The organism is Accumulibacter sp. (assembly GCF_036625195.1).
In the GTDB taxonomy this organism is placed as follows: Bacteria; Pseudomonadota; Gammaproteobacteria; order Burkholderiales; family Rhodocyclaceae; genus Accumulibacter.
This window is the reverse complement of record NZ_JAZKUG010000001.1, coordinates 569,925-627,595: the sequence shown is the minus strand read 5'-3', so window position 1 is coordinate 627,595 and position 57,671 is coordinate 569,925. Positions and strand designations below refer to the sequence as shown.

The following is a 57,671-nucleotide window of genomic DNA, read 5'->3' as shown; positions in this document are numbered from 1 at the left end:
ATCGTCGATGAGGCACAGAACCTGACTGCGCGCGCGGTTGAGGAACTGCGCATGCTGTCGAATTTCCAGTTTGGTACCCAGGCCCTGCTGCAGAGCTTCTTGATTGGCCAGCCGGAGTTTCGCAAGATCATGCAGAGTCCGCAGATGCAGCAGCTGCGGCAACGCGTGATCGCCGCCTGCCATATCGGCCCAATGGACCAGGACGAGACACAGGCCTACATCGAACATCGTCTGAAGTGTGCCGGCTCGAAGGGGTCGCCACGCTTCGATGCCGGCGCTTTTGAAGCCGTTTTCGAAGCCAGTGGTGGCGTTCCGCGACGGATCAATGCCCACTGTGACCGCTTGTTGCTTGCCGGCTTCCTGAACGGCAAGAGCGAGTTCGTCCGTGGCGACGTCGAAGAGGTTGCGCGTGAACTGCGCGAGGAGACGCAGGCGGGCTCGACCGTGGCGGTGGCCGGGAGCAGTGACGCCGCGCAACCGGCGGCACATCCGCAGCTGACCGACAGCAGCATCCTCGATATCGACCTGTCGCGCGTTGCCCTCGATCGAAACACTGCCGACGAGGCTGCACGCGTCATCGCCGATCTGAAGAGCGGCCAGTCGGAGCAGCGTCTGATTCGCATCGAGCGCAGCATGTTCCGCCTTGAGCGGAACAACGCAGCCATCCTGTCGCTGCTGCAACAACTGGTCGAGGCGGTCAGGGTCAAGCAATGAAAGGATATCATCGTGGTCGATGAAACATGGCCTGTGGGTCTCGGACCGGTAGTCTGCATTGTCGGGGCGCGGCCGAATTTCATGAAGATGGCACCGATTCTGCGTGCATTCGCAGCCCATCGCCCACAACTGCCCTCGTTGCTCGTCCACACCGGGCAGCATTACGATCGCGACATGAACGATCGGCTGTTCGACGATCTGCGGCTGCCGCGGCCTGATATCAATCTGGAAGTCGGCTCCGGCACGCATGCGGTGCAGACGGCCGACGTGATGCGTCGCTTCGAGCCGGTGCTCGACGCACAGAGGCCGGCGTGTGTGCTCGTTGTCGGCGACGTCAACTCGACCCTCGCCTGTGCCCTCGTCTGCGCCAAGAAGGATGTGGCCGTGGTGCACGTCGAGGCCGGCCTGCGCAGCCACGATCGCCGCATGCCGGAAGAGATCAACCGGCTCCTGACCGACCAGATCGCCGACCGGCTCTACACCACCGAGCGTGGTGCGCACCGGAATCTCGAACGCGAAGGGGTGGCGGCAGAGCGCGTGTGCTTCGTCGGCAACGTCATGATCGACTCCCTGCGGGCGAACAGCGAGTGTGCACCACCCGTCACGACGACGCTGCAACTGGCAGGTGTGGACGCACGGATTGTTGATGGTGCGCCTGGTTACGGCGTCGTGACGCTGCATCGACCGTCGAACGTCGATCGGCCAGAGTCGCTGCGACCGCTGTTGCGCGTCTTGCGCGAGGTTTCGGAGCGGCTGCCGCTGATCTTCGCCATGCACCCGCGAACGCGCGCCAACATCGATCGTTTTGGCCTGCAGGATGTGCTGCGCAGCCCGCGCATCGTGATCCTGCCCCCACAAGGCTATCTGGAGATGCTCGGTCTGCTCAAGGGGGCCACGCTCGTTCTCTCGGATTCCGGTGGCCTGCAGGAGGAAAGCACGGCCCTTGGCGTGCCGTGCCTGACGGTGCGTGAGAACACCGAGCGACCGATCACCGTCGACGAGGGAACCAATACGCTGGTGGGCAGCAACCCTGACGCGATTCGCGCCGGCGTCGACGAGATCCTGCGCGGAACCGGCAAGAGCGGCCGGATCCCGGAGTTCTGGGATGGCCGGGCGGCCGAGAGGATCGCCGCCGACCTTGCCGCATGGCTACTGGCGCGGCACCAGCGGCAGGTTTCGCTCTAGGCGGCGGGGAGCGGGAGATGCCGGTCCGGCCGATCACCAACGCCCTGACGATCGATGTCGAGGACTACTTCCAGGTATCCGCCCTGGCCCCGTACATCCCGCGGCACGAGTGGCCGCAGCGCCCCTGCCGGGTGGAACGGAACGTCGAGCGGATTTTGCTGATGCTCGACGAGAGCCGGGTCCGGGCGACCTTCTTCACCCTCGGCTGGATCGCCGAGCGCTATCCACAACTGGTGAAGCGAATCGCTGCTGCCGGGCACGAAGTCGCCAGCCACGGCTTCGGTCACGAGCGCGCCAGTGATCTCAGCCGGGCCGCGTTTGCCGCCGACATCTGGCGGGCCAAGCTGCTTCTCGAGGATATTTCGGGCCAGCGGATCAGGGGCTACCGGGCGCCGAGCTTTTCGATCGGGGCGGACAACCTTTGGGCATTCGAGTGCCTGGCCGAGGCCGGCCATCAGTACAGTTCAAGCATCTATCCGATCCGCCACGATCACTACGGCATGCCGGATGCGCCGCGTTTCGCGCATCGCGTGCAGCACGGCCTGCTCGAGCTGCCGGTGACGACCGCCCGGTTCCTGGATCGCAACTGGCCGGCCAGTGGCGGCGGCTACTTCCGGCTGCTGCCCTACGCGTTGTCGCGCTGGCTGTTGCGGCAGGTAAACCTGCACGATGGGCAGCCGGCGATCTTCTACTTCCATCCGTGGGAGATCGACGCCGCGCAACCTCGCATCCCGGGACTCAGCTTCAAGACGCGTTTTCGCCACTACGTGAACCTGCAGCATACCGAAGGTCGGTTGCGACGGCTACTGGCCGACTTTCGCTGGGGTCGCATGGACGAGGTCTTCCTCGGCGCCGGCAGTGGCGGAGCGACTGCATGAAGATGGGCGGCGACGACGTCTCGGAGGTTGCCGCGGCGACGGCTCCGCTCGTGGTCAGGCGCCTGCAGCTGGGCGACGTGGCCGCGGTCGCTCGTTGGGAAGCGTTCGTCGAAGAGTGTCCGCAAGCGACCTTCTTTCATCGTGCGGGTTGGCAGCGAGTCATCGCTGACGTCTTCCGCCATCCGACGTACTTTCTCTATGCCGAACGGGCAGGGCGTTTCGAGGCGGTCCTGCCGCTGGCCCACGTCAAGAGCCTGCTTTTCGGCAACGCACTGGTGTCGCTGCCCTTCGCCGTGTACGGAGGGGTCGCTGCCGGCAGCCAGCAGGCTGCCCAGATTCTCGAAGAGGAGGCGCAAGCCCTGGCGCGACGCCTCGGTGTCGACCACCTGGAACTGCGAAACGTGCAGCAGCGTCATCCGGAATGGCCGCAGCAGAACCTCTACGTCAGGTTTCGGCGAACCATCGCACCGGAACTGGAAGCCAACATGCTGGCGATTCCACGCAAGCAGCGCGCGATGGTGCGCAAGGGAATGAAGAGCGGTCTGCGCAGCGAAATCGATTCCGATAGCCGGCGCTTCTTTGCGCTCTACGCGGACAACGTCCACCGCCATGGCACGCCCGCCTTGCCCCGGCGCTACTTCGATCGGTTGCTGCAGGTCTTCGCTGGCCACTGCGACATCATGACCGTGGTCGATGCAGCCGGACGCCCGGTGAGCAGTGTTCTCAGCTTCTACTTCCGTGACGAGGTCCTGCCCTATTACGCGGGCGACGAGCCGTCGGCGCGTCATCTGGCAGCCAACGACTTCAAGTACTGGGAGTTGTTGCGTCGTGCCTGTGAGCGTGGCCTGAAGGTTTTTGACTACGGACGGAGCAAGCGGGATACGGGCTCGTACTCGTTCAAGAAGAACTGGGGATTCGAGCCAGAGCCGCTGTTCTATGAGTACTGCCTTTATCGTCGCGAGGCGGTGCCGCAGAACAACCCGGCGAACACCAAGTACCGCCTGTTGATCAACACCTGGCAGCGGCTGCCCATTGGTCTGGCGAACTGGCTCGGGCCGTTCATCGTCAGGAATCTCGGCTGAGCCAGCCTGGGCGTGATCCCATGGTGCATCCGGCCCAAACTGCTTCCTTTCTTCCCGCACCTCATGCCTGCTGAAAGCCTCACATGATTGCCCGCGAAACAAGTTCCGCCACCGCCGCGATCGACCCTGCCTGGCGGCTGGCCGGGCCCGCCCTGTTCCTGGTTCTGCTGATGATTCTGGCGCTCTTTCGGGAGACGGTGCTGGACATGGCGAGCATCTGGTGGCGCTCCGACACCTATGCGCATGGAATGATCGTGCCGCCCATCGCGTTGTGGCTGGTCTGGCGTCTTCGGGCGGGGCTCACCGCGCTGACTCCACGTCCGAGCTACCTCGCCCTCTTGCTGCTGGCAGCGGCCGGTTTTGGCTGGTTGCTGGGGCAGGTGGCCGCGGTCAACGCCCTCACGCAGTTCGCCCTGGTCGCCATGCTGATCCTGGCAGTACCGGCGGTGGTCGGCTGGCAGGTCGCGCGCTGGCTTGCGTTTCCGCTGCTGTTCCTCTTCTTCGCCGTTCCCTTCGGTGATTTCACCCAACCAAAGCTCATGGAGTGGACGGCGGATGCGACGGTTGCCGGTCTGCGGCTCAGCGGCATCCCGGTCTACCGCGAGGGACAGCATCTGGTGATTCCGAGCGGCAATTGGGCGGTGGTCGAGGCCTGCAGTGGCGTGCGCTACCTCATCGCCTCGATCACGGTCGGCACGCTGTACGCCTATCTCACCTATCGATCGCTCTGGCGACGACTGCTGTTCGTCCTCGTCTCGATCATCGTGCCGGTTCTTGCCAACTGGGGACGGGCCTACATGATCGTCATGCTGGGCCACCTTTCCGGCAACAAGCTGGCAGTCGGCGTCGACCACCTGGTCTATGGCTGGCTGTTCTTCGGCATCGTCATTCTCGCGATGTTCTGGATTGGCGCGCGCTGGCGCGAGGATGAGGTACTGCCACCACAGGCGTCGGTCGACGTACCGGCGCTGGGTTCGCGTGCGTCACTGGCTGCGTTGCTGACGGCAGGAGTGGCAACCGTGCTGGTGGCGGGACTGTGGCCCTTGGCACTGTGGCAACTCGACCACGCCACAGGTCGCGAACTGAGGAGCCTGGCGCCACTCGGCTCTATCGCCGGCTGGCAGAGGAGCGACGCAGTCAGCCCGTATGACTGGCAGCCGCGGTTTGCCGGCGCCGACGCGCGCGAGCAGGCCGTGTTCGCGCACGATGGCCACCGCGTCGGCCTCTTCGTGGCCTACTACCGCAACCAGGATCAGCAGCGCAAGCTGGTCAGCTCGACCAATGTCCTGGTGGCGAGCGACGATCCGGTATGGGCAAGGGTTGCGGGCGGCGTCAAGGAGATTTCCTTCGACGGGCAGCCAGTCAGAGTCCGTACCGCCGAACTGCGTGGCCTCGAAAGCTCGCGCCTGCTGGTGTGGCAATGGTACTGGATCAATGGTCGCTGGACTTCCAGTGACGCCATCGCCAAAGCCTACACGGCGCTGTCGCGCCTCACTGGCCAAGGGGACGACTCCGCCGTGGTCATCCTGTTTACGCAGCAGGATCGACCTGGGTCAGGCGAGGCGACGCTGGGCGATTTCGCCGCAGTCGCCGGAGGGGAGATCGGAAGCGCTTTGCGGCAGACGGCGAGCGGGCGCTGAACACCTGCGGCTGGCTGCTGTTCGGCTGGTGCCGATCGTGAACAATGACACGGCAGCCGGCGGCGCGCCGAGGGATCATTTGCACACTGACTGGTAGAAACGAATGGCGCAGCCGGCTGCCAGCCCGTAGGGGACGATAGCCTGGCCGGGCGTCGCAAGTGCGGACAGACGCGACGATGGTGTTGCCTGCCGGCAGCGAGTGCCAGGCGGCTTGCTGTGGCATGGGGTGCGCCTCGGGTTCCTGGCCTTCCGCTGCGGCGACATCACTGGGGATATCGACAGGGGCAATGGACAATCAGCAGAGACGCTTGGTCGTTTATACCGGCAACCTCGCTTACTCGGTGCGCAAGGGTATCGTCGAGATCGATCGTTCCCTTGCGGGTCTGTCCTGGCTGATCCTCGTTCACTCCCCGGCGAAGAGCGTCCGCCAAGTCTGGCGCAGCCAGTGGCGCAACCTGCGGCGCAACGGCTGGCGCTGGCTGCCGTATCAGCTGGCAGACCTCTGGCAGCGGCTTCGACCCGCCGGCAGCCCCGTTGTACCGCCGGCTCCTGGACACGAGTTCTCAGCGTCGGCTTTGGCCGCGCGACCGAACGTTCGCGTGTTGCACGTGGCCGACATCCACGGCAGCGAAGCGCTGGCCGCGGTCAGGGATTTTGCGCCACACGTCGGCTTGTCACTCGCTGCCCCGATTCTGCGGCGAGCGCTCTTTGCCCTTCCGACGGCGGGCACCATCAATCTGCACAAGGGGAAGGTCCCGGACTATCGCGGCATGCCGCCAGCTTTCTGGGAACTGTGGAACGATGAAGACGCGGTGGGTTGTACCGTTCATTGGGTCGACGACCAACTCGACACCGGCGAGGTGGCGGCCGAGGCGGTGGTCGAACGTGAGAAGCATTCGAGCTTGCGTGGGTTGCAGTTGCGCCTCGATGAGGTCGGTGTCGAGCTGATGCGCGATGTCGTCGGCGAAATCGTTGCCGGACGTCGTCCGGCAACGCCCCAGCCTGCAGGGGGCAGAACCTACCGCAAGCCGACCCTGGTGCAGATGGCGGCACTGCGACGCAAGCTGGGAGCGACGGATGTCGTCAGGGGGTCGCTTGCTGGACGCCTGGTCAAAACCGCTTTCAGTGTTGCCGCTTGCCGCAGCTGGCAGCTCGGCGCGTACATGCTTCTCCCGCCAAGGATCACCGTTCTCCTCTACCACCGGGTGACGGACTCCGTGCGTGACAACCTCAGTGTCGGGATCGAGCAGTTCGAGCGGCAGATGTCGTTGCTGCGACAGCATTGCCGCGTAATTTCCCTCGCTGAAGTCCTGGCGTGCCGGACGATTCCGCGATCGTCCAAGCCATTGGTCTGCGTCACCTTCGACGACGGCTACCTCGACAACTATGTCAATGCGGTGCCCAGTCTGCTGCGACATCAGGTTCCGGCAGCCTTCTTCGTTGCCACCGGAATCGTCAATAGCGATCAACGCTTCGCGCACGACATCCGGCGTGGCAATCCGCCGCTTCCCGTGATGCAATGGGAGCATCTGCGGCAGATGCAGGCGGCCGGATTCACGATCGGTTCGCACACCGTCAGCCATATCGACTGCGCCAGCGAGCCGGCAGAAGTGGTCTGGGACGAGCTGTGCCGCTCGCTGTCCGACCTGCGTCGCGAACTGGCCCTGCAGGACTGCGTCTTTGCCTATCCGTACGGTGGCCGGCAGCACATGACCACGGAGCGTCTTGATCTGGTGCGGCAGGCAGGTTACGTGGGTTGCCTTTCAGCCTATGGTGGCAGCAACCTGCGGTGCGTCGACGCGTTCAACGTGGTCCGCCGAGGGATCAACTGGGAGTTCTCCGACCGCTCCTTCCTCCTGCAGTGCGTCGGGTTGACCTGATGTCCGAGACCCGGCCCCTGATCCTGCATGTGATCCATCACCTCGTCACCGGTGGCATGGAGAACGGTCTCGTCAACCTCATCAACCATCTTCCGGAAAACCGGTTTCGCCACGCGGTGGCGTGCGTCGAGGATTTTTCCGACTTCCGCTTCCGCCTGACGCGTTCCGATACGCCGGTGATTGCGCTGCATCGTTCCCGGGTCGGCGTCTGGCGGCTCAGGCGCGACCTGTTCCATCTGTGTCGCCGATTGCAGCCGACGATCGTTCATTCGCGCAACCAGTCCGGGCTCGATGCGCTGTTGCCGGCCAGGCTCGCGGGCGTGCCGCATTGCATTCATGGCGAGCACGGCTGGGATGTCGACGATCTTGCCGGGCGGCGGGTCAAGCCGGCGCTGCTGCGCCGCCTGCACGCGCCGCTGGTCGACCGCTACATTGCGGTGTCGGCCGAGTTGCGCAATTATCTGGTCGCGCGTGTCGGGATTTCGGCGCGCCGGGTCACGCAGATCATCAACGGCGTCGATACCCAGCGCTACGCGCCGACCACTCATGCCGATCGCTGGCGGCCGCTGCCGGAGGGCTTTGCCGTTCCGGGCAGCGTCGTGATCGGAACGGTGGGACGGCTGCAGGCTGTCAAGGACCAGGCAACGCTGCTTCGCGCCTTTGCCCGCGTCGCCACGGACGGAGATGTGGCCGCGTCGCGTGCCCGGTTGGTGGTCGTCGGCGATGGGCCGTTGCGCGAATCCCTGCGCTGCCTCGCCGCCGAACTCGGCATATCATCTCTGACCTGGTTTCCCGGCGCGGTTGGCAACGTTCGCGAGCTGTTGCGGGCTTTCGACCTCTTCGTCCTGCCATCGCTCGCGGAGGGGATTTCGAACACGCTTCTGGAGGCAATGGCGACGGGTCTGCCGCTGCTGGCGACGGCCACGGGCGGCAACGTCGAGTTGGTCGCCGATGAGGTCAGCGGGCGCCTTTTCCAGCCGCGGGACGTTGCTGGACTGGGCGAACTGTTGCGACGGTATCTCGCCGATTCGAGCCTGCGTCGGCGACACGGGAGTGCGGCGCGGGAAATCGCCGTTGCCCGCTTCAGTCTGGCAACGATGCTGGCGAACTACCAGTCGGTCTATGAGGAGTTCTGTGATCGCGGTGGGCAGGCTTGCACACCGCTGGCCAGCCGCCGGTCGGACTGCGCTGCCGGGCGGGCCGAGGGCGGTTGAGGCGCCGCTGTCGTCGCTGCATCGACTTGCGGACGATCGCTTGTTTTCTTACCACGAAAAGACAGATATTCGATATGTGCGGTATTACCGGAATTTTCGATACCCGTAGCCAGCGTCATGTTGACCGTGCGGTGCTGGCGCGGATGAACGAATCGCAGCACCATCGCGGCCCCGATGAGGGTGGCCTGCACATCGAGCCCGGGGTTGGGCTTGGTCACCGGCGCCTGTCGATCATCGACCTGTCAACCGGGCAGCAGCCGCTCTACAACGAGGATCAGAGCGTCTGCGTGGTGTTCAACGGCGAGATCTACAATTACCAGGAGTTGATTCCCGAGCTGCTGGCACTTGGTCATCGCTTTCACACGCGCAGCGACACCGAGGTGATCGTGCACGCCTGGGAGTCCTGGGGTGAGGATTGTGTGCGTCGCTTTCGCGGCATGTTCGCCTTCGCGCTCTGGGATCGCAATCGCCAGACGCTCTTCCTGGCGCGCGACCGGCTTGCTGTGAAGCCGCTGTACTATGCCCTCCTGCCCGACGGAACCTTCCTCTTCGGCTCAGAGCTCAAGTCCCTGCTGGCGCATGGTGGACTGGCACGTGACATCGATCCGCTGGCGGTCGAGGAATACTTCGCTCTGGGTTACGTTGCCGAACCACGAACGATCTTCAGCCAGGCGCGGAAGCTGCCACCGGCGCACACGCTGACCCTGCGGCGGGGAATGCCGCTGGTCGAGCCAAAGGAATACTGGGACGTGCGCTTCAGTCTCGACAGCCGCATCTCGCTGGCTGACGCCTGCGCGCAGCTCGACGAGAGGCTTGGCGAGTCGATCCGCCTACGCATGATCGCCGAAGTGCCACTCGGTGCCTTCCTCTCAGGGGGGGTCGATTCGAGCGCCGTCGTCGCCCTGATGGCGGGTCTTTCGTCGTCACCGGTGAACACCTGCTCGATCGCTTTCGACGATCCGGCCTTCAACGAGGCTGCCTTTGCGCAGAAGGTTGCCGAGCGTTACCGGACCAATCATCACTGTGACCTCGTCGCCAGCGATGACTTCGATCTGATCGATACACTGGCCCGGCTGTACGACGAGCCGTATGCCGACAGCTCGGCGATTCCCACCTACCGCGTCTGTCAGCTCGCACGCAAGCATGTGACGGTGGCGCTTTCCGGCGACGGTGGCGATGAGACCTTCGGCGGCTATCGCCGCTACCGTCTCCACCTGATGGAGGAACGCCTGCGCGCGGCACTGCCGTATGGCGTCCGGCGGCCGCTCTTCGGCCTGCTCGGCCGGGCCTACCCGAAGGCCGATTGGGCGCCCCGCGTGTTTCGCGCCAAGACGACTTTCGAGGGCATGGCCAGAACGACTGTTGGCGGATATTTCCACGCCATGTCGATCCTGCGTGATCCGATGCGTCGTGAGCTGTTCAGCGACCGCTTTCGCCGCGAGGCAGGTGACTACAGCGCGCAGGAGGTTTTTCGCCGGCACGCGCAGCGAGCCGGTACCGACGATCCGCTTGCCCTGATCCAGTACCTCGATCTCAAGACCTACCTCGTCGGTGACATCAACACCAAGGTGGACCGCGCCAGCATGGCACATTCGCTGGAGGTCCGCGAGCCGCTGATGGATCACGAACTGGTCGAGTGGATGGCGACTCTGCCCTCGTCGCTGAAGGTGCGCGGCCAGGAGGGGAAGTTCCTGCTGAAGGAAGCCATGAAGTCGCGGCTGCCACAGGACGTCCTGTTCCGCCCGAAGATGGGTTTCGCCGTGCCGCTTGCGCGCTGGTTCCGCGGCCCCCTGCGGGAACGTGTCCATCAGGCCGTGCTCGGGCCGCGTCTCGCGGCCACTGGCTGGTTCAACGCCGCCTACCTGCGGCATCTGATCGACGCGCACCAGTCAGGGGCAAGAGACTACAGTTCGCCCCTGTGGACGATCATGATGTTCGAGGCTTTTCTGCGCAACGTCATGGACGCGCCTGCCGAGCATCCTGCCGTGGTCACAGTGGCCGGCGCAGCGCCATGAGCCTGCGCATCCTGCACGTTCTCGACCATTCGTTGCCGTTGCACAGCGGCTACAGTTTCCGCACGCTGGCCATCCTGCGCGAGCAGCACGCGCTCGGTTGGCAGACGGTGCATCTGACGACACCGAAACAGGGCGCTGGTGATGCCCTGTGCGAGGAGGTCGACGGCTGGCTCTTCAACCGTACGCCGAGCGCTGCCGGCTGCGGCCTGTTGCAGCAGATGCGCCTGACTGCGGCACGCCTGCAGCAATTGGTCAGCACGACCGAGCCAGACCTGATCCACGCCCACTCGCCGGTATTGAACGCGTTGCCGAGCCTTTGGGTGGGCCGGCGGCGGCGCCTGCCGGTGGTCTACGAAATGCGCGCGTCGTGGGAGGATGCAGCCGTCGACCATGGGACGACGCGCGCCGGCAGCCTGCGCTACCGCGCATCGCGGGCACTGGAGAGCTACGCCCTGCGTCGTGCCGACCAGGTGACGACGATCTGTGAGGGCTTGCGTGGCGACATCGCGATTCGCGGCGTTCCTGCGCAACGCATCACGGTGATCCCGAACGCGGTCGACGTCGAACACTTTCGCCTCGATGCAGATCCGGATGTCGGACTGCGGCAGTCGCTCGGACTCGAGGGCGCGACGGTCGTTGGTTTTGCCGGTTCGTTCTACGGCTATGAAGGGCTCGACCTGCTCCTCGAAGCTGCCCGCCTCCTGTTGCCCCGCCATCCACAGTTGCGCGTGCTGCTCGTCGGTGGCGGGCCGCAGGAGAGCAGCTTGCGGGCGCAGGCGACTGCCGCCGGCATCGCGCAGTACGTCATCTTCACCGGTCGGGTGCCGCACGCCGAAGTGCAACGCTACTACGGAGTGATCGACGTCCTGGCCTACCCACGCCTGCCGATCCGACTGACCGAGCTGGTCACTCCGCTGAAGCCGCTCGAGGCGATGGCGCAGGGACGCATGCTCGTCGCCTCCGACGTCGGTGGCCACCGCGAGTTGATCCGAGACGGCGAGACAGGCTCCCTTTTTCGTGCCGGTGATGTCGCTTCCCTGGCCGCGGCGATCGACGAACTGCTCAACAAGCGCCAGCGATGGCCGGCGATTCGCCAGCAGGCACGCCGTTTCGTCGAGGTCGAGCGAACCTGGGCGAGCAGCGTGGCGCGTTATCGCGAGGTCTATCGGCGGGCTCTGGCCCGCTACGGCCGCAGCCCATCCATCTGAGCGCGAGGTTCCATCGTGTGTGGCATTCACGGCATCTATCGTTTTGACGGGTTGAGCGTCGAGCCCGGGATTCTGTCGGCCATGGGTGAGCGCACCCGGCATCGCGGTCCCGACGACGAAGGCAGCCATCTCGACGGCCCGTGCGGCATCGCCATGCGGCGGCTGTCGATCATCGATCTTGCCGGTGGTCACCAGCCGCTGTCGAACGCCGACGGCAGCCTGTGGCTGGTCTGCAATGGCGAGATCTACAACTATCGCGAGTTGCGTCGCGAGTTGCAGGACAAGGGATACCGCTTCAAGACCGGTTCCGACTGCGAAGTGCTCCTCCATCTCTATGACGCGGAAGGGGACGAGTTCATCCAGCGCCTGAACGGGATGTTCGACTTCGCCCTCTGGGACGCGCGCCGGCATCGCCTGTTGATCGGGCGTGACCGGCTGGGCGTGAAGCCCCTGTACGTCCTGCATGACTGGCAGCGGCTGGCTTTTGCCAGCGAAGCCAAGGCCTTGCTCGCCCTGCCAGGAATCAGCGCCGAGCTCGATCGCGAGGTGCTGGCTGACTACCTGCACCTCGGATACGTCGCCGCGCCCGGTTGCATCTTCAAGGGCATCCGCAAGCTGCCACCGGCGACGCTGCTGGCGGTCGAGGCGGGCGAGGTGCGCGAGTGGCGCTACTGGCGCCTGCCCGACCGCTGCATCCCGGGTGTGTCCGAGAGCGAGTGGTGTGACCGGGTGCGCGCGCAACTCGACGAGTCGGTGCGGATGCAGATGGTCAGTGACGTGCCGATCGGCGCTTTCCTGTCGGGGGGCGTCGATTCGAGCGCTGTCGTCGGGCTGATGGCCCGCCATTCCGAGCAGCCGATCCGGACCTACGCCATCGGTTTCACCGGTGGCGAAGCGGAGACGCTGTACAACGAACTGCCCCATGCGCGCCGGGTGGCCGAGCTCTTTTCCACCGAGCACCGTGAGATCCTCGTCCGGCCGGATGTCGTTTCGCTGTTGCCCAGGTTGCTCTGGCACATGGACGAGCCACTGTCCGATACCGCCTTCATCACCACCTTCCTCGTCTCCGAGTTCGCGCGCGAGGATGTCAAGGTGATCCTGTCCGGGGTCGGCGGTGACGAGCTGTTCGGCGGCTACCGGCGCTACCTCGGCGGGCACTATGCCACGCGCTATCGCAACCTGCCGCGGTGGCTGCGCAGCCTGGCAAGTCTGGCTGCGGCGCGTCTGCCGGCAGACCGGCACGCGGGTCTGCTCAACCGGATGCGTCTGGCGAAGGGCTTCATCGCCTCGGCCGAGATGAGCGCCGATGAACGCTATCGCAGTTACCTGCAGGTACTGGATCGGCAGGCGGTCGCCGCTTTGCTGACCGAGCCACGCGGTCAGGCCTCGGATCCGCTGACCCGCGCCTTCGCTGCGGCTGGCAATGGTGACGAGCTGAACCGCATGTTCGCGGTCGACGCGGAAACGCAGCTGCCGGACGACCTGCTGCTGCTGACCGACAAGATGAGCATGGCGGTGTCGCTCGAGTGCCGGGTACCGTTGCTGGATCACCAGCTCGTCGAACTGGCGGCATCGATCCCAGGAGCAGTCAAAGTGCGCGACGGGCGGCTGAAGAACCTCCTGAAGCTGGCTCTGGCCGACCTGCTGCCGGACGACATCCTCAATCGCCAGAAGCGCGGTTTCGGTACGCCGATGGGCGCCTGGCTGAAACGTGAGCTGGCGCCGCTGCTGCGCCGTCTGCTGGCACCGTCAGTGATCGAGGCGCGTGCCTTGTTCCATTCTCCGCTGGTGGAACGGCTGATTGCTGACCATGAGGCCAACCGGATCGATGGCACCGACATCCTGCTGGCGCTGCTGAATCTCGAGGTGTGGAGTCGCATCTACCTGGACCGGCGTGATCCGGCAGACGTTGCCGAAGAACTCAGGAGCTACGTGGCATGAACATCCTCTACCTCTGCCACCGCTTTCCCTTTCCGCCGAAGCGCGGCGGCAAGATTCGTCCCTTCAACATGATTCGCCATCTCTCGGCGAGCGGACATCGGGTCACCGTCTGCTCGCTTGCCCGCTCAGCGGCGGAGGCCGAAGAGGGGCGAGGGATTGCCGCCCATTGCGCGCGCTTCGAGATGGGTCTCGTCTCGGAGCCCATGCAGACGTTGCGCATGGTGGCGCGTCTGCCGTTGACGACGCCCTCGTCGATGGGCTACTTCCATTCGCCCTCGCTGCAGCGCCACGTCGATCGGTTGCTGCAGACGGAAAAGTGGGACCTGATCTTCGTACACTGCTCGTCGGTTGCACAGTATGTCGAGCGTGTGCGGACCGTACCGAAGATACTCGACTTCGGCGACATGGACTCGCAAAAGTGGCTGGAGTATGCCAACTACAAGCCCTTTCCGCTGTCCCTCGGCTATCGACTCGAAGGCAACAAGATGCTTGCGGCCGAGAAGCGTCTGGCGGGGTCGTTCGATCTGTGTACGGCGACGACACGCGCCGAATGGCAGACGCTCGAGGACTATCGCACGGGCGTGGCAACGGACTGGTTCCCCAACGGTGTCGATGCCGAGTTCTTCTCGCCAACAGTGGATGCCCATGATCCGGACACCCTGAGTTTCATCGGCCGCATGGACTACTATCCGAACCAGGAGTGCATGGCGCGCTTCTGCGCGCAGATCTGGCCGCTGCTCCGCCTGCGTCGCCCGGACCTCAAGCTGCTGATCATCGGTGCCGACCCGTCGCCCGAAATGCGCCGCTTGGGCGAGGTGCCGGGCGTGACCGTCACCGGCTCGGTGCCCGACGTGCGTCCGTTTGTCCGGCAATCGGCGTTGATGGTCGCACCGCTGAACATTGCTCGCGGCACGCAGAACAAGATCCTCGAGGCGATGGCGATGGGGGTGCCGGTGGTCACCAGCCGGGTTGCCGCGGGCGGCGTGGACGCCGAACCCGTGACGCATTTCCTTGTTGCCGACACGCCAGAGGAATATTCTGCGGCCATTCTGGGGGTGCTGCAGAACCCGGCCGAAAGGCAGCGATTGGCCGTCGCCGGTCGACAGCGGATGCTCAGCAACCACGCCTGGTCGCATTCGATGGCACGGCTCGACGGGATCATCGAACGCTGCCTCAGGGATTTTTCGCACAGCAAAGGAACAACCGCATGAAAATCAGCATCTTCGGTCTCGGTTACGTGGGCGCAGTGTCGCTTGCCTGTCTCTCGCGCGACGGCCACGAGGTGATCGGAGTCGACATCGATGCCAGCAAGCTCGACCTGATCGTCGCTGGCAAGACGCCGGTGGTTGAGGAGGGCATGGTCGAGCTGATGGCGCTTGCCGCGCGCAGTGGCCGTGTCTCGGTGACCACCGATGCGCAGCGCGCGGTGCTCGACAGCGAGCTCTCGCTGGTCTGCGTCGGCACGCCTTCGGCGGCCAACGGTAGCCAGGATCAGGGCGCGATCCTGCGGCTGGCGGAAGAGATGGGTCGCGCCATCGCCGGCAAGAGCACGCCGCACATCGTCGTCTTCCGGTCGACGCTGGTCCCGGGGACCGTCGAAGACGTCCTGCGCCCGATCATCGAGGCGGAATCGGGAAAGAAGGACGGCGAGGGTTTCTTTCTCTGCTTCCAACCGGAGTTCCTGCGCGAAGGATCGTCGATTCGCGACTATGACAAGCCGCCGTTCACCGTCGTCGGGGCCAACCACACCTACCCGATCGGTCGGCTGCGCGAACTGTTCGGCAAGCTGCCCAGTCGCTTCATCGAAACCTCGGTCCGCTCGGCGGAGATGATGAAGTACTGCTGCAACAACTTCCATGCCCTGAAGATCACCTTTGCCAACGAGACCGCCCGCCTGTGCGACGCCCTCGGCGTCGACCCCTTCGAGGTCATGAACCTGGTCTGCCAGGATACCCAGCTCAACATCTCGACCGCCTATCTGCGGCCTGGATTCGCCTTTGGCGGTTCCTGCCTGCCAAAGGATCTGCGCGCCACCACCTATCTGGCGAAGATGCACGACGTCGAAATCCCGATGTTGGCAGGGATCATGCCGTCGAACCGGAATCACCTCGATCTGGCGTTGCAGAGGCTGCTGGCCATCGGGCGGCGGAAGATTGGTTTCATTGGGCTGTCTTTCAAGACCGGCACCGACGACCTGCGCGAGAGCCCGTTGGTGACGCTCGCCGAACAGTTGATCGGCAAGGGCATGCAACTGGCGATCTACGACCCGGAGGTTCACCTGGCGCGGCTGCTCGGCGCCAACCGCAGCTTCATCGAACGGCACCTGCCGCACATCGGCGACATGATGCGTTCGGAACTGCAGGAGGTGGTCGCCGAGTCCGAAGTCCTGGTGCTTGGCCTCGGCGGCCTGGAGGTCGCCGAGGCACTGGCGCGGTGCTGCCGCCAGGACCAGATCGTTCTCGATCTGGTCGGCCTGCCCGGCCAGCACGCGATCGGCGCGGTGGTCGAGGGGCTCTGCTGGTAGCGGGGCGGCGGGTGCTCACGACAGGCGGCAGGAACTGAGGTGAGGAATGCCGGCAAACCGGCAACCGACGGCGGCGAACACTGGCCGGCGGTGTGCGTCGTCGGCCCGCTGCCGCCACCATCCGGCGGCATGGCCAACCAGTGCGAACAGCTGCTGCGCCTGCTGCGTGCCGACGGAGTGAGTGTCGAACTGGTGCGCACCAACCCGCCTTATCGGCCGCACTGGATCGGCGGCGTGCCGCTGCTGCGTGCCGGGTTCCGGCTGCTGCCGTATCTGCTGCAGCTTTGGCGGGCGATCGGCAGGGCTGCCGTGGTGCACGTCCTGGCCAACTCCGGATGGGCCTGGCACCTCTTTGCCGTGCCGGCGATCGTCGTCGCCCGCTGGCGCAACACGCCGGTGATCATCAACTACCGGGGAGGCAACGCAGACCGCTTTCTGGCCAGTGCTCCGGAGCACGTCCGACGCCTCTTGGCCTGCGTGTCGCTGCGCATCACACCCTCGGCCTTCCTGCAGCGGGTGTTCGCCAAGTACGGGCTGAGCGCCGAGGTGATTCCCAACATCGTTGACCTGACGCGCTTTGCACCGGTTGCGCGGCGCTCCTTCGGCAGTGCGCCCCATCTCGTGGTGACACGCAACCTGGAGGAGATCTACGATGTGCCGACAGCGCTGCGGGCCTTTGCCCGCATCCGTGACGCTTTCCCACAGGCGCAGCTGACAGTCGCCGGCAGTGGCCCGGAACGCGAGCGTCTGCAGGTTCTCGCCAACGAGCTCGGCCTGCGCGACAGCGTCCTTTTTGCCGGGCGGATTGCCAACGCAGCCATGCCGGCGATCTACGCTGCTGCCGACTGCCTGCTCAACCCGAGTACGGTCGACAACATGCCGATATCGATCCTCGAGGGCTTTGCCAGTGGCGTTCCGGTCGTCAGTACCGATGCCGGGGGCATCCCGGATCTCGTTCAGCACGGGGTCTCCGGCCTGCTGGTTGCGGTCGGTGATGACCGGGCCATGGCGCGTGAGGCACTGCGCGTGCTGCAGGACGCCGAGTTGGCGGCCGCCCTGCGGCGGGCCGGGCTCGAGCAGGCGGAACACTACGCCTGGCCGCAAATCCGTGCACGATGGTTGGCCGCCTACAGCCGGGTTGCCAGCGGGAGAGTGGCGTCATGAATCCGTATACCGCGCTTTGTTCGGGCCTGTTCTTTCCCTTGCACGAGCGCCTCAAGGGGCACGATTCGGTCGCCTGGCGCAAGCGGCTCGAGGCCAGCCAGTGGTGGTCGGCCGAGCAAATCGGGGAGCTGCAGACTCGGCGCCTGCGCGAGTTCCTGCAACGGATCGGTCGTGACGTACCGTATTACCGCGATCTCTTCCGGACTGTCGGTTTCGACGCCAATGAAGTGTGCTCGACCGATGCCCTGCACGCCTTGCCCCTGCTCGGCAAGCCGGAGATACGGGCGAACCTCGAGCGGCTGCAGGCGGCCGGACACGGGCCGCTTACGCGTTACAACACCGGTGGCTCCTCAGGCGAACCACTGATCTTCTTCATGGGCAAGGAGCGCAAGAGTCATGATGTCGCCGCCAAGTGGCGCGCCACGCGTTGGTGGGGCGTAGACATTGGCGACCGCGAGTTGGTGGTCTGGGGCAGCCCGATCGAGCTCGGCGCCCAGGACCGGGTTCGCCGCCTGCGCGATGCACTGCTGCGCAGCACGCTTCTGCCGGCATTCGAGATGTCGGAGGCGAATCTCGACCGTTTCGTGGCAGCGATCAGCGACTGCCGTCCAGCAATGCTGTTCGGCTATCCGTCGAGTCTCTCGCTGATTGCGCAGCACGCGCAGAGGCGGCAACGGGACCTGCGCGGCCTCGGAATCCGGGTTGCGTTCGTCACCTCCGAGAAGCTCTACGATGAGCAGCGACGGCTGATCAGCGAAGTTTTCGGCTGTCCGGTGGCCAACGGCTACGGCGCCCGCGATGCCGGATTCATCGCTCACCAATGCCCGCACGGCAGTCTGCACATCAGCGCCGAGGACATCGTCGTCGAGACGCTACGCCCGGATGGTCAGCCGGCTGCAGCGGGTGAAACCGGTGAGATCGTCGTCACGCACATGGCGACGGCGGATTTCCCCTTCGTCCGCTACCGTACCGGTGACGTCGGCATTCTCGGCAGCAGAGCCTGCGCCTGCGGCCGCGGTCTGCCGGTACTCGAGGAAGTGCAGGGACGGACGACCGACTTCGTCGTCGCCCGCGACGGTACGGTGATGCACGGGCTGGCGCTGATCTACACGGTCAGGGATTTGCCCGGGGTCGAGCGGTTCCGTATCGAGCAGATGTCGCTCGACCTGACGGTTGTCCGCATCGTCGCCGGACCGGCTTTCGACCGTGCGGCCGAGGAGCGGATCGTGCGCGACTTCAAGGCGCGGCTCGGCGACGCAGTCGCCATCCGCGTCGAACGTGTGGCGGACATCGCCGCCGAGTCGTCCGGGAAGTTCCGCTACGTGGTCAGCCGGGTCAAGGCTCCTGGCGGTGACCGGGGTGCTGCGCATGCGTGACCTGCTGCTGGTCGGGATCTTTCTCGCCGTCCTGCCGTTCGCGTTGCGCAACACCTGGATTGGCGTCCTCTTGTGGACCTGGCTGAGCCTGATGAATCCGCACCGCCTGACCTACGGCTTTGCCTACGATGCACCGTTCGCGGCCGCCGCCGCCGGGGTCATCTTCCTGTCACTGTTCATCGGCCGCGACAAGCTGCGGATGCCTTGGTCGCCGCCGGTCATCGTGCTGTTTCTGTTCGTCTTCTGGATGTGCGTCACGACGGCTTTCGCCCTCAGTCCGGAGGATTCATGGAATCAGCTCAACAAGGTGCTGAAGATTCAGGTGGTGACCGCCATCGCGCTGATGGCTTTGCAGGAGCGCAGGCACATCGAGCTCTTCATCTGGGTCAACGCCCTCTCGATCGGTTTCTATGGTTTCAAGGGCGGGCTCTACACGGTTCTCAGCGGCGGCGGCGGCAGGGTCTGGGGTCCGGCGGGGACGTTCATCGCCGACAACAATCATCTGGCGGTGGCGGTCATCATGGTGATTCCGTTGCTCAACTACCTGCGTACCGTCGCCACTGCCAAGTACCTCCGCCTCGGTTTGCTCGCGCTGATGGTGTTTTGCGCGTTTTCTGCCCTGGGGTCGCAGTCGCGTGGAGCACTGCTGGCGATTGCTGCCATGGCCTTGGTGCTGTGGGCGCGGGCGCCAAACAAGGCGGTGACGGGTGTGATCCTGGCAGTGACCGGAGTCGCCCTGATCGCCTTCATGCCGTCAGCCTGGGAGGAGCGCATGAGCACGATTGGCACCTACGAAAGCGATGGCTCGGCAATGGGCCGCATCCAGACCTGGCAGTTCTGCGCCAACCTGGCGGCTGACCGGCTGACTGGCGGTGGTTTCTCGATCTACAATGTCCAGAATCTGGCGATCTGGGGGGCCCCCGGCGCGCGCAGCGTGCACGTCGCGCACAGCATCTACTTCTCGGTTCTGGGTGAGCACGGCTACATCGGCTTGTTCCTCTTCCTGCTGCTCTGGTGGCTGGCGATGCGCCAGGCCGCACGGTTGCGCAAGGCCAGCAAGGGCAAACCAGAGCTGGCCTGGGTTTTTCATCTGGTGGGAATGTGTCAGGTATCGCTCGTCGGCTACTTTGTCGGTGGCGCGTTCCTGCAACTCGCCTACTTCGATCTCCCGTACAACATCCTCGTCATCCTCGTCGTCACTCAGCGCTGGCTGGATGCAGGCGGCTGGAAAGAGAAGGCGGGCGGGACCGTGACTGCTGCCGAGAGCGCCCAGCAGCGACCACTTCCATCGGCTGTGACGCAACAGGTGACGTCGTCATGATCAGGACTCTGGCCAATCTGCTGTCGCCAGCAGGAAAGAACGGACGCCTCTCCATCCTCATCTTCCATCGCGTCGTTGCCCGGCGGGATGAGGTTTTCGACTGGAATCCGGATGCCATCGCCTTCGCGCAGAGGATGCGATGGCTGCGCAGCTGGTTTCACGTTCTGCCACTGGACGAAGCCGTCCAGCGGCTGCGCGAGCACTCCCTGCCCGCACGGGCGGCAGCGGTGAGCTTCGATGATGGGTATGCCGACAACTATCATGTCGCGCTGCCGATACTGCAGCAATTGGGTGTTCCCGCCACGTTTTTCGTCGCTACCGGCTACCTCGACGGTGGCCGCATGTGGAACGATACGGTCATCGAGTCCGTCAGACACTGCGGTCAGGCGACGCTTGACCTGTCCGGGATCGGGCTGGGCACCCATGACCTCAGTTCGCCAGCGGCCATGCGTCGGACGATATCTGTGGTGCTCGACGGCCTCAAGTACAAGCCTCCTGGCGAACGCAGCCAAGCGGCCGACCACGTGGCGCAAGTCGCTGGCTGCCGTCTACCCACGGATCTGATGATGACCTCGGAACAGGTGCGCGCGATGCGCCGCGCCGGGATGCTCATCGGTGCCCACACCGCGACGCATCCAATTCTCGCACGCCTGGGCCTGGACGAGGCGCAGCGTGAAGTGGTCGCCAGCAGGGACTTCCTGCAGGATCTCCTGCAGGAGCGGGTCGGCCTGTTCGCCTACCCCAATGGCCGACCGTCGTTGGACTACCGCACCGAAGATGCGGAGTGCATTCGTTCCCTTGATTTCGATGCGGCCGTGACGACCGCATGGGGTGTCGCCGATGCCGGCAGCGATCTCATGCAACTGCCTCGATTCACCCCCTGGGACGGTACGCGCCTGCGCTTCGGGCTCAGACTGCTCAGGAACCTGCTCGACGACTCACGGCGGGCGAGCATGCAGCTTGCCGGCTGAGTGCGGCGCCCGATGAGCCCCATGATGTGCCGGCAGGATCGCAGCAGGCGGGCAACGCGGCAATGGACTTGCCGGGTCCTCGCACAGGCTACCGCACCCGGCCGTGCGGCGGCCAGGCGGTGGCCGATCGCCGTCGAGCCGCCAGGCACCGGCTGATGTCGCGTCGCCTGCTCCTTCAACCTCATCATTCTTGAGAGCTGCAAACCGATATGTCACTGAAGAAGATCGCCTCTGATTTCAAAGCGCGCTACATCGACGAACGCCGTCTGCCCGAGGCGGCCCGACAGCAGCTGCAGCGTGATCGTGCCGGGCTACCGGAGCATGACGCGGGCCCCCTGGCGGTCGCCGAGGCGGGCATCGAGTGGCTGAAGCGCTCGCAGGACAAGTCCGCCTACCAGGATGGCGGCTCGGCGCGCGATTTCAGCCTGCTCCGAGGGTGGGCCAGTTCCTACCCGGAGACGTCCGGTTACATCCTGCCGACCTTGATCGACTTTGCTGCACGGACCAACGATCAGTCCCTGGCCGACCGGGCGCAGCGGATGCTTGACTGGCTGGTGTCGATCCAGTTTCCCGAGGGAGGCTTCCAGGGCGGCAAGGTAGACGCTTCCGAACGGGTTCCGGTGACGTTCAACACGGGCCAGATTCTGCTTGGTCTGGCTGCCGGAGTGCAGCGTTTTGGCGAGGCCTATCGGCGGCCGATGGTGCTGGCCGGCACTTGGCTGCGTGATTCGCTGGATCCCGATGGATGCTGGCGGAAACACGCGACGCCCTTCGCCAGCCCGGGAGAAAAGGCCTACGAAACACACGTTTCCTGGGGCTTGTTCGAGGCGGCACGGATCGAGCCCGGTCTCGGCTTTGCCGAGGCCGGACTGAAGCAGGTGCGCTGGGCGATCGGCAAGCAGATGGAAAATGGCTGGTTCGCAAGCAACAGCCTGTCATCGCCGGCGGAACCACATACCCACACGATCGGCTACGTCTTGCGTGGCGTCATCGAGGCCTATCGATTCGCCGGCGAAGCGGACCTGCTGGCAGCCGCCGCGCTGACGGCCGACGCGCTGCTCGAGGTCATCGAGGACGACGGGCGCCTGCCCGGAAAGCTGGACCGCAACTGGCGGCCGACGGTCGATTGGGTGTGCCTGACGGGCAATGTCCAGATTGCCGCCTGCTGGCTTCTTCTGTTCGGCATTACCGGCAAGGCCGCTTACCTCGATGCCGCGCGGCGCGCCAACCGCTACGTGCGGCGGACGGTTTACCTGAGTGGCAACCCGGACGTGGTGGGCGGCGTGCGCGGCTCCTTTCCCGTAGACGGGGAGTACGGGCGATTCGAGTATCTCAATTGGGCAGCCAAGTTCTGCGTCGATTCGCAGCTGCTGGAAGCGTCGGTGGACGTTCCTCTTCGCGGCACAGGCGATGACCGCTGAGTGCCACCCGAAGGCCTGCGCGCTCGTGGCATCGCTGCCCGGGTTTGCCCTGCGCGTCGGGCCGGCAGATGGCCAGCCGATGCTGGTCGCACGCGAGGAGCCGACGACCGCTTTCTCGCCGGTCTGCCGGAGCGGTGGTCGAATGGCTCGGGACGACGTTCGATGAGTCTGCGCAGCCAGGTGCTGGCCGCACTGCGGTGGACGGTGATCGGGCGTTTTGCCAGCCAGATTGCCTCCTGGGCGATCACCATCCTGGTCATGCGCTTCCTGCTGCCGGCCGACTATGGCCTGATGGCCATGGCGACCATCTTTTCCAGTCTGTTGGCGCTGGTCGCAGAACTCGGCCTGAGTTCCAGCCTGATCCAGACGCGCGATATCTCCGATCGCCAGATGCGTCAGGTGTTCGGCGTCACCCTCCTCGCCAACCTGGGGGTATTCGCCCTGCTGGCGCTGGTCATCGCACCGCTGGCAGCGATCTTCTTCAGTGAGCCGCGCCTGCAGACGATCATTCAAGTGGTGGCGCTGCAATTCATTCCGGCAATCTTTGCGGTGATTCCGGGGGCGTTGTTGCATCGGGAGATGGCCTACCGTGGACGTAGTCTCGTCGACTTCGGGTCCAGTCTGGCCGGATCGCTCCTCACCCTGGGTCTGGCCTATGCGTCACACGGCGTCTGGGCGCTCGCCTGGGGTGGCGTGCTCATGGCGACGCTGCGCGCTGCCGGTTACAATCTGCTCAGACCCTACAAGGGTCTGCCGCTGTTCGACTTCAGTGGCAGCGGTCGGATCATCCGCTTCGGGCGTGATATCGCCGCCAACCAGGTGGTTTACCATTTCTATTCACAGGCTGACTCCCTGATCGTCGGCAAGCTTCTGGGACGACACGATCTGGGCCTTTACTCGGTGTCGATGGATCTGGCGTCGTTGCCGACCTCGCGGCTCGCATCCATACTGAATCAGGTGGCCTTTCCCGCGATGTCCAAGGTGAAGCGTGAGGGCGGCAGTGTCAATCCTTATGTTCTCAAGAGCATGCGTGCCATCAGCCTGATCAGCTTTCCAGTCATGTGGGGCATGTCGAGCGTTGCCCCGGAAATCGTTGGTGGCCTTCTGGGTTCCAACTGGGATGGTGCCAGCCTGCCCCTGATGCTGCTCTGCCTGATCATGCCCTTGCGCGTCCTTGGGCCGATCGTTCACGCCGCGCTGCAGTCGGTGGGTCGCGCCGACGTCAGCTTCAGGAACACGTGTGCCACCGCCGTCGTGATGTGTTTGGCGTTCATCGTCGGCTGCCAGTTTGGCCTCATTGGCCTTGCCCTGTCCTGGGTGCTCGCCTTTCCCTGCGTATTTCTGGCGAATCTGGTACGTGCCGCGCCTCATCTCGATCTGCATCTGGGCGAAGTCATTGGCGCGCTGGGCAGATCGGCATTGGCCAGTGGCGTCATGTACGGCTGTGTCGCTCTGGCTCGTGAACACGTCGCTCTGCCACCGCTGCCGATGTTGCTGCTGCTCGCGCTGCTTGGTGCCGTCGCCTATCTGGCTGCGAGCTCGCTGTTCAACCGCAGGGGGATCGACGAAGCGCTGGCTCTCCTGCGACCGGAACGGCAGCCATCAATCGCGGACAGGGAGGCTCGGTCATGACGAAAGCGACGGCGACGGCGGTGATCGTTGGCGGCGGATTGAATGCCCTCGGGATCGTGCGCAGTCTGGCCGAGCAGAGAGTCCCGATGATTCTGGTGTGCAGCGGCAGTGGCCCGGCCTGGCATAGCCGATATCCGCGGCACCATGTCGTCGGGGAGACGGAAGGTGAGGCCCTGATCGCCGCGCTCAAGTCGATCGCCGCAAGCTTGCCGGAAAGACCGGTTCTCTTCCTGACCGAAGAGAAATCGGTCACATCGGTCTCGGAACGCCGGCAGGAGCTTGTTTCCGACTACCTGATCACCCTGCCGGAGCAGCAGACACTGGCGAATCTGATGCACAAGGAAGGGTTTCAGAAACTGGCGATCGACTGTGGGAGTCCTGTTCCGGCAGCGGTCCGCTTGCAGACGGAGCGTGATCTGGAGCATCTTTGCGAGTTGCGATTCCCTTGCGTTCTGAAGCCCGCATTCAAGCATTATGGCTACGGCGACCGCTTCAAGAAGGCATACGTGGTCGCATCGGCCGCGGAAGCCTCGCTACGCTATCGCGAGATTGCACCGGTTCTGGCCGACCTCGTTGTTCAGGAATGGATTGAAGGCGCTGATTCCGATATCTATTTCTGTCTGCAGTACGTCACTGCCGATCAGCGTCCGGCGGCCTCGTTCGTCGGTCGCAAGCTGCGCTCGTGGCCACCACGGATTGGTGGCACGGCGAGCTGCATTGCGGCTCCGGAATGCCATGACGAACTGAGCGACATGACGTCGCTCTTCTTTCGCCAGGTCGGTTTCGTCGGCATGGGCAGCATGGAGTACAAGCGGGATTGCCGCGATGGCCGCTTCTACATGGTGGAGCCTACCGTCGGGCGTACCGATTTTCAGGAGGAGGTTGCCACGGTCAATGGCGTGAACATCCCGTTCGCCGCCTACTGTGCCGAAACCGGTGCTTCGTTGCCGCCCGGGCGGTACCTGCAGCCACCGAAGATCTGGCGCGATCCGATCGTTGATCGCTGGTCGGCGGAGGAACAGGGGAGTGCGGGTGCCCTGCCTGCAGCAGACGCCGTCGACGCCTACTGGCGGGCCAATGATCCGATGCCATGGTGCGTCCTGACCTGGGAAAGAGTGCGCGCACGCTGTCAGACGCTGCTGACGGGGCGGAGATAGGCGATGTCTTACCAACGTCTGCCCTATGCCGATTGGGGTTGGGCCGAGTTGCGAGCCGTGCTGGCAGCCATGCTCTGCGGCCGCATACGCCGTGGCCCCGGTGCCAGGCAACTGGCGGGCGCACTTGCCGGGTTGTTGACCGTGCCGCATGTCCTGCCGGTCAATTCCGGCCGTACCGCACTGCGTCTCGGCCTTGAGGCCCTGATGCAGTTGCGGCCGGGGAGCAACGAGGTGATCATCCCCGCGTTCATATGCCCGGCGGTTGTCGAGGTTGTCAACTTGCTCGGGTTGGTGCCGGTTTTCGCCAATGTCGGTGCCGACCTCAACCTGGATCCCGGCGGTTGTGAGCAGCGGATTGGCAGCCGGACGCTGGCGATCATCGTTGCCCATATGTACGGGTGCCCGGCGAAGATCGAAGCCTTCGCCACCATTGCCAAAGCGGCGAGGGTGTTTCTGGTGGATGACGCGGCACAGGTCGTCGGGGAATCGGTGGGCGGCCGCATGTTGGGGACCTTTGGCGATTTCGGTGTGCTCAGTTTCGCCCAGTCGAAGTGTGTCGTGACTGGCGAGAGCGGTGGTGGTGGCGTCCTGATCTGCCATGAGAATGAAGTCTTGCCCATCGTGCGGGCGCGGGTCGCAGGGCTGGCACCGGCGGAAGGGCGTTTGCGGGCACTGGTTGCGTTCTTCTGGAACTACCTTTTGGAGTCGCACACCGCAGCGCTGAGCTATCGCTGGCAGCGCCTGCGGCAGCAGGTTCTTGGCGCCAGAGTGCGCGGACTCGTGCCCGCAGGGATCGCGAACCTCGATGCGTGCCTGGCCCTGGTGCAGCTGAATTCGCTGTCGCGGCGGCGCGAACAGCGCCTTCGGATTCTCGGCCAGTATGCCGATGTGCTGGCGGCGCCTGGCGATCCATGGCTGATGCCGCAGTTCGCGCCCGGACGGTACCTGGCGCGGGTGATGGTCTCCCTGCCGCCCGGTGTCGAACTCGACGAGTGCCAGCGGCAACTGCGGCGAGAGTCCGTGTGCACCCGGCGCGGCTACGCGACGCATTCCCCCGCATCCTGTTCGGCCGGAGGGTCGCCGGATCCTGGCGCGGGCCTGATCGAACTGCCGGCCTATGCGGACATGACTGCCAAGGATGTCGCAGAGGTCTGCCAGCGGCTGCGACGTGTGGCGGCAGCGTATCGACAATGTGTTTCCAATCGTCAGGACGGAGATGATCATGAGCGATGTTATCAATAGCAGTGAACCGGGCCCGGTGACGCAGTCGCGCGCCATCTGGCCCGTGATGGTCCTCGCCCACAACGAGGAGCGGCATATCGATTCGTGCCTCGAGAGCATCTTCGCGGCCGACCCGGACGGTCCTTTCGAAGTGTTCGTCATGGCCAACGGCTGTACCGACCGCACCGAGGAAATCGTCCGCGCGTACGGCAGGAAGAATCCGCGCGTTCATCTCGTCTCGATCACGCTCGGTGACAAGTGCAACGCCTGGAACGTCTTCATCCATGAGACCGTTCCCCAGCATTGCGCCGGGCAGGAAATCTATTTCTTCATGGATGGCGACGCGCGTGCCGTTCCGGGCTCGTTCTCGGCGATGGAACGGGCCATGCGGGCGGAACCGCAGGCGCAGGCAGTCGGTGTGCCGCCGGCATCCGGGCGCAGCATGCGCCATGACCGCGAGGAGTTGCTTCGTGAACGCGGGCTGGTAGCCAACCTGTACGCGCTGCGTGGCTCCTTCGTGATCCGTTGCCAGCAGCTCGGCGTCAGAATCCCACTCCGACTCGAAGGTGACGACGGTCTGGTGGGCGCACTGGTGAAGTGGGATCTGAATCCGTCACAGCCGATGAACGACCTGCTTATCGCGCCCTGCGCGGATGCCGGGTTCATCTTCGAGTCCTTCACCATCTCGCGGTTCGCCGATGTCCGGGCCTACTGGCGACGCATGGTGCGTTACGGTCGCAGGGGCTACGAGTTCAAGCTTCTCGGCCCCCGTCTGCAGGCCGGCGGGATTGCCGCGATGCCGCAAGACATTCGCGAAATCTACGGCGATTCCGATCGTCTCTCGCTGACCTGGAACGGCATCTACACGGTGACCAACTGGTTCGCCCTGCGGGAAATGCGCGCAATTGGCCGCAGCTAGACGGCCGACGGGCAGGCACGAAGGAGGTGCCTGTGCCGACGGGAATCCCGCACCTTGCCAAGCGTTGCTGCGGGTGGCGGTATGTTCCGCAGCCGGCGGTCGTCAAGCCGACAGTGGAAAATGGGTGATGAGTGATGAGTGACAGTGAATCGACGCAGATTGGCGATTACCGGACGAGCCACATCGAGCGCGGCGAGAACTATGACCGCAATCTGGCCAAGGACCCGTTTGACGCCTACATGTGCGACATGGAGCGCGTTCATCTGCAGCGCATCCTGCCGCAGCTCTTTCCGGACGGCATTGCCCGCTACCTGGATTTTGCTTGTGGCACGGCTCGCATCACTCAGACCGTCGCCCCCTTCGCACGCGAGACGATTGGGGTTGACCTATCGCCGAGCATGCTTGCTGCGGCGCGTCAGAGGTGTCCGAGTGTCCGTTTCGTCGAGGCTGACCTGACCCGGGCAGCAATCGATCTGGGTACTTTCGATCTGGCGACGGCGTTCCGGTTCTTCGGCAACGCGCAGCCGACGCTGCGGCAGCAGGTGCTGCAGGTGCTGGCCGATCTCGTCAGGCCCGGAGGCTACCTGGTCCTCAACAATCACCGCAATCCTGGCTCGCTGGCGGCGCTCTTCCATCGCCTGACGGGCGGCCAACCCGAGATGGACCTGACCCACCACGCGCTGCAGCGGCTGCTGGCCAAGCACGGCTTTCAGGTCGTCAATAGCCTGCCGATCGGTGCCTGGCTCTACCGCTCACGGATGCTGGGACAAGTACGCACCGTGGATGATGGATCGTTGCGCCGCGAGGCGATGTTTGGCCATCGGTTTCTGGCGCCGGTGGCGCCCGACACCATACTGGTTGCTCGCCGTCGTGCCTGAGATGGAGCAGCGTTCTTGCGGTGAGCCAGCTGGTACCACGGCTCTGCGACCCTACGAACTGGCAAGCGCGCGCTTGCGGGCGATCTACCAATTGCCCGCCATGGTTGATGGCGCAGGCGTGTTGGAGTTGTACCTTCAGGATCACGGGCGGGTGGTCGACGGCGAGTGGCCGGCGCGCCAAGTGGTGAGTTGTCGCCTGGTTGGCGGTGACCGTGGGTCGCCCGTCACGACTCCGATGATCGGCCGCCTGCACGGCTGCGAGGCGTCCTACGACGAGCCGCTGCCATTCACCGCTGCAAGTTTCGATCTTGTGATCCTGCACCATACCCTGGATGATCTGGCGGCAGCCTTGCCGCAGCGACCCCCTCGCCAAGTTGCCGAAGAGTGGCTGGCCAGGATCGCGTCGATTCTCAGGCCGGGTGGGGTGGTCGCCGGTTGCGGACGCAACGGCAGCAGCCCGCGCGGCTGGCATTGGCGCCGGCGGGCAGTGCCTTCGGGTTCCTCGGAGGTGGCGGCGCTGAGCGTGCTTTCGTGCCAGGGCGCCCTGCTCAGTGCAGGTTTCCGTGGCATCCAGGTGTGCAACCTGTGGCCGGACCCACAGGCTCCGAGCACCCTTGCCGCGGTCGAAGTGGAAGCCTCGCGCCGGGCATTCCGCTACGCGCTGGAGTCTTCGCGTGACTCCCTGAGCCGTTCCGGATACCTGTTGCGAAAGGCGGTCGTCGAACTGGGCCTCAACCGCTTTCTCGAGCCACACCTCTTCTATTGGGGGTGCCGGTCGTGCTGAGCCTGGTCGGCAAGGCGCTGGTGAGCAGTGGGTTCGTGGCGCCGCAAGCCAGGCTCGTATTCAACGTCATGGTCTCGCGTGGCGAGGCGATTGCACTGGATGTCTGGGATCCCGGCAAGGATGCCTGGTATCACGTCCAGGCGTGCTTCCATTACGATCTCGGCGAACGCTTCGCCAGCTATCGCCTGGCGCACGACCGGTTTCGCGAGCGCACGCCGAAGCCGCTCGCCCATCTGCGCCTTGACGGCTGGAGCCTGCTGGTTGCGACGGCCTGCGAGCACCGCATCGTCCGTGCGCGTGACCTGGACTCCGGTCGCCGATCGGCGCACCTGGTCGGGCAGTTGATCGCTTTCTTTGCCAGCGCCCGCGCCAGCTCGCTCGACGCTGCGGACGCCTGCAGCCACGACCTTTTCATGGCCGAGGCCGGTGCGTTCCTGGCAGATTCCCCCGATGCCGGTAGCGCGCTCCGGCGCTATCTGGGGCAGTTGGATCGCACGCTTTGGGCGGACATCCCGCACATCCCGCAGCATGGCGACTTCGTACTCAACAATCTGGGTGCGGCGCGCGGCGATCTGTTGGTGTTCGACTGGGAGGACTATGGTGCGACGGCTCTGGCTGGGTTCGACATCTTCATGATCAGCCTGTCCGTCGCCGGCATGAGCGCGACATCGGCACGGCTGATCCGCGATACCGAGGATCCGGCTGCATGCCCCTGGTTCTTCGCGCAGCGCGCTTGTGCAGCGTCGGCACTGCCCTACGCAAGCTTTCGTCGCGCAGTGCCGCTCTACCTCATCGTTTTCAGGTATCTGAAGCGCAACTACGGACGCGAGATCGGCCAGCGCATCGATGCCATTCTCGAGCAGGTGCTTCCCTGACCGGCGATGGTGAACGCTGAGAACGTGCCTTCGACGGGTCGGCAACTCGTCCGTGGGTCGGCGTGGATGGTCGGCGCCAGATGGGCAACACGCCTGATCGGCCTGGTCAGCACCGTCATCCTCGCGCGGCTGCTGGCCCCTGCCGATTTTGGCATCGTCGCGATAGCCCTGATTGCAGTCGGTCTTCTGGAGACTGTCGGCTATGCCGGTGTCGATCTGGCCCTGATGCGTCCCGGAGCGAACAGCCGCGAACACTTCGATACCGCGTGGACGATCCAGATCATCCAGGGGATGTTGATCGCCGGGCTGCTGGTCGTGGTCGCGCCGTGGGTGGGGCAGGTCTTCTCCGAACCGCGCGCGGTCAGCGTCGTGCAGCTGATCGCGCTGCGACCGTTGATCAGCGGTTTCGAGAACATTGGCGTCGTCGCCTTCCGCAAGGATCTCGATTTCGCCAACGACTTTCGTTTCACCGTATATACGAAGCTGGCGAACTTCGCGATAGTCGTCGGCGCGGCCTTCTACCTCGAGAACTACTGGGCGCTTGCCATCGGCATGACCAGCGGCAGCGCCATCGCGCTGATCCTGAGCTATCGGATGCATCCTTACCGTCCGCGCCTCAGCCTGAGCTGCGTGCGCGAGATGTGGGGATTCTCGCAATGGCTGATCATCTCCCGTGTTGGAACCTACCTCAATCGCAAGACCGATGAGTTCGTCGTCGGCCGTCTGCTCGGAACGAGTGTCATGGGGGGCTACCACGTCGCCAATGAACTGGCGACGATGCCCAGTTCCGAGCTGGTCATGCCGCTGCGGCGCGCGCTGTTTCCCACGCTGTCCAAAGTGGCAGGCGCGCGCGACGAATTCGAGAATCTGTTCTGCCTGAGCCTTGGGGCAATGGCCGCGCTGTGCTTCTCGGTTGGCTTCGGGCTGATGGCGGTGGCGCCGGAGTTCGTGCCGCTGGTTCTCGGCGACAAGTGGCTGGAGGCGATCGATGCCATGCGGTGGTTGGCGCTTTACGGGGCCTTCTCGTCCCTGACACTGACCCTGGAGATGCCACTCTGGGTGATGGGGCGTACCCGCCTGTCGGCGGCGCAGACTTGGCTGGAACTCGCGTTGCTGGCGCCGATCGCCTTTCTGGCGGCGCAGGTCAAGGGCATGGAGGGTGTGGCGATGGCACGCGTGGCCGTATCGATTGCCGTCCTGCCACTCATGTTGCGCTTCGTCTCCTCGTCCTGCATGATCGGCGTCGGCCGGCTCTATGGCTCGCTCTGGCGTCCCTGTCTGGCGGGACTGGCGATGTATGGCAGTCTTGCCTTCCTCGCGCCGCTGATCGATGCACCCCTCGTCGTGCTGCTCGTGCTGAAGGTCGTGGTCGGGTTGGTGCTGTTTCCCGGTGTGCTGGTCGTTCTCTGGCTCGCTTCCGGTCGTCAGGCAGGCATCGAGCAACAGGCCTGGCGGACGGTCGCCAGTCTCGCCGCTCGTCGGCATCGCGGCTGACCGCGGAGGACACGCACGTCCGTCGGGGAGCCACGGAGCGAACCGGGTTGCCGGCGGCGACTCCGTCGCTCGCCCTGACCGGCGATCCGAAGCGCATCGCCGCCTACCAATGGCCCGATCGCCGCTCGGCGCGCTAGACCTGCCCTTTACCCGCAAGTCTTGTTGTCATCCGAAGTCCAGAGCCGGAGCGAGAGCCCTTCGCGCAGCGATTGCAGGACCGAATAGCCGTGCCACATGATTTGATGCCCTGGAGAGGGGTCTTTGGCGCGGCCAATGTATCCGCCGAGTTGGGCTACGAGACGAACGGCGTCGCCGAGCCGAGTGGGCTTGGGGATTTGTTTTTTTTTGCGTAGGCCTGCAGCACTTCGATCTCGGCGTCGGAGAACAAGACCTCGGCGGGAAGATCGGGGCACTGTCTGCCCAGGAGCGTCATGAGCATGATGCGCCAAGCGATGACGAGATTGATGGCGATGGCCCGTTTGAGTCGCTCAGCGGTCTTGTGTTGCAGCGCCTCGATGCGACAGCCGCTCTTCAATACGCGATGCCAGTCTTCGATGCGCCAGCGCAGGCAGTACCACCGCAGGCACTCCTGGGCTTGTTCTGGTGTGGTGATCTCGCAGGTGGTGATCAGGAACCACTCGAGCGGTTCGGCGTCGGCTGGCGGCGAGGGTTCCTGGACATGCACCACCCAGAGCCTGAGGGCCTTCCGGGCCGGGTATTTCGACGGCCGGCGGAGTTCGACTTCGCGGTAGCGCAAATTGACGTGCGCGGTACGTTGTGCGTGCCCGTCGCGTGCCTTCTGTTTGCTTTTCTTGGTCCGAGCGCTTTGTCGCGGCACGTTGATGCGAAGCTGGCGTCGCACGGGGCTTTGTCTGACGAGTTCGAAGAGGTTGAGTGCCTCGCGGGTGGCGCGGTCATGTTTGGCGCGAACCAACAGTTCGACGCGGCCGCTTTGGCGTGGCTCGTCAAACAGTTCGAAGAAATCCGCCTCGCGATCCATCACGCAGACCTGGCGCGTGTCGGGCAGCGCGGGGACCAGATCGTTGCATTGGCGAAGACCCTCGATCCAAGTGAAGGTCTTCTTCTCTTCGATCGGTATGGCCGACGCCGGGCGCAGGTCCTCCTTTGCCCGGTGCGTCGGTGCCACACAGTGTGCCCTCAGGACCCCCAGCGGCAGGCCCTGGGTCGTCAGCACCAGCGTCGAATGCAGGTGCAGTCCGCCACTCTGGGCACCCGTCTGGTTGCTGCCGATGACGCCCAGCCCGGCACACTGGACCAGACCAGAATAGTTCAGCTCGGTCCCGTCCTGAACGCAGAGTACCGTCGACTGCGCCTTCATCCGCTGCACCGTGCGCCGTTGGTGAGGGGCCAGGATCGCCTGCATGGTGACCAGCGAGTCATCGGCTTGCTCGATCAGCCGGTAGTACGACTTGATCGCCGGCTTGTCTCCTTGCGCGGCACCGCAGAACGCGCGCCCCGGCATCTCGCCCATCGTGCGGGCAAAGTCGGCCAGCCGCCTGTTGCTGCGCCGGTCCCCCAAATTCGCTCCGGCAAACTCATGGCCCGCCCACTCGTCCCCCTCCAGACCTTCGCTGATCTGCAGCGCAGTCACTTGGAGCGGTTCGGCAATGGCTGCCAGGCGGGCGCGTACATCGGGCTCCAGTTCATAGAAGACGTAGATGGCCTTGACCGTCTTCGCGTTCTCGTTGAAGCGATCCTGTCGGCCACGCCCTTTGGTCTGGCCAATCTCCAGCCAGTTCGCTGCCCGGTAGCTGGTGCCGATGAAGTGTTGCGTGTCCACAAAGCTCTCCACCAGCCAAGGGCGATAGCCGTACTGGGCCTCGTAATCCGCACCCACGCGCCGCAAAACCATCCCCAGCACGTGCGAGGCCAGATTCGGGCAGTGCACCGAGTGGCGGATGAGAAAGCGGCTCATGCCAATCACCCCGTGCAGGTGCTGGCGCCGGGCATGATCGTTCCAGCCGATCCATCGCTCTCGGTCGGCCAGATGCAGCGCCGACGCCCCGAAACCAAAGCCGCCCAGCCAGCCATGCTCAGAGCCAATCAGGTAGCGCATCTGCGCCCCCACCAAAGGCCCAGCCCCCTGCGGATGCTCGCACAGCATCAACTCGTTCCACACCCGCATCAGCTCGAGAGTCTCAACGAGGACCAGCCTCAGCCCACGAAGCTCTGCGAGCACCGTCGGCACGTCCATCGCCCCATCAACGGGTTGACCCAGACGCCGCGGCCCTGCTGCCGTACGGCGCTTGCGCATCGGCGCCGGCAGAACGAAGTGCCCCGCCCCCTCCAACTCACGCAGCGCCTTGACGCAGCCTGCGATCTGGCTACGCCCGCGGGCATCACGCAAGCCGAAGTGCTGACAAATCGACTCGGCAACCGAGGATAGACTTCGATGCTCCTTGCCCGCCAACAGCTCCCGGATAACCTCAATCGAGGCTTGCTGTCTCAGCGCTCGCTTGACTTGGTTTTGCTCATTCATACCGAACCATAATCGGTTCGATCAAGAAAGTCCAGTCCTAATTTTTCGGGTAAAGGGCAGCGCTAGACCGGCCGGCGTCGGTAGTAGGGCAGGGTACTGGTGCCCACCCGCTCGTATCCGAGGTCGATCAACCGGTTGGCGAAGACGGCGCCATCATGGCCGGGAACCCGGTGCAGCTCGACGGTGACCTGCCGAATCCGCTGTGCGGTCTCTGCAGTCAACGTCCGTACGATATCGTGCTCGGCGCCCTCGCAGTCGAGCTTGAGATAGTCACAGCCGAGCACTCCCTGTGCCGCCATCAGTTCCGCCAACGTCACGACCTCGACCTCCTGCTCGACGCCAGCGACGGCCTGTCCATTCACCGACGTGTAGAAGGAGCTGAACAGTCGATTGCTCGCCGAGTGCAGCTTGATCGAGCCGCATTCGGCACCCACAGCCAGCTTGAGGGCAATGACGTTGCGCAGCTGGTTGAGCTCGATATTGCGCACGAGCTGGCGATAGGTGGACTCCTCTGGCTCGAGGGCGATGACCCTGCCCTTCGGTCCCACCACTCGAGCTGCCAGGACCGAGAAACAGCCGATGTTGGCACCGACGTCGATCACCGTGTCGCCTTCGTTGAGCACCTGTCCGGACGCGAGATAGTCGTTGCGCAACAGGATCTCGTAGAAGCCGAACAGATCGCCCACCCCCGGTCTCACTTCGATGCTGACACCGTCATTACGACACAGTACATAGGGTTCGCGTTGCTGGCCCAGACGGTCGAAAACCGCGGGCAGCGGATTGCGGACACCTCGCATCAACGACAGCAGCTTCCTTCCTTCGCCAAGCATGCTTGAATCCTCATCTGAGTTGGCGGCCGAGCGCAGGCTCCGCCTTCGAGTGGAACATCGGCATCAGGGTGCCTCAAGGCGCTCTCCTGAGTCAAGCCAAAAAAGTCACACCAGTCCGGGTTGTGCCTCTGTCTGATGGAGCCGTCCCGGCTGGACGGTCCTGTCCTGCTGTTCGCGCGGATCTTGCGTGGCCGCCCGTTCGCGACGACTCCTTGGCCGGCGCTCAGATGCCACCGTCCTGACAGGCTTCGAGCAAGCGGACAAGCTCGGCCGTCCGTTCCCGGCGAGAGGCCTGGCGAACGATCGCGGGCGATGGCGGTGCGGCCTTCGCCTGTCGCAGCGCGGTGACGAAGGCCATGAGCTGTGTCGCGATCGCCTCCGCCGAGTCGAGCGGAGCGAGGTGCTCGACTCCCGCTGCCCGCAAGGTTGCAGCGGTGTCGCCGGCAGCGTCGGTGAGCGCCAGTATCGGTCGACCGGCGCGCAGATACTCGTAGATCTTGGCCGGGATCTGTTCATTGCAGCATGCTGCCTGCAGAACCAGCAGTCCGTCGGCGCGCATCATCTCAGCGATGGCTGCACGGTAGCCCACGGCCGGCAGGCATTCAATCCAGTCATCGACCCGATGTTCCCGGGCAAGGCGTGCCAGCATGGCGTCATGAACCGCGGCCCGGAAACGCAGCCGGAGTTGCCCCGGCGGCAGCTTGCCCGAGTCCTTCAGGGACTGCAGAGCTCGCAGAAGCTGCGTCGGGTCGCGCTCCATCGGGTAGACCAGTCCGCTGTGAAGCAAGGTCAGCTGTCCGGGGTGCAGTGGCTCAGGTGCGTGAGCCGTGTGTGCCGTGGGCGGGAAACTCTCCTCGTCGTAGCCATTCTCGAGGACGAGGATGCGCGCCGCCGCTTCCGGGTAGCGCCGGCGATACTCGCGTGCGGCACCCGGCGTGGTGAAGGTACTGAACCTGGCCTCGCGCACGGCCGTACTCTCGATATCGATGAAGCTCTGTCGCGTGCGCGGGTTCGCCGGATAGCCCGGCTGTGCCATGGGATCGCGGAAGTCTGCCAGCCATGGGACCCCCGTGCGCCGGTGGAGCTGAGCCGCGATCAGGTGTGCAGTGGCGATTGGATAGGTAGACCAGATGACATCCGGTTGGTAGTCCCTGATCATGCGCAGGCCGGTGCGCACGGCATCGAACCGCCAGCTCACCCAGCGGTCTGGCCGCGCCATCCACGCCAGGTGTCGGCCGTGCAGGGCGAGATGACGCGAGGTATCGAGGGCGAATGCGCGATGGACGACGGTGCCCTCCGGAATCTCCTGCAGGAGGTCATCGCTCGTCCGCTCGTAAGCGCGTGGATCCGCAGTGACGACGAGGGGCTGCCATCCGTATCCGGGAAGGTGTTGCACAAACCGCAGGGTGCGCTGGATACCGCTGCTGCCTGCCAGGGGCGGGAAATGGTAGGCAATCATCAGGACACGCTTCATGGTCGCTTCCCTGGCGATGGTCGTAGCGGCCTGAACGTCAAAGCTGCGGCCGCCGGCCTGGGCGTCTGCTGTTCCCACTGCCCGTGACCGTCCGGCGTTGCCGGCTGCCCCGTCAAGCTGCGTCGCGGCGGAGCCATTGCTCGAGCATGGTCAGGATCCATACCATTTCTCCAAAGTATCCGGGGTGCTCCGGAAGGTGCTCGTGCAGAAGCCTGTGGACGAAGTCCGCCCGGACGATTCCCCGCTTTGCCAGCGTATCGAGAGAATCCCGGGCCAGTTCGAGCAGCGCCGGGTTGCGTGTGGTCCAGACGCCGAACGGCAGGCCGAAGCCCTTCTTCTTCTTGCTGATGATTTCGTCGGGCAGGAAGCCACGCAAGGCTTCCTTGAAGAACCAGCGCAGCCTGAAACGCCGAAGTTTCCAGTCCGCTGGCAGGGTCATCGAGAAGTCCGTCAGGCGATCGCTGAGCAGCGGATAGGCAACCGCAATCCCGGCCATCTGTACCGCACCCCGAACCTTCGGCAGGTCACTGTCGGCAAGGGTATAGCGCCAGTCGTAGGCCAGCAGGCGGTTGATCAGGCTCTGGGCCTGGCATTCGGCCCAGGTTGCCTGCATGTGTCGGGCCGGTTCGTGCAGATCGATGTCTGCCAGAAAGTCCGCGTTGAGCACCTGTGCCGGATCGAGTTGCATCAGCAGATTGAAGCTCTGCAACCGGGCCGGCAGCTCCACCCGCGAGTGACGCACATAGCCGGTCGCCTGCTTCAGGCCGGGGATCCGGCGCAAGGGACTGCCGTCCGCGCACATCGGTTCGATCGCCTGCCTGATCGCCTGCGGCACGCTGTGGTAGTACTCGAACAGCCGCTGCATGGCGTAACGGGAGTTGCCACCGAACAGTTCATCGCCGCCATCACCAGCCAGCAACCTGCTGCAGCCATCGGCCTGCGCGACTTGCGCACAGTAATAGGCCGGCAGGGCCGATGAGTTGCCGAAGGGCTGATCGTGATGCTTGGCCACGGCCGGGATGCTCGCCAACAGGTCGGCTGGCGTCACATAGTATTCGTGATGCTCGCAGCCGAAGTGCCTGGCGGCGATGCGTGCGTATTCCATCTCATCGTAACCTGCGGCGTCGAAACCGATCGAATAGACCGGAGCCGCCGTGCCGGTGATCTGGCAGAGCATGCCGGCGACCGTCGAGCTGTCGGTGCCGCCTGAAAGGAAGGCGCCGACCCGTTGCTCGCCAGCGAGCTGCTCGGCGACGGATTCGCGGATCAGGCTGCGGAACGAGTCTCGGGCGGCATCGAAGGAAGGACGGCGTTGCTCGTCGAAGCGCAAGGGCCAATGGCGAATCTGGTGCACGCCCTGCTGGTCGACGAGCAGCGCGTGCGCCGCCGGCAATCGCCGTACCTGGCGGAAGATCGTCCGCGGCGCCGGGATCATGTGGAAGTACAGATAGTCGAAGATTGCCTGCGGGTCCAGTTGCCGGTCGTGGCCCGGGACACAGTCGGCGCGGTCGGCGAAGGCGAGGATCTTGCCGTCGGTGAAGTAGCACAGCGTTTCGATGGCGAAGCGGTCGACGGCGAGGAAAACGCAGCGGCGTTGCGCGTCCACCACCGCAAAGGAGTAGGCCCCGCGAATCCGAGAACAGACCTCGCTACCGTGTTCCTGCCACGCTGCGAGCAATCTAGTGGCCAGTCCGGAGTGCGCGTCGGTGCCATCTGATCGGTCGTCGTCGACCCATGATTGACCGATGATTGCACAGATGGCAGTCGCATCGCGGGCGATGTTGGCGCAGCGCAGAGCGATGCCTGCAAGCATATCGGGCGCGGCCGAAGCGTGCAGCAAACTGCTTAGCTCAACTTGTCCGAAGATTTTTTCGTTCATGCTGTTTCAAACTCATGGTTGGTCTGGCCGTTGAGCCTCTCCAGGCGACGCGCCCAGCGTATGGTCTCACAGAGACTGGGATCCTGGTCAGTAGTGGCGAATGGTCGTGATGCTGCGGCGCAAGTCGGGGGAACCCGGGATGGACCGCTGGTCGTCGTCACTCCCTCGACTTCCCGCTCTTTCCTGCCCAGCCAAGCCAGCTGAGCAGCAGCAACAGTATCAGTAATCGTGGCGCATCGATGACAGTGTTCATGGTCGCGATCACCAGTACTCCCGTCAGGGATGCCAGAGTGGCCCCTGCCAGAGCATCACCCTGCAGCGTCAGCCGGGTCGTTCGCGTGATCCCGAGGCCGAGCACGGTGCCCAGAGCCAGGAGCCCGAACCAGCCCTGGTCGAACAGAATCGCGACCGGCATGCTCTTGATGTGCCAGGGCAAGTGTTCGTCAGCGGTAAAGGACCAACGGTCGAATCCTCGTTCGAAGTCGCCGTTGTGCACGATGTGCTCCCCGTCGGCGGTCAGCAGCCGGACGTCATCGATATCAATCCACGTCTTGGAGCCGTTCGTCAGCGAAAGCTTGACTGGTGACCACAGCGGTGCCCCTCGGCTGCCGACTTCTTTGACTGCCAAGGGAAACTGATGGTGCTCCCACTCGCCGCTGCGCCGAGAAGCTGCCAGTTCCCGGGACACGCAGCGCCCCGAAGTCAGCAGCAGCTTTTCGCAAAGGAAAACCGTCACTCGACCTTCGGCTTCCGGGCGTCGGATGTTGAGCGATACGAAGTAGTCCCGGTCCGGCCTGACTTCGACGAACTGCTCGATGTACATCGGGCTACCCGAACCCAGCCGCAGGAACGTATTGCCGTTTTCGGTCTGCAGACGGTACGTAGTGGCCTTCGTCTCTGTACTTCGCCAGTAGTGGGTTTCCGGGAAGCGGCCGATTCCCATGCCAAACAACTCCGTCAGGAGTCCCGGGTCGCGCATGGCCAGCGCATCGATCCAGTGTGCCTGTCGGGATGACAGGTCCTCGCTGACCCTCGACAGGCGCTCCCGCGCGAACGAGCCACTGAAAATCGGCAGCGCGGTTACGGTTGCCACGCTCAGCAGAATCAACGGTGCAGCCCACTGGTAGACCGTCGACCTGCCAGCTAGGCCCGGATCGAGTTGTTTCGCCATGTCGGCTGGCACTGTTGCCGGATCCTTTCCTGAATCGGTTGCAGCCCGTTGCGTCCGTGACAGCCAGGCAGCGACACAGGAGAGGATCAGGGCCACTGCCCCGCCAGCATACCCAGCTCTCGAGTAGGTCACTGCGAGCGCATAGCTGCCGCCCAGAACCAGGAAGCCGCCAGCCGTGCGAACGGCGAGCGAGCGGGCCTGCACCGTCAGTATCACCGTGAATGGCAATGCGGCGGTCAGGTAAGTCTCGATATCGGCTGCGCCGGTACGCATGTTCGAGAAGCCTCCCGTAACCCGGTAGCTATCCGTGAAGTCAAGGAGTCCGGCGAACAGGAGGCGCTCCCAAACGACAATCGCGACCGTTCCTCCGAGCCCCGCCACCATTCCGGTGGCGAACGAAACGCGAATATCCCGGCTGCCCGCACTCGAGCGCTTGGTCACCGCGAAGAGCAGCAGCGCCCACAAGCACCCCTTGGCAATTCGCAGACCATTGAATGGGCTGTAGTAGTTGGTGAAGCTATTGGCATCGGGCATCGCCAGCGGCAGCATGCCGCTCAGCGTGCTGATGACGAAGGTAGCCACCAGGAGGCAGGCGCTTGCCAGGGCAAGTGAATCCAAGCTGGTTCCGCGGGGGGGCGGAGGGGTACGGACAAGAACGACGGCCAGGCTGACGAAAAGCAGAAAATCCAGTTCGTCGAGGTAGAAGCGCCCGCTCCAGTGCGCCAGGTCGAGCAGGGGCAAGGCAGCGGGAATGGCCGCCCAGACTAGATGGGGTTGGAACCAGACGAGTGCGGCATAGAGCAGGAGGAGCAGGGCGACCAAGACCGGAAGAAAGGGGAAATCGATGACGATCCAGACTGTCAGCAGCGCGATTGCCGCCAACGCGAGCCAGGCCCCGGGTGGTTGCAGTCGTCCTCTGCTCGGCGACGCCATCAGTTGTGACTCAGCCTTCACGCCGGATGACGAGGCTGCCGCGTCCTCGTGCAGCGAAGCACTTTGCAGCAACTGTAGTAGTCTGGTGACGGACCAAGCGGAAATGGACCCGACCAAGACGTTGGTCGGATCGGGATGGAGCCCCTGCAGAAAAAGCTTGCTCGACTCAACGGCGGTTGCCGTGACGGCTGCTGCCCACAACGCCACGACCGGCGAACAGCCGCGTAGCCAAGCGAGGGCGCCGACAGGAGCGTACATCAGGGCCACCGCAACCAAGCTGATCAGCGCAGCCTGTTCCGTCGTGTAGTAATGGTAGTAAAAGGGCAGGAATCGGGTTTCGGTGAGCGTCCTGCCGGCGAGGAGCAGCCCGTGCCAAGAGCGATCAAACCAGCCGTTTACCGCGATCAGGGCCAGCAGGTAGAGCAGCGTCAGAGGGACTGACCACGGCTTGTTTGCCGGGTGCAACTGCAGGCTGGACAAACTGTCGCGTTCCCGCCAGAGACGGGCACCAAGATACATGCCGAGGGTCCGGGTGAGCAGTGAGATGCCTTGGGTCACACCCGAAAAGATGAAGAACTGGGCAACTTCAATGGCGAGACCGAGGAGAAAACCGGAGGATACTGCATGCCGGGTGCAAGCCTGCCCCCGTTGCTCATTCCGGCTGCCAAGAAGGAGGCCGATTGGCAGTACAGCCAGCACCTCGGCCATGAGCTTGGCCAGCATGATGACGGGTCCGCGGTTCGTGTTTTGCCCGGCAAGGAACCAGCCCCAGGTGTCCGAATCGGCCTTGGCCGCCAACTCCGCCAGCGAGACAACGAAATCGAATGGGAACAGGCTGAAGGCCAAGTAGCCAATGGCGTAAGCCTGCAGCAGGCGGCCGCTCACTTGGCCCATTCTGCCCGTCAGTGCGGCCAGGACTCTCCGGAACCACTCAGACCAGTAGAGTGCGCAGATGATGCCGACGACACTGCCGATGAGTTCGGCAATCACGTCGTTGCGTGAGACGGTTCGCGGTGGGAAGAACAGCTGGGTGAACTCCAGCGCCAGCGCCAGCATGAGGCAAAATAATGCGGAGGCGAGCAGCGATGGCAGTCGGCCGATCAGGGTTCTGTTCCCCGCGAAGAGGGTGACGGTGAGAAAGCCTATCGGGACAAACAGGACGCCGTTGGCTACCCAATCGGCCCTCTGCTCGACGCCAAGCTGATACATCCGAATTTGGCTGAAAGCAGCCCAGGCCTGATCCAGAGGCATCGGCTGGAAGGCCAGTGGCACGAGGCTGCCGTAGACGACGAGGCTGACGTAGGCGAGCCAGAGCACAGCCGGGTGAGCAAACCGAATGCCTGGTTCTCCCGGTCGTCGATTCCTGGATTCAATATCGGACATGCGCTCTCCCCTGACTGAACTCCTGCTGTTCGCGGTTCTCAGCGGGTGCGTGCACTCTCTCTTCTCTGTGGCGCCCCTTGCCGCTCACGCCCATCGTGCCGGACCAGGACAGGGCTTGCTCTCTCAGCAGAGCAGTCAACCCGGCACGGCCGTGCTGCCACACGTCCTGCCCTACTGCCGCAGCCGCGCAAAAGCGCTGGCCATTGCGCTGTCCGGCGCGGTCTGCTTCTGCCGATGTTGCCGCTCCCGTGCAGCGAGAGTCACGGCCGCCGTCCTGGCCACACCCGGCGGCTCGTCAGCGAGGCGCATGCTGAGCGCGATTCTCTTCCTGTCCAGGTCGACCTCGAGCACCTTGACGGTCACCACGTCGCCGGCCTTGACCACCGAACGCGGGTCCCTGACGAAACGCTCTGCGATTGCCGAGACGTGCACCAGGCCATCCTGATGAACGCCCAGGTCGACGAAGGCGCCGAAGTTGGCGACGTTGCTGACCACGCCTTCGAGGATCATGCCCGGCCGCAGATCCCTGATCGTCTCGACGCCCTCGCGAAAGGCTGCGGTGCGGAACTCCGGACGAGGGTCGCGACCCGGCTTCTCGAGTTCCTTGATGATGTCGTTGACGGTGGGCAGGCCGAAGCGTTCGTCGACGTACTTTTCGGCCGGCAACGCCCGCAGCGTCCGTGAGTCACCAATCAGGTCGCCGATGCTTCTTTGCGTGTCGGCGAGGATTCGCTCGACCACGGGATAGGCTTCCGGATGGACGGCCGAGCGGTCGAGCGGGTTGTCGCCTTCGCCGACGCGCAGGAAGCCGGCCGCCAGTTCGAACGCCCGCTCACCGAGGCGCGGCACAGCCCGCAGTTGCTGGCGGTTGCGGAACGGCCCATGTTGGTCACGGTGGGCAACGATGTTCGCCGCCAGTGTCGGGTTGAGGCCGGAGACACTGGCGAGCAGCGGCACCGACGCGGTGTTGACCTCGACTCCGACCGCATTGACGCAGTCCTCGACGACCGCATCGAGCGCCTTGGCAAGGCGGTTCTGACTGACGTCGTGCTGGTACTGGCCAACGCCAATGGCTTTGGGATCGATCTTCACCAGTTCGGCAAGGGGATCCTGCAGGCGGCGGGCGATCGACACGGCGCCGCGCAGGCTGACATCGAGGTCCGGGAACTCGCGCGAGGCGTACTCCGAGGCGGAATAGACCGAAGCGCCAGCCTCAGACACGACGACCTTGCAGAGGTGCATCTCCGGATGTCGCCGGATGAGTTCGCCGACCAGGCGGTCGGTCTCGCGTGACGCGGTGCCATTGCCGATGCTGATCAGATCGACGCGATGCTGCCGTGCGAGGAGGGCCAGACTGTGCAACGCTCCCTCCCAGTCCCGGCGTGGCTCGTGCGGATAGACCGTGGTGGTCGTGAGCAATCTGCCGGTGGGGTCGACGACCGCCACCTTGACACCCGTTCGCAGGCCCGGGTCGAGGCCCATCGTCGGCCGCCGGCCAGCCGGAGCGGCGAGCAGAAGGTCGTGCAGGTTGTTGCCAAAGACGCGAATCGCTTCGGCTTCGGCGCGCTCGCGCAGCGCACCCAGCAACTCCGCCTCCAAGTGCGGCGCGATCCTGATTCGCCAGGCCCAGCGAACCGTGTCGGCCAGCCACCTGTCGGCCGCACGCCCCGCATCGCGAACACCGAAACGCACGGCGATGCGGGCTTCACAGGGATTGCGCGTCGCTGCCTGGGCAGGGTCGAGTTCGCTGTCCAGCAGCAGCGTGAGTTGCAGCAGCCCTTCATTGCGGCCACGAAACAGCGCCAGAGCGCGGTGTGAGGGGATGGCGAGCAACGCCTCGGCGTAGTCGAAGTAGTCCTGAAACTTGGCGGCTTCTCTTTCCTTGCCGCCGACGACCGTCGCCTTGAGGTGTGCGTGGCCTTCGAGATGGGCACGCAGTTCTGCCAGCAGCTCGGGATCCTCGGCGAAGCGCTCCATCAGGATCTGGCGCGCGCCATCGAGGACGCTGCGCGTGTCGGCGAAACCCGCCTCCGGGTTCAGATGGTACGCCGCCTCGGTGTCGGGCGAGTGCGTCGGTGCCGTCAGCAGCAGTTCGGCGAGCGGGGCGAGACCGGCCTCGCGGGCCATCTGCGCCTTGCTGCGCCGTTTCGGCTTGTACGGCAGGTAGAGATCCTCCAGCCGCTGCTTGCTCTCGGCGGCGATGATCTCGTCCGCCCGTTCGGCCGTCAGGCGGCCTTGTTGGTCGATCGAGGCGAGAATGCTGCTGCGCCGCTCTTCGAGCTCGCGCAGGTAGTTGAGCCGCTCGTCGAGAAGCCGCAACTGGCTGTCGTCGAGACCGCCACTCGCTTCCTTGCGGTAGCGGGCGATGAAGGGGACTGTCGCGCCCTCGTCGAGAAGGGCGGCGGTTGCCAGAACCTGCTGTGGGTGGCAGCCGATCTCGTCGGCGATTCTTGCCGCGATCAGGCGGGAGACATCTCGATCTTCAAAGCGGGGCATGGACTCTACGGGATCTGGTTGGCTGGCGGTGGATTCGCGCTGGCGGTGAACGATACTCCGGTGACGGCAGCCAGCGACGACGGAATGGCGGCAGGCAGAGGTCGTCGACGCCGACCCCGGGCTGCCGGATCTCCATCGGGACCCCGGAGCGCGCCACGAAGCGGCACGACTATGCAGAATCCGGCGACAAAACTCAAGTCGGCATGGCTTGTGCTGGCGGCAGCTGGCAGCCACGAGATTTGCCGTCGGGCGATGAAAGAGGTTAAATTGGCGCTTTCGGGTGGCTGCTTCGAACTGCGTCGATTGGGGGTAAGCGATGAAGATTGATCTCGAGCGCTTTGGGCTCAAGGATGTACCGGTCGATCCGGACACCGTGTTCACCTTTGCAGTTGGCCCTGCCGGCTTTCCCGATTGTCGGCGATTCAAGGTCTTCCACCAGGAAGGGCCGCAGCCGGCGGTCTTCTGGCTGCAGTCTCTGGACGATGTGGCCGTTGCCTTCCCGATCGTTGACCCGGGGCTGGACCTCGAGTACTGGACCTCGAGTACGAGATCGAGCTGTCCGATGCCGATTGTACCCAGCTCGAACTGGAGCGTGCCGAAGATGCGGCGGTGGTGATCATCGTCTATCGCGATGCGGCGGCGGGTGGCACGATTGCTGCCAACACCCGCTCGCCGATCATTCTCAACCTGCAGCGGCGCCGCGCGATGCAGAAGATTCTGCAGGAGGTTCATCCGACCCTGCTCTATCGGGCGCGCTGATCGCGAGCCGGATGCCGGGCGCCCGTGACGTCGGTGCGGCAGCATGCCGAGACTGCACTGCCGCGTGCTGCCGGGCGTGGCTGCACATGTTGGCGGTGCACGGTTTGCACCGCGCTGGCAAGCTTTTCTCGGCACTGATTCGGCTGACCGGAGGGAGGGTCCGGGATTGAGGTTCCGCCACCTGTTGCCATCCCTGCTGCTCCTCTTCGCCATGACTGCCAGTGCCGACGCGGGCCAGCGCATCGGCAAGGTGAAGCGCTGCGAAGGCAGCGTGAATCTGGAACGTGCCGGTTTGACGCAGCCGGTGCAGGTCGGCAGCCCGGTGCATGTCGGGGACCGGGTTCGTACGGGTGTCGATGGCGCGGTGGGCATCACGCTGGCGGATGACACCCTCCTCACCGCGGGACCGAACAGCACGCTGTTGATCAACGAGTTCCGCTTTGACCCGACGACGCGCGAAGGCAACATGCTGACCACGCTGTTGAAGGGTACGCTGAGCGTTGTGACTGGTCTGCTGGCCAGGCAGACTCCCGAGAACGTCAGCTTCAGGACGCCGAATGTCGTCCTCGGCATCAGGGGCACCGAGTTCATCATCGAAGCCCACGGGGCAGGCGAATGAGTTGCGTCCGGATCGTCCCCTGCGTCGTCTGGCTGGCACTCGCCACCTGTTCGGTCGCCTGTTCGCGAGTATCCGACCACGTTCTGCTGTTGCCCGGGCCGGATGGGCGCGTCGGTGCGCTTTCGGTGACGGCTGCCGGTGGCGAGATCCTGCTCTCCGAGCCATACAGCGGAGTCGATGTCCACGGTGGCACGCCGCGCCGGCTGACCAGCAGTGCACGCATGGTGCGCGATACGTATGGCCGTCTGCTCGACCTGCAACCGGCACGCCCTCGCATTTACGTCGTCCATTTTGAAACCGGAACCACAGTCCTGACCCCCGAGTCGCGCAGCAAGTTGCCGATGATTCGTGAACAGCTTGCCAGCCTGCCAGCGCCGGAGGCCATCGTCATCGGACATACCGACCGCGTCGGCAGCCCCGAGGCCAATGACCGGCTGTCGCTGCGCCGCGCCGAGGCGGGGAGAGAGCAACTGATCCAGGCCGGCGTTGCGGCCGCTGCGATCACTGTCGTCGGTCGGGGCGAGCGCGAGCCGGTGGTCTTTACCGAGGACGGCGTGGCCGAGCCCCGCAACCGCCGTGTCGAGATCAAGCTTCGCTGACTGGGCGGCGAAGATCCGACGGGGCCTTTCAGTTGCCAGCTGGCGCGGTCTGCTTGGGCTGCTGCTGCTCGGCGTGCTCGTGGCACACAGCCTGCGTTTCATCGAGCTCGATGTCCTCAACCGACTCGACGCAGCCTTGTACGATGCCCGCGTGCGCTGGTTTGCGCAGGCGCCGATCGATGAGAGCGTCGTCGTCGTCGATATCGATGAGCGTTCGCTGGCCGAGCTCGGGCGCTGGCCGTGGAACCGTGCCCGGCTGGCGGAGCTGATCGAACGGATCTTCACTGATTATGGGGCGCTGCTGCTCGGCCTCGACCTCATCCTGGCGGAGGCCGACGAAAGCTCCGGATTGCCCGTTCTGGAGGCACTGACACGCGGGCCCCTGCGACAGAACGCTGCCTTTTGCGCCGCCGTCGAAGGCCTAAGGCCGACACTCGACTACGATGGCCGACTCGCCGACGTCCTGCGGCGACATCCGGTGGTGCTTGGTTTCCACCTGTCCACTGGCCCGGCTGCGACGAGGAGCGGTATGCTGCCGCCAGCTTTGCCGATCGATGCTGGCGAGCGCGCTCAGGCAACCGGTCTGACAGACTGGCCGGGTCATGGTGCCAACCTGCCGCTGCTGCAGCAGGTGGCAGCGGGCGGTGGTTTCCTTGGCGCACCGGTCGATCCTGACGGTGTAGTCCGGCGCGGCTGGTTGCTGGCGAGGCATGCCGATCAGATCCACGGTGCACTACCGCTGATCATGGCGCGATTGCTCCTCGGCGATCCGGCGCTGCGGCTGCACTTCGCCGACCCGCTGCCAGGGCAGACCACCGGGCCGCCGCTGACTGCCATCGAGTTGCACAGCACGCGCGGCTCGCGCCTCATCGCGGTGGATCGCCAAGGGGCCGTATTGCTGCCGTTTCGCCAAGCGGCGGGAGGCTTCCACTACCACTCGGCGGCCGACGTCGCCGCCGGCAGACTGCCTGGCGAAGCCCTTCGCGGGCGGATCGTTCTCCTCGGCAGCAGCGCTCCGGGTTTGCTCGATCAGCGGGTCACGCCAGTCAATGAGCTGCTTCCGGGAGTCGAGGTGCATGCCAATCTGCTAGCCGGGTTGCTCGCCGGAACGCTGCCGCACGCGCCAGCCTGGACGACGCCGCTCGAAGTGGCCGTGCTGTCTCTTCTCGCTCTGCTGCTGCTGCGGCTGCTGCCGCGACTGTCACCTCAGGCTGCGGTTGGCCTGACCGTGATGCTCGTCGTCCTGCTGGCCGTCCTCATCATGCTCGCCTGGGGAGCGGCCGGGCTGGTTCTGCCGGCTGCGGCCAGCCTTTGTTTGCTGCTGCTGCTCCTGGCGCTGCAACTGTTCTTCGGCTCCTTCGTCGAGTCGCGCGCCCGCCGCCGGCTGACGGCGCTCTTCGGTCAGTACGTACCACCGGAGCTTGTGGACGAAATGAGCCGTGACCCCGAGCGCTACGACATGCGCGGTCGCAGTGCCGAATTGACGGTGCTCTTCGCCGATATCCGCGGGTTCACGACGATCGCCGAACAGATGCCGGCGGATGAGCTGGCGACGATGATGAACGACTACCTGTCGGCGATGACCGATGTCATCCGGGCGCACCGAGGCACACTCGACAAGTATGTCGGTGACGCCATCGTCGCCTTCTGGGGGGCACCGGTTGCCGACCCGCTGCACGCGCGGCACGCGGTTGCCACCGGCCTGGCGATGCAGGCAGCGTTGCCGGCCGTCAATCGGCTGCTGGCAGTGCGTGGCTGGCCGCCGCTGCGCATCGGCATCGGCATCAACAGCGGCGTCATGGTCGTCGGCGACATGGGTTCGCGGCATCGACGGGCCTATACCGTACTTGGCGATGCCGTGAATCTGGCAGCACGCTTGCAGGGCCTGTCGGCGCAATACGACGCCGGGGTGATCGTCGGTGAGGCGACGCGGCAGCAGCTCGGCGACTGGCCGTGCCGCGAGCTTGACCGCGTGGCGGTTCGTGGCCGTGCGGCGCGGGTGACCATCCACGAACCGCTGGCCGACTGAGCGCCGGAACCGGCTGCGAGCGGCGCCAGTCGCGACGCAGCTGCGCAGCTTGGCCCGCAACGGCGGCGGCGACCGCGCCGATTTGGCGAAGTCGCTAAAGGTCGGGCTTTTTCTGCCGTTTTGCTGATGATGAAGAGCGCTGCAGCGACGACGAGGAGACGACGATGATGATAGGGCTGGCGTGGAGAATCCGTGCAGCGCTGCTGTCGATGGTGCTGCTGACGGTCGCAGCTGGCTGGCTGGGTCATTCCGTCCTGGGTGGCGGCATGTCCGGCTGGTTGCCGGCGACGGGACTCGCGCTCCTCGCTGCAGTCGCCATGTCCGTGATCGTCGAGCGCAGCCTGCTGGGTCGGCTGCAAGGATTGCGGGCAGTGATCACGGGAACCTACGCCGATGGCGACCTGACCAGACGCGCAGCCGCCGTCGGGGGGGATGAACTGGCGCTTGTTGCAGCCGACTACAACCGCCTGATGGAGAGCTTCGCCATCATCGTTGGCAAGCTGTTGTTCAACTCGATCGAGGTTGGCAGCGCTTCGCAGCAGCTGATCGGTGATGCCCGGCGGGTGGCAGCCGGATCGAACGAGCAGCGGGATGCCGCCCTGGCGACTGCCGACGAGATGGCCAGTCTGACCCTCCAGTTGAACGAGGTGAGCGAGAAAGCCAGCGAAACGGCGGGTATCGCCGAGCGATCGAACAGTCTGTCCAGCGACGGAATGTCGATTGCCCGCATGGCATCGGCAGAGATGGAGCAGATCGCTGCCTCGGTGAGCCAGTCGGCGGCCGTGGTCGGTGCGCTCGGCGAACGATCCCGAGCCATCAGCGGCATTGTCCAGACAATTCGCGAAATCGCCGACCAGACGAATCTGCTGGCCCTCAATGCAGCCATCGAAGCGGCGCGGGCGGGTGAGCACGGGCGTGGATTCGCCGTCGTCGCCGACGAGGTGCGCAAGCTTGCGGAACGAACCTCGCAGGCAACCGGCGAGATCAGCCAGATGATCACCGCCATCCAGGGCGAGACGCAATCGGCGATTGCCAGCATCGAGGCCGGCAGCGGTCAGGCGCGGAAGGGTGCCGAACTCGCACGGCAGGCAGCACAGGCGCTTGACGGCATCAACAGTGGGGCAAGGCAGACACTCGAGAAGGTGGAGGCGATCGCCGCTGCGGTCGCCCAGCAGACGCGCACCGGCGCGAGCATCGCCGAGCACGTGCGCAACATCAGGCAGATGGCCGAGGCGAACAGCGAGGTCAGCGGGCAGACGCTGCTGGCGGTAGACCACGTCGAGTGCCTGGCCGAAAACCTGAAGGAAGTCGGCAACGTCTTCAGATTGGGGGCGGCCGGTGAGCAGGCCGTGGGCGTCCATACCCGCATGCCCGACATCGTCACCGAGGCAGCCCGGGCAGTCGGCAAACTCCTCGATGGCGCCGTCGATGCTGGCAGGATCGGCGTGGACGATCTGTTCGATGAGCGCTACCAACCGCTGCCGAATACTCGGCCACCGAAGTACCGGACGCGCTTCGACGAGTTCACCGATCAGGCTGTGGCACCCCTGCAGGAGCAGGTTCTGGCGCAGCACCATTGCCTGGTCTACGCTATCTGTATCGACCGCAATGGTTATGTGCCGACCCACAACCGGGTGTTCGCGCAACCTCTGACCGGTGACGAAAAGATCGATTTCGTGCGCAACCGCAGCAAGCGCATTTTCGACGACCCGGTCGGAAAGCGTTGCGGCGGTCACGAGCATTCGTTCCTGCTGCAGACCTATCGCCGCGACACAGGTGAGTTGATGCACGACATTTCCGCTCCGATCTATGTCAAGGGCCGCCACTGGGGAGGCTTCCGCATTGGCTACAGGACCGAGGTGTGAAGCGGAAAGGGCACACGGACGACACCACAGGCGACCTTGGCGCGCGGACGACGATTCGATTAAGATGTCGGCGATTCGATCGGCGCTGACTCCTGCAAGAGGAAGATATATGTCGGACTTGCTGAAGAACATTGATGCCCGGACCAAGCTGGCCGGAACCAACAAGCTGGAGATCCTGCTTTTCTCGCTCGGTACCGATGCGCGTACCGGGCGTCGCGAAACCTTCGGCATCAACGTCTTCAAGGTGCGCGAAGTGATGCGCACGCCTCCGATCACGGCGGCGCCCGAGATGCCGCCCTCGGTCGAGGGCATGGTCAGCCTGCGCGGTGCGCTGGTGCCAGTCGTGGATCTCGCCCGCTATGCCCGGGTCGACACGCAAACGCCACGTTCGATCATGATCATCACCGAGTACGCGGGCCATACCCAGGGCTTTCTGGTGGAGGGCGTGGATACCATCCTACGCCTCGACTGGGGGCAGATGCGGGTGCCGCCGGCGATGTTGCTGGCCGAGCTGGGTGGTTTGGTGACGGCCGTCACCGAGTTGCCGGATGGCCGCCTGGTGATGATGATGGATGTCGAGAAGATCCTCTCCGAAACCACCAACTACGACGACGAGATCGTTTACCGCAACATCAAGCCACTCGACAACCCGCGTCTGACAGTCTTCTTCGCCGACGATTCCTCGGTTGCGCGCAAGCAGATCGAGCGTACCCTGGGGGCGATGGGGGTCAAGTACGTTGCCGCGATCAACGGTCTCGACGCCTGGCTGGAACTGGAGAAGATGGCTGCCTACGCCCAGGCCTCCGGTCAGCCAGTCAGCGACCTGATCAGTCTTGTCCTGACGGACATCGAGATGCCCGAGATGGATGGTTACATCTTGACCAAGAAGATCAAGTCCGATCCCCGCTTTGCCGGGGTTCCGGTCATCATGCACTCGTCGCTGTCGGGCATGTCGAACCAGCAGCTCGGCAAATCCGTCGGCGTTGACGAGTATGTGCCCAAGTTCGAACCGCAGCGGCTTTCGGAAACGCTGACGCGCAGGCTGCAGGGTGGCGGTGTGCCAGCGCTGCCATCCTGCTGAACGGACCTCACAGGAGCGATAGGATGGAGTTCGCCGAAAGGAAGAACCTGCTCGACGGCGTCGACGCGAGAACGCGTCTCGCCGGGTCGAACAAGATGGAGATCCTGCTCTTCTCGCTGGGGACGCGCGAGACCTTCGGCATCAACGTCTTCAAGGTGCGGGAAGTCGGACGGACGCCGCCTATCACCAAGACGCCGAACATGCCGCGCGGAGTGGAGGGCTTGATCTCCCTGCGCGGCAACGTGATTCCCGTACTCTCGCTGATTGCCTTTCTGGAGCATGGGGAGCACCACGACGAGTACGGCAGGACGATGATGGTGGCCGAGTATTCCAAGCGGACCCTCGGTTTCCTCGTGCATGAAGTGGACCGCATCATCCGCGTGGACTGGGAGAAGGTCAGGGCTCCGGAGAACCTCCTATCCACCAACCAGGGCCTGATCACCGCGGTTACCGAACTGGACGACGGCAAGCTGGTATCGATTCTCGACGTCGAGCAGATCCTGGCCAACGCTTTCGGCGAGGCGATCATCGTGGATATTCCACCGGCCAACGTCGACCAGGATGCCAGCATTTTCTTTGTTGATGATTCTGTGGTCGCCCGGCGCAAGATCACCGAGGTGCTGGACAAGCTCGGCGTCCGGCACAAGCACGCCACCAATGGCGCCGAAGCGTGGAGCCGTCTGCAGGCGCTTGCGGCGCACGCCGAGCAGAGTCGCAACACGTTGCGTGACGAGATCCGCCTGATCCTGGTGGACGCCGAGATGCCGGAAATGGATGGCTACGTCCTTACCCGAAACATCAAGGCGGATGCCCGGTTCTCGGGCATTCCGGTCGTGATGCACTCGTCGCTGTCGTCACAGGCCAACCATGCCATGGGCAAGGCCGTCGGTGTCGACTCCTACGTTGCCAAGTTCGACGCAGAGGTTCTGGCCGACACCCTGCGCCCCCTGCTCGAGCGCTGAGCGAACAAACGGAGTCAATGATGGCTGATCCCAAGATGAGGATTCTCGTGGTAGACGATTTCTCGACGATGCGGCGCATCGTCAGGAATCTGCTGAAAGAACTCGGTTTCGCCAACGTCGATGAAGCCGAGGACGGCGCGGTGGCTCTGCAGAAGCTCAACAACGGCGGCTTCGAGTTCGTGGTCACCGACTGGAACATGCCGAACATGGATGGTCTGCAGCTCCTGCAGACCATCCGCGCTTCGGCGACATTGAAACACCTGCCGGTGCTGATGATCACCGCCGAGGCGAAGAAGGAAAACATCATCGCCGCCGCGCAGGCGGGGGCCAGCGGTTACATCGTCAAGCCTTTCACGGCGGCAACACTGGCAGAGAAGCTGCAGAAGATCTTCGACAGGATGGGGGGCTGAGATGAACGAAAGCGACACCTCCGGTGATTCACGGGAACTTGAGGCCCTGTTCGACAGCATCGCCTCAGGGATCGCGGCCACCAGCCCTGCCGTGCCACCTGCCGCCAAGGTCAAGGCGGGATCTCTGCTGCAGCAGTTGCGTGAAGGAGACGGAGCAGACGACAGTGACGAGCTGCAGGCACTATTCGACTCCGTGCGGGGAGCACAGGCGGCCACGGCTGCAACGGGAGCGGCGGCGGCCGAATGGCAGGGACAGGACCGGGTATTTCAGCGCGTCGGTCAGATGGCCCGACAGCTGCACGACACATTGGGCCAACTGGGTTACAGCGAACTGCTCGAGAGCACCGTTTCCGCCATTCCGGATGCCAGGGAGCGGCTCAACTACGTCGCCACTCTGACCGAGCAGGCTGCCTGCCGCGTCCTCAACGCCACCGACATTGCCAACCCGCTGCAGGAGCAACTCGAAGCCGCTTCGGCGGCACTGGCGACCCGCTGGGATGCGCTGTTTGCCAACCGGTTGGCGGTCGACGAGTTCCGGCTCTTGGCCGAGGAGACCCGTTCCTTTCTCAAACAGGCCTTGCCGGCCAAGACGGAGGCAACCAAGGCACAACTGCTGGAGATCATGATGGCCCAGGATTTCCAGGATCTCACTGGCCAGGTGATCAAGAAGATCCTCCAGGTCGCGCACGAACTCGAGACGCAACTGATGGAGGTGCTGATCGAGACGCTGCCTGGCGAGCGGCGTACCGAATCGGTCAACAGTCTCCTCAACGGGCCGGTGATCAACCACGGCGGTCGTACCGACGTCGTCGGGTCACAGCAGCAGGTGGATGAGCTGCTCGGCAGCCTGGGATTCTAGGAGGTTCGCGATGAGCGATTTTGCGGGGATGGAGGACCTGCTGCAGGATTTCCTGCAGGAAGCCGGTGACCTGCTGTCGGATGTCGACAACAAGCTCGTCGATCTCGAGCGAAGCCCCGAGGATCTACGGCTGCTCAATGATATCTTTCGTGGCTTTCACACGATCAAGGGTGGCGCCGGCTTTCTCAATGCCGGCGAGTTGGTGAAGCTCTGCCACTTGACCGAAAACCTGTTCGACAGGCTGAGAAATGGTGAGAAGGAACTGACACCCGCCCTGATGGATACCATCATGGCGGCCACACAGGGCGTTCGACAGATGTTCGGCGAAATTGCCCAGGGCCGCCAGCCGTCTCCCGCCGCCGCAGGAGTGAGCGCCGGTCTGCAGATCGCGCTGACCACGGCCACCGAGCCAGGCGCCACATCGTCGGTTGCCGCGGAGCCGATCGCAGCCAGGCCTGCCGGGGCGACCGTGGCCACCGGCGCTGGCGACGAGCACGGTCCGGACTGGCAGGCGCTGCACGCGGCGATCAGCGGCCAGGCCGACGCCAACGTGCCGGCCGTTGCCCGCAGGAGCGAGACCACGCAAGCTGGCAGACAGGACGGCGAGATCGAACTGTCGCAGCTGCAGCCGCACTTTCCACCCGAGGGGCGCCGCAGCACGGACAGGCCCGGGGCTGCCGCCAGCGCCGCGCCGTCTGGGCGGCGAGCCGACGAGCGGGCGGCGGCGCGCGAGACGACGATCCGTGTAGACACCGCGCGGCTCGATCAGGTGCTCAACCTGTCGGGAGAGATTGGCCTGACCAAGAACCGCCTGACCAGCCTGCGGGCGGACATCCTGGCCGGGCGTACGGACTCGGAAACCCTGCAGGCGCTCGATCAGGCAGTCAGCCAACTCGACCTGCTGGTTTCCGACCTGCAGAACTCGGTCATGAAGACGCGCATGCAACCGATCGGCCGCCTGTTCCAGAAATACCCGCGCATTGCGCGCGACCTCGCCCGACAGTTGGGCAAGGATGTCGAACTGGCCCTGATCGGAGAAGAAACCGAGGTCGACAAGACGATGATCGAGGATCTGGCCGACCCACTGATCCATCTGATCCGCAATGCGGTCGATCATGGCGTCGAGTCGCCCGAAGAGAGGCGCGCAGCGGGCAAGCAGGCGAAAAGTGTCATCCGCCTCGAAGCGCGCCAGGAAGGTGATCACATCGTCCTGATGGTCGCCGATGACGGGCGCGGGATGAGTCCCGAGCGCATCCGTGCGAAGGCTGTCGAGAAGCGCATCATCAGCGAGGAAGAGGCCAACACGCTCGATGACCGGCAGAGTCTCAACCTCATTTTCCTGCCGGGCTTTTCGACGATGGCCAAGGCTTCGGCGGTGTCCGGTCGTGGCGTCGGCATGGATGTCGTGAAGACGAACATCCAGAAACTCAATGGGTCGATCGAGATCCGTTCCGAACCCGGGAAGGGTTCGGTCTTCGTCATTTCGCTGCCGTTGACGCTGGCCATCCTGCCGGTGCTGCTCGTCCTCTTGGAAGAGCAGCCTTTTGCCCTGCCGCTGTCGCTGGTACGGGAAATCCTGCCGATCGACCATGGGCGAATGCAGGAGGTGGGTGGCAGGGAAACGTTGGTGGTGCGTGGCGAGATTCTCCCCGTCATTGCCTTGGCGCGTCTTCTCGGATGGCCGCAAGCGCGGCGGCCCGAGTTTGGTGTCCTCATGCAGACCGCCGAGCGAAGCTTCATTCTGGCAGTGGACAACTTCGCCGGGCGCGATGATGCGGTGATCAAGGCCCTCGACGATTTTCGGCCACGCGGGGTCGCTGGAGTGACGACACTGTCGAATGGTCAGATCGTTCTCATACTGGACATGAAGGAGTTGTTGTCCGATCTCGCTGGTAAGGGCGAGCGAGACACGCGCACGACGGCACCGCGAGCACTGGAGTTGCTCGTCTGACTGCCGGAGCATTTTCCGCGGGTTGCAGCAAGGGGGCGCCAGCCCCCTTGTTTTTTTGCTTCGCTGATACGAATGTTGTTAAGCTGCAACTATTCGAGAATTGATGTAAATAAAGTTCCCTAGCTTTCTATTCTAACACCGGTTTTTCTATAATACGCTGATCCAGACTGGAAGCGCGAAATGGCAGAGGGAAGCGACGTCGAACGTACCGAACCCGCATCGGCGCGACGCCTCGAACAGGCTCGCGAAGAGGGGCAGGTGCCGCGCTCGCGCGAGGTGGGCGCCTTCCTCGTCCTGATCGTCGGCGCGGCGGCGTTCATGTTGCTGGGGCCCTGGATGATGCAGAGGCTGTCAGGCCTGGTCCGCCGCGGTCTCGTGATCGACCATCAGACCGCGCACGAACCCGCGCTGATGCTGCCGCGGCTGGCCGAACTCGCTGCCGAGGCCTTGCTCTCGTTCGCCCCGCTGTTCGCCGCTTTGCTTGTCGCAGTCCTGCTCTCGCCCTTCTTCCTGGGTAGCTGGAATTTCTCGGTCAAGGCCATGCAGCCCGACCCGAGCCGTCTCGACCCGCTGCAGGGGCTCGTTCGCCTGGTGTCGTGGAGCGGCGTCGTCGAACTCGTCAAGGCGGTTGCCAAGGCCTCATTGCTCGGTGGTGTAGCCGCTTGGGTTATGTGGAGCGAGCGGGGGGATCTCCTCGCCATGTTTGCGCAGCCACTGCCTGTCGGGCTGGCGAACGCAGGCCACCTCCTCAGCTTCAGCTTTCTCGCCATCGTTGCGGCGATGTTGCTGATCGTTGCCGTCGATGTACCGTTCCAGTTGTGGCAGTACCACGACAAGCTCAAGATGAGCCGCGAGGAAGTGAAGCAGGAAGGCAAGGAACTTGAAGGCAACCCGGAGATCAAGGGGCGTGTCCGCCAACTGCAGCGCGAGGCTGCCCGCAAACGCATGATGGCTGCGGTGCCGGCGGCCGACGTCATCGTCACCAATCCGACGCACTACGCCGTTGCTCTCGCCTACAGCGGCGGTATGGGTGCACCGAAAGTGCTCGCCAAGGGTGCCGGCGAGATTGCGCTGAAGATACGCCACCTGGGTGCCAGCAACGGTGTGCCCTTGGTCGAGGTGCCGGCGCTGGCGCGGGCGCTGTACCGGCACGTCGACCTTGATCAGGAGATTCCGGCGTTGCTTTATGCAGCGGTCGCCGAGGTGCTCGCCTACGTCTATCAGTTGAGTCATTGGCAGCAGGCTGGCGGTGACCAGCCGCTGCCACCCGAGCGGATCGAGGTTCCTCCAGAACTTCTCCCTGAGTCTGAGCGTGGCTAGCGGAACCATCGCCCTGCAGGATTTCGTTGCGCGCTTCGGTCAGCGGCAGCTGGCTGGCCCGTTGCTGATCCTGCTCATCCTGGCGATGATGGTCTTGCCGTTGCCGCCGTTCCTGCTGGACCTCTTCTTCACCTTCAACATCGCCATCTCGGTGATCGTCATGCTGGTTGCCATGAGCGTGATGAAACCGCTCGATTTTTCGGTTTTTCCCACTGTCCTGCTGGTCACGACACTGCTGCGCCTGTCGCTCAACGTCGCCTCGACGCGTGTGGTCCTGCTCGAAGGGCACACCGGTCCGGCGGCGGCCGGGCACGTTATCGAAGCCTTCGGCCACTTTCTCGTCGGTGGCAATTATGGGGTGGGGCTCGTGGTCTTCACGATTCTGGTGATCATCAACTTCGTGGTCATCACCAAAGGTGCCGGCAGGGTCGCCGAAGTCGCTGCCCGCTTCACCCTGGACGCGATGCCGGGCAAGCAGATGGCGATCGATGCGGACCTCAATGCCGGGTTGATCGGCGAGGACGAGGCGCGCAAGCGGCGGTCGACGATCGCGCAGGAGGCGGACTTCTTCGGCTCGATGGATGGTGCATCGAAGTTCGTCCGCGGTGACGCGATAGCCGGCATCCTGATCATGTTGATCAACGTCGTCGGTGGTTTGTTCGTCGGTGTCCTGCAGCACAACCTGGATGTCGCAACGGCGGCGCGAACCTACACTCTGTTGACCATCGGCGATGGCTTGGTTGCCCAGATCCCGGCGCTGATCGTCTCGATTGCCGCCGGCATGGTGGTGACCCGCGTCGGTGACGACGCGGACGTTTCGCAACAGTTTGCCGCGCAGCTGTTCCACAATCCGAAGCCGCTCTATCTGACAGCGGCAATCATCGGCCTCCTCGGGCTGATTCCCGGCATGCCCAACTTCATCTTCCTGCTCCTTGGCGGTGCGCTGGCGGCGGCGGCCTGGCGTCTTGACCGGCAGCGCACGGAGGAGAAGCCACTGCCGGTTGCGCCAGCGCCGACGGTGGCGAGGGAAGTGCAGGAAGCGAGCTGGGCGGACGTG

The 57,671-nt window shown here is 64.4% G+C and carries 44 protein-coding genes and 1 pseudogene (2 of these 45 cut by a window edge); 38 read left to right on the top strand and 7 right to left on the bottom strand.

Going from position 1 to position 57,671, the window contains the following annotated elements:
* The 25 genes from V5B60_RS02835 to V5B60_RS02715 form a co-directional block, all read left to right on the top strand.
* Positions 1-714, top strand: the 3' portion of a protein-coding gene (locus V5B60_RS02835; protein ID WP_332345518.1) for an XrtA/PEP-CTERM system-associated ATPase. Its footprint begins 381 nt before the window's first position; the window shows 714 of its 1,095 coding nt (coding positions 382-1,095); the start codon falls outside the window, past its left edge; the stop codon is at positions 712-714.
* Between the two features lie 12 nt (positions 715-726).
* On the top strand, positions 727-1,899 hold the full coding sequence (gene wecB / locus V5B60_RS02830) for a non-hydrolyzing UDP-N-acetylglucosamine 2-epimerase (protein WP_332345517.1): 1,173 nt from the start codon (positions 727-729) through the stop codon (positions 1,897-1,899).
* A 17-nt stretch (positions 1,900-1,916) separates the two neighbouring features.
* Entirely contained in the window at positions 1,917-2,777 is an 861-nt protein-coding gene (locus tag V5B60_RS02825; protein WP_332345516.1) for an XrtA system polysaccharide deacetylase, read from the top strand.
* On the top strand, positions 2,774-3,859 hold the full coding sequence (locus tag V5B60_RS02820) for a FemAB family XrtA/PEP-CTERM system-associated protein (RefSeq protein ID WP_332345515.1): 1,086 nt from the start codon (positions 2,774-2,776) through the stop codon (positions 3,857-3,859). The genes V5B60_RS02825 and V5B60_RS02820 overlap by 4 nt, the downstream gene beginning before the upstream one ends.
* An 83-nt stretch (positions 3,860-3,942) precedes the next feature.
* The gene (xrtA, locus tag V5B60_RS02815) at positions 3,943-5,499 is read left to right on the top strand and encodes an exosortase A (RefSeq protein WP_332345514.1); all 1,557 of its coding nucleotides are present in this window, start codon (positions 3,943-3,945) and stop codon (positions 5,497-5,499) included.
* Positions 5,500-5,807: 308 nt separating this feature from the next.
* Complete coding sequence (locus V5B60_RS02810; RefSeq protein WP_332345513.1) at positions 5,808-7,379, top strand: polysaccharide deacetylase family protein; 1,572 nt, start codon at positions 5,808-5,810, stop codon at positions 7,377-7,379.
* Positions 7,379-8,593: a TIGR03088 family PEP-CTERM/XrtA system glycosyltransferase gene (locus tag V5B60_RS02805; RefSeq protein ID WP_332345512.1), complete on the top strand. Its 1,215-nt coding sequence runs from the start codon at positions 7,379-7,381 to the stop codon at positions 8,591-8,593. Before V5B60_RS02810 ends, V5B60_RS02805 begins: the two co-directional genes overlap by 1 nt.
* Before the next feature lie 74 nt (positions 8,594-8,667).
* The gene (locus V5B60_RS02800; RefSeq protein WP_332345511.1) at positions 8,668-10,608 is read left to right on the top strand and encodes an XrtA/PEP-CTERM system amidotransferase; all 1,941 of its coding nucleotides are present in this window, start codon (positions 8,668-8,670) and stop codon (positions 10,606-10,608) included.
* The gene (locus V5B60_RS02795; protein WP_332345510.1) at positions 10,605-11,816 is read left to right on the top strand and encodes a TIGR04063 family PEP-CTERM/XrtA system glycosyltransferase; all 1,212 of its coding nucleotides are present in this window, start codon (positions 10,605-10,607) and stop codon (positions 11,814-11,816) included. The genes V5B60_RS02800 and V5B60_RS02795 overlap by 4 nt, the downstream gene beginning before the upstream one ends.
* A gap of 15 nt (positions 11,817-11,831) precedes the next feature.
* Entirely contained in the window at positions 11,832-13,757 is a 1,926-nt protein-coding gene (asnB, locus tag V5B60_RS02790) for an asparagine synthase (glutamine-hydrolyzing) (protein ID WP_332345509.1), read from the top strand.
* Complete coding sequence (locus V5B60_RS02785; RefSeq protein ID WP_332345508.1) at positions 13,754-14,968, top strand: TIGR03087 family PEP-CTERM/XrtA system glycosyltransferase; 1,215 nt, start codon at positions 13,754-13,756, stop codon at positions 14,966-14,968. The genes asnB and V5B60_RS02785 overlap by 4 nt, the downstream gene beginning before the upstream one ends.
* Positions 14,965-16,281 carry a nucleotide sugar dehydrogenase gene (locus tag V5B60_RS02780; protein WP_332345507.1) on the top strand — a complete coding sequence of 439 codons (1,317 nt, stop codon included), beginning with the start codon at positions 14,965-14,967 and terminating at the stop codon, positions 16,279-16,281. Before V5B60_RS02785 ends, V5B60_RS02780 begins: the two co-directional genes overlap by 4 nt.
* A gap of 39 nt (positions 16,282-16,320) precedes the next feature.
* On the top strand, positions 16,321-17,445 hold the full coding sequence (locus V5B60_RS02775; protein WP_332345506.1) for a glycosyltransferase family 4 protein: 1,125 nt from the start codon (positions 16,321-16,323) through the stop codon (positions 17,443-17,445).
* Positions 17,442-18,821, top strand: a complete 1,380-nt coding sequence (locus V5B60_RS02770) for a phenylacetate--CoA ligase family protein (protein WP_332345505.1) — start codon at positions 17,442-17,444, stop codon at positions 18,819-18,821. Before V5B60_RS02775 ends, V5B60_RS02770 begins: the two co-directional genes overlap by 4 nt.
* The gene (locus V5B60_RS02765) at positions 18,814-20,142 is read left to right on the top strand and encodes a putative O-glycosylation ligase, exosortase A system-associated (RefSeq protein WP_332345504.1); all 1,329 of its coding nucleotides are present in this window, start codon (positions 18,814-18,816) and stop codon (positions 20,140-20,142) included. Before V5B60_RS02770 ends, V5B60_RS02765 begins: the two co-directional genes overlap by 8 nt.
* Positions 20,139-21,113, top strand: coding sequence for a polysaccharide deacetylase family protein (locus V5B60_RS02760; RefSeq protein WP_332345503.1), 975 nt, complete (start codon positions 20,139-20,141; stop codon positions 21,111-21,113). Before V5B60_RS02765 ends, V5B60_RS02760 begins: the two co-directional genes overlap by 4 nt.
* Positions 21,114-21,322: 209 nt before the next feature.
* Positions 21,323-22,534 (top strand): hypothetical protein, encoded by a 1,212-nt coding sequence (locus V5B60_RS02755; protein WP_332345502.1) that lies wholly within the window; start codon positions 21,323-21,325, stop codon positions 22,532-22,534.
* 162 nt (positions 22,535-22,696) lie between these two features.
* Positions 22,697-24,166, top strand: a complete 1,470-nt coding sequence (locus tag V5B60_RS02750; RefSeq protein ID WP_332345501.1) for a lipopolysaccharide biosynthesis protein — start codon at positions 22,697-22,699, stop codon at positions 24,164-24,166.
* A complete protein-coding gene (locus tag V5B60_RS02745) occupies positions 24,163-25,323 on the top strand; it encodes an FAD-dependent oxidoreductase (protein WP_332345500.1) in 1,161 nt (386 codons plus the stop codon). Before V5B60_RS02750 ends, V5B60_RS02745 begins: the two co-directional genes overlap by 4 nt.
* Positions 25,324-25,326: 3 nt before the next feature.
* Complete coding sequence (locus tag V5B60_RS02740; protein ID WP_332345499.1) at positions 25,327-26,565, top strand: DegT/DnrJ/EryC1/StrS family aminotransferase; 1,239 nt, start codon at positions 25,327-25,329, stop codon at positions 26,563-26,565.
* Entirely contained in the window at positions 26,546-27,463 is a 918-nt protein-coding gene (locus V5B60_RS02735; RefSeq protein ID WP_332345498.1) for a glycosyltransferase, read from the top strand. Before V5B60_RS02740 ends, V5B60_RS02735 begins: the two co-directional genes overlap by 20 nt.
* 134 nt (positions 27,464-27,597) lie before the next feature.
* Positions 27,598-28,341 carry a class I SAM-dependent DNA methyltransferase gene (locus V5B60_RS02730; protein ID WP_332345497.1) on the top strand — a complete coding sequence of 248 codons (744 nt, stop codon included), beginning with the start codon at positions 27,598-27,600 and terminating at the stop codon, positions 28,339-28,341.
* 118 nt (positions 28,342-28,459) lie between these two features.
* On the top strand, positions 28,460-29,125 hold the full coding sequence (locus V5B60_RS02725; RefSeq protein WP_332345496.1) for a class I SAM-dependent methyltransferase: 666 nt from the start codon (positions 28,460-28,462) through the stop codon (positions 29,123-29,125).
* Positions 29,119-30,000, top strand: coding sequence for a phosphotransferase (locus tag V5B60_RS02720; protein ID WP_332345495.1), 882 nt, complete (start codon positions 29,119-29,121; stop codon positions 29,998-30,000). The genes V5B60_RS02725 and V5B60_RS02720 overlap by 7 nt, the downstream gene beginning before the upstream one ends.
* A 6-nt stretch (positions 30,001-30,006) precedes the next feature.
* On the top strand, positions 30,007-31,494 hold the full coding sequence (locus tag V5B60_RS02715; RefSeq protein ID WP_332345494.1) for a lipopolysaccharide biosynthesis protein: 1,488 nt from the start codon (positions 30,007-30,009) through the stop codon (positions 31,492-31,494).
* 146 nt (positions 31,495-31,640) lie between these two features.
* Here the strand turns inward: V5B60_RS02715 and V5B60_RS22130 are convergent, their stop codons facing one another.
* The 7 genes and pseudogenes from V5B60_RS22130 to V5B60_RS02685 form a co-directional block, all read right to left on the bottom strand.
* Positions 31,641-31,907 (bottom strand): IS4 family transposase, encoded by a 267-nt coding sequence (locus V5B60_RS22130; protein ID WP_434735300.1) that lies wholly within the window; start codon positions 31,905-31,907, stop codon positions 31,641-31,643.
* Positions 31,883-33,640 (bottom strand): annotated as a pseudogene (locus V5B60_RS02710) (IS4 family transposase); the annotation flags it as partial. The gene V5B60_RS22130 and the pseudogene V5B60_RS02710, both read right to left, overlap by 25 nt.
* Before the next feature lie 416 nt (positions 33,641-34,056).
* Positions 34,057-34,824: an FkbM family methyltransferase gene (locus tag V5B60_RS02705; protein WP_332345492.1), complete on the bottom strand. Its 768-nt coding sequence runs from the start codon at positions 34,822-34,824 to the stop codon at positions 34,057-34,059.
* 223 nt (positions 34,825-35,047) lie between these two features.
* Entirely contained in the window at positions 35,048-36,298 is a 1,251-nt protein-coding gene (locus V5B60_RS02700) for a glycosyltransferase (RefSeq protein ID WP_332345491.1), read from the bottom strand.
* A 112-nt stretch (positions 36,299-36,410) separates the two neighbouring features.
* Positions 36,411-38,177 carry an asparagine synthetase B family protein gene (locus V5B60_RS02695; RefSeq protein ID WP_332345490.1) on the bottom strand — a complete coding sequence of 589 codons (1,767 nt, stop codon included), beginning with the start codon at positions 38,175-38,177 and terminating at the stop codon, positions 36,411-36,413.
* Positions 38,178-38,334: 157 nt separating this feature from the next.
* Positions 38,335-41,664 (bottom strand): VanZ family protein, encoded by a 3,330-nt coding sequence (locus V5B60_RS02690; RefSeq protein WP_332345489.1) that lies wholly within the window; start codon positions 41,662-41,664, stop codon positions 38,335-38,337.
* 171 nt (positions 41,665-41,835) lie between these two features.
* Positions 41,836-44,160: a Tex family protein gene (locus tag V5B60_RS02685; protein ID WP_332345488.1), complete on the bottom strand. Its 2,325-nt coding sequence runs from the start codon at positions 44,158-44,160 to the stop codon at positions 41,836-41,838.
* Positions 44,161-44,476: 316 nt separating this feature from the next.
* Between V5B60_RS02685 and fliW (V5B60_RS02680) the strand changes: the two genes are divergently transcribed.
* The 13 genes from fliW (V5B60_RS02680) to flhA form a co-directional block, all read left to right on the top strand.
* Positions 44,477-44,776: a flagellar assembly protein FliW gene (fliW, locus tag V5B60_RS02680; protein ID WP_332345487.1), complete on the top strand. Its 300-nt coding sequence runs from the start codon at positions 44,477-44,479 to the stop codon at positions 44,774-44,776.
* Positions 44,692-44,919, top strand: a complete 228-nt coding sequence (gene fliW, locus V5B60_RS02675; RefSeq protein ID WP_332350399.1) for a flagellar assembly protein FliW — start codon at positions 44,692-44,694, stop codon at positions 44,917-44,919. The genes fliW (V5B60_RS02680) and fliW (V5B60_RS02675) overlap by 85 nt, the downstream gene beginning before the upstream one ends.
* A 166-nt stretch (positions 44,920-45,085) precedes the next feature.
* On the top strand, positions 45,086-45,538 hold the full coding sequence (locus V5B60_RS02670; RefSeq protein ID WP_332345486.1) for a FecR family protein: 453 nt from the start codon (positions 45,086-45,088) through the stop codon (positions 45,536-45,538).
* A complete protein-coding gene (locus V5B60_RS02665; protein WP_332345485.1) occupies positions 45,535-46,137 on the top strand; it encodes an OmpA family protein in 603 nt (200 codons plus the stop codon). Before V5B60_RS02670 ends, V5B60_RS02665 begins: the two co-directional genes overlap by 4 nt.
* The gene (locus V5B60_RS02660) at positions 46,115-48,166 is read left to right on the top strand and encodes an adenylate/guanylate cyclase domain-containing protein (RefSeq protein WP_332345484.1); all 2,052 of its coding nucleotides are present in this window, start codon (positions 46,115-46,117) and stop codon (positions 48,164-48,166) included. Before V5B60_RS02665 ends, V5B60_RS02660 begins: the two co-directional genes overlap by 23 nt.
* 164 nt (positions 48,167-48,330) lie before the next feature.
* Positions 48,331-50,031 carry a methyl-accepting chemotaxis protein gene (locus tag V5B60_RS02655; protein WP_332345483.1) on the top strand — a complete coding sequence of 567 codons (1,701 nt, stop codon included), beginning with the start codon at positions 48,331-48,333 and terminating at the stop codon, positions 50,029-50,031.
* Between the two features lie 109 nt (positions 50,032-50,140).
* Positions 50,141-51,112 (top strand): chemotaxis protein, encoded by a 972-nt coding sequence (locus V5B60_RS02650; RefSeq protein WP_332345482.1) that lies wholly within the window; start codon positions 50,141-50,143, stop codon positions 51,110-51,112.
* Between the two features lie 23 nt (positions 51,113-51,135).
* Positions 51,136-52,074, top strand: a complete 939-nt coding sequence (locus tag V5B60_RS02645) for a chemotaxis protein (protein ID WP_332345481.1) — start codon at positions 51,136-51,138, stop codon at positions 52,072-52,074.
* Between the two features lie 20 nt (positions 52,075-52,094).
* A complete protein-coding gene (cheY, locus tag V5B60_RS02640; protein WP_332350397.1) occupies positions 52,095-52,484 on the top strand; it encodes a chemotaxis response regulator CheY in 390 nt (129 codons plus the stop codon).
* 1 nt (position 52,485) lies between these two features.
* On the top strand, positions 52,486-53,343 hold the full coding sequence (gene cheZ / locus V5B60_RS02635) for a protein phosphatase CheZ (RefSeq protein WP_332345480.1): 858 nt from the start codon (positions 52,486-52,488) through the stop codon (positions 53,341-53,343).
* Positions 53,344-53,353: 10 nt separating this feature from the next.
* On the top strand, positions 53,354-55,294 hold the full coding sequence (locus V5B60_RS02630) for a chemotaxis protein CheA (RefSeq protein WP_332345479.1): 1,941 nt from the start codon (positions 53,354-53,356) through the stop codon (positions 55,292-55,294).
* A 180-nt stretch (positions 55,295-55,474) separates the two neighbouring features.
* A complete protein-coding gene (gene flhB / locus V5B60_RS02625; RefSeq protein ID WP_332345478.1) occupies positions 55,475-56,614 on the top strand; it encodes a flagellar biosynthesis protein FlhB in 1,140 nt (379 codons plus the stop codon).
* An 85-nt stretch (positions 56,615-56,699) separates the two neighbouring features.
* Positions 56,700-57,671: the 5' end (the start) of a flagellar biosynthesis protein FlhA gene (flhA, locus tag V5B60_RS02620; protein ID WP_434735358.1), read on the top strand. 1,020 nt of this gene lie beyond the right edge of the window; only the first 972 of its 1,992 coding nucleotides appear in the window; its start codon is at positions 56,700-56,702; its stop codon lies off the right edge, out of view.

Excerpts from the sequence above, each read along its gene's own strand:
- V5B60_RS02825 (WP_332345516.1), top strand. The coding sequence starts at position 1,917 with ATGCCGGTCCGGCCGATCACCAACGCCCTGACGATCGATGTCGAGGAC.
- V5B60_RS02820 (WP_332345515.1), top strand. The coding sequence starts at position 2,774 with ATGAAGATGGGCGGCGACGACGTCTCGGAGGTTGCCGCGGCGACGGCT.
- xrtA (WP_332345514.1), top strand. The coding sequence starts at position 3,943 with ATGATTGCCCGCGAAACAAGTTCCGCCACCGCCGCGATCGACCCTGCC.
- V5B60_RS02805 (WP_332345512.1), top strand. The coding sequence starts at position 7,379 with ATGTCCGAGACCCGGCCCCTGATCCTGCATGTGATCCATCACCTCGTC.
- V5B60_RS02800 (WP_332345511.1), top strand. The coding sequence starts at position 8,668 with ATGTGCGGTATTACCGGAATTTTCGATACCCGTAGCCAGCGTCATGTT.
- V5B60_RS02795 (WP_332345510.1), top strand. The coding sequence starts at position 10,605 with ATGAGCCTGCGCATCCTGCACGTTCTCGACCATTCGTTGCCGTTGCAC.
- V5B60_RS02785 (WP_332345508.1), top strand. The coding sequence starts at position 13,754 with ATGAACATCCTCTACCTCTGCCACCGCTTTCCCTTTCCGCCGAAGCGC.
- V5B60_RS02780 (WP_332345507.1), top strand. The coding sequence starts at position 14,965 with ATGAAAATCAGCATCTTCGGTCTCGGTTACGTGGGCGCAGTGTCGCTT.
- V5B60_RS02770 (WP_332345505.1), top strand. The coding sequence starts at position 17,442 with ATGAATCCGTATACCGCGCTTTGTTCGGGCCTGTTCTTTCCCTTGCAC.
- V5B60_RS02765 (WP_332345504.1), top strand. The coding sequence starts at position 18,814 with ATGCGTGACCTGCTGCTGGTCGGGATCTTTCTCGCCGTCCTGCCGTTC.
- V5B60_RS02760 (WP_332345503.1), top strand. The coding sequence starts at position 20,139 with ATGATCAGGACTCTGGCCAATCTGCTGTCGCCAGCAGGAAAGAACGGA.
- V5B60_RS02755 (WP_332345502.1), top strand. The coding sequence starts at position 21,323 with ATGTCACTGAAGAAGATCGCCTCTGATTTCAAAGCGCGCTACATCGAC.
- V5B60_RS02750 (WP_332345501.1), top strand. The coding sequence starts at position 22,697 with ATGAGTCTGCGCAGCCAGGTGCTGGCCGCACTGCGGTGGACGGTGATC.
- V5B60_RS02745 (WP_332345500.1), top strand. The coding sequence starts at position 24,163 with ATGACGAAAGCGACGGCGACGGCGGTGATCGTTGGCGGCGGATTGAAT.
- V5B60_RS02740 (WP_332345499.1), top strand. The coding sequence starts at position 25,327 with ATGTCTTACCAACGTCTGCCCTATGCCGATTGGGGTTGGGCCGAGTTG.
- V5B60_RS02735 (WP_332345498.1), top strand. The coding sequence starts at position 26,546 with ATGAGCGATGTTATCAATAGCAGTGAACCGGGCCCGGTGACGCAGTCG.
- V5B60_RS02730 (WP_332345497.1), top strand. The coding sequence starts at position 27,598 with ATGAGTGACAGTGAATCGACGCAGATTGGCGATTACCGGACGAGCCAC.
- V5B60_RS02715 (WP_332345494.1), top strand. The coding sequence starts at position 30,007 with ATGGTGAACGCTGAGAACGTGCCTTCGACGGGTCGGCAACTCGTCCGT.
- V5B60_RS02705 (WP_332345492.1), bottom strand. The coding sequence starts at position 34,824 with ATGCTTGGCGAAGGAAGGAAGCTGCTGTCGTTGATGCGAGGTGTCCGC.
- V5B60_RS02700 (WP_332345491.1), bottom strand. The coding sequence starts at position 36,298 with ATGAAGCGTGTCCTGATGATTGCCTACCATTTCCCGCCCCTGGCAGGC.
- V5B60_RS02695 (WP_332345490.1), bottom strand. The coding sequence starts at position 38,177 with ATGAACGAAAAAATCTTCGGACAAGTTGAGCTAAGCAGTTTGCTGCAC.
- V5B60_RS02690 (WP_332345489.1), bottom strand. The coding sequence starts at position 41,664 with ATGTCCGATATTGAATCCAGGAATCGACGACCGGGAGAACCAGGCATT.
- V5B60_RS02685 (WP_332345488.1), bottom strand. The coding sequence starts at position 44,160 with ATGCCCCGCTTTGAAGATCGAGATGTCTCCCGCCTGATCGCGGCAAGA.
- fliW (WP_332345487.1), top strand. The coding sequence starts at position 44,477 with ATGAAGATTGATCTCGAGCGCTTTGGGCTCAAGGATGTACCGGTCGAT.
- V5B60_RS02665 (WP_332345485.1), top strand. The coding sequence starts at position 45,535 with ATGAGTTGCGTCCGGATCGTCCCCTGCGTCGTCTGGCTGGCACTCGCC.
- V5B60_RS02655 (WP_332345483.1), top strand. The coding sequence starts at position 48,331 with ATGATGATAGGGCTGGCGTGGAGAATCCGTGCAGCGCTGCTGTCGATG.
- V5B60_RS02650 (WP_332345482.1), top strand. The coding sequence starts at position 50,141 with ATGTCGGACTTGCTGAAGAACATTGATGCCCGGACCAAGCTGGCCGGA.
- V5B60_RS02645 (WP_332345481.1), top strand. The coding sequence starts at position 51,136 with ATGGAGTTCGCCGAAAGGAAGAACCTGCTCGACGGCGTCGACGCGAGA.
- cheY (WP_332350397.1), top strand. The coding sequence starts at position 52,095 with ATGGCTGATCCCAAGATGAGGATTCTCGTGGTAGACGATTTCTCGACG.
- cheZ (WP_332345480.1), top strand. The coding sequence starts at position 52,486 with ATGAACGAAAGCGACACCTCCGGTGATTCACGGGAACTTGAGGCCCTG.
- V5B60_RS02630 (WP_332345479.1), top strand. The coding sequence starts at position 53,354 with ATGAGCGATTTTGCGGGGATGGAGGACCTGCTGCAGGATTTCCTGCAG.
- flhB (WP_332345478.1), top strand. The coding sequence starts at position 55,475 with ATGGCAGAGGGAAGCGACGTCGAACGTACCGAACCCGCATCGGCGCGA.